Raw genomic sequence first — 42493 nt, 5'->3', positions numbered from 1 at the left:
CAATACCATCAACTTTTGGTCATTATGAAATAGCATTAACAATTAGGCAAAGCTATCAGTAAGACAGTATTTGATAAGTTGAGTGTTTCATCTAATTTTATAATGGCCAAATTCCCGATAACAGGTGCATTAGAGCTAATGAAACCTGTTTTCAAAAAGCCCCCGATTAAGATGCCTACGAGCCCTAGTATTCCAGTCACATTCATAGCAAGTTCGATGTTATTTTGCACAACAAAGAAACTTACTATAAAAATAAAAATTAATAATCCTAAAGATAACCTTTTCAAAATATTCTCCTCTTCATATAATTTGCCTGAAAAAATATACCGACCAACAGTTCTGATTTAGGATCTAGCTTATGAAATTTTCTAAAAGCAGAAATTTTTTTCAGAAGTCTCATTCCTAATGTACTAAATAAATACATTTAGTTCATCTTATTTTTTTAAGTATTCCGATATCTATTAAAAACCATTATTTTTATTGAATTAATCTTTCTCAAGTATTCGTAAACGATAAATCTGAATATAACTTAATTCATATTAAGTTATATTCAGATCTAGTAATTTTATTAGACTCCCACAGAAGCTATAATGGCGATACTCCATGTAATGAACACAAATGATGTTGTGAGCCAAATTGTATTAACTATTGTTTTCTCATCCCTTTTTACCTTTTTGATTATGGCCACAAGGTTAAGGCAAAAAATAATACTCAAAACTGGGATGAGGTATATACCAATGAATAGAAAAGCACTTTCCATATAATTCACCCCTCTATTTTTTCACTTACTGCACTTTTGTTACATTCAAATACTTAATATTCTTGATACATTACACTCTTCAAATGCTTTGAATTTTAAGTTGTGTAAAGGGAGTTTTTGATTTGTTTCATCTGAGTTTTTAAGGCTCACTTATTCCCATTGCAAATAAAAGTAGAAAGGCGAATATCAATGCAATAAAATTCACTCCACTACCTAAAACCATCTATAACAATTGTTTAGATAATGCTGCAAATAACAGACCAATAACCGAAAGAGTACTTAATACTATTATAGTTAAATAAATATCTCCATCTGGTCCTCTCATTGTAAAGAATGCAACGAGACTAACAACAAACATCAGTAGAGATAACAAACCAAATTTGTTCATTTTATTCCCCCTCCAATTTATTTTTATAAGTCTACTCTACATAAATCATTAATCCAGTTTCTAATATATCACACCAAAATACCCCAATATATTCTGCTTTTTTTATTCTGTATTAAAACCAAAACCGCTTGTAAACCTATCAAGTCATTTTACAAATGTTCGCGAATTTACATACATATTTACGAACAGCTTTCAGGTAAGTGAAGGAAAAAATAAAAAACTTTAGATCCTCTTCCCGCCTGCTGTCTCAGAAAAACAACCTCATTCAAAAAAACGAACGGAGAAAAGGAATTCTTTTTCTCCGTTCGTTTATATGCAGAACTTGTTGGAGCACCTATTTTTTAAAAATATGTCACTCAGCCAATCCCTCTTTATGCATGATTTTCTCAATTTCTTTGATGGCGTCTTCTTCATCGGATCCTTCAATGTTCACTTTAAACTCGGTGCCATAAGCAATGCCCAATGACATCACGCCTAAAATGGACTTTAGATTCACTTTTTTCTCCTGATGGACAATGTTCACTTCTGACTCGAATTTGTTTGCCAAGTTCACCAAAATCGCTGCCGGACGTGCATGAATCCCCGCTTCGTCTGTGATTGTAAATTGCTTTTCAACCATTATGATCCAACTCCTCTATCCCTTAGTTTATCTTTAACTGAATATGCCTTAAAAATAATTGTTCTATTTTGGGGACACATGCCTGCGCAGCTTCGTCATTCGTGAGTGACCAAAAGCTCCAGTTTTCCTGAGATTCCATATGTTTCAACCGTAGATGGCAAAATGAAATGACTGCCTTTTTCCAACAGAAAAGACTGCCCGTTAACAGAGATTTCTCCCGCGCCAGCAATGACGCTGATTAACAGATAATCCCTTTTCAAAGGGGTTTTCACTTCCCCATTAATTTCCCAATGGTAAACCGTAAAATAGGATTCTTTTATTAATTGCATACTCGCGAGATCGCCGTCATATACTGCGATCTTTGGAGGCAGGACGTTGTGATGAGGAAAGTTGATGACGTCAATCGCTGATTGGATATGGAGTTCGCGTGCCTTCCCTTCGGCCGTAACCCGATTGTAATCATATACGCGATAGGTGATGTCCGAGCTCTGCTGGATCTCCACTACCATGATTCCTTTTCCGATGGCATGAACCGTTCCGCTCGGAATATAGAAAAAGTCACCTTTTTTGACGGCCAACGGAAGCAACAGCTCGTCCCACTGTTCTGCGTCCACCCGTTCCTTGAAGTCTTCCCGGCTCTCTGCCCGGTGCCCCAGGATAATTCGGCTGTCCGGTTCACAATCCAACACATACCAGCATTCCGCTTTTCCATAAGGCATATCTTCCATTTCCCTCGCATAATCGGTGGATGGATGGACCTGGACAGACAGGCTTTCATTGGCATCCAGGATTTTCACCAGCAGCGGGAACTCTCCGCTGCCCTGTTCTTTTCCGAATAATAAAGGATTGTCATTCCAGGCTTCCAACAGATTCTTTCCCTTCAACAGCCCGTTGGCAATTGTGGATGGACCATTTTTATGAGCTGATATCACCCATGCTTCCCCTGTTTTATCTGATGGAATATCATAGCCGAAGAAAGTGCGGAGCTTCTGGCCACCCCAGATCCGATCCTGAAAGAATGGTTCCAAAAAAATAGGTTCCTCGTACATATGAAGTTCCTCCGATTCCTGGTTACTTAAAGCAAAGAGCTGCTGCACCAATCACTCCCGCTTGCTGGCCAAGCTTTGCCGATACGATTTCCGTTTTTCTGCCTGTCGGGTTCAAGGCATAGCGTTGGACATATTGACGAATCGAATCGAACATCGGCTCACCGAATTCAGAAACACCACCGCCGATAACGAGTTTTTCAGGATCAAAGGTATTGATCATATTGACAGCTGCCACACCAAGCACCTTAAAGACCTCTTGCATATATTCGATTATCCGGGGATTGCCTTCCTGATAAAGGTGAAAAACTTCTTTTGCCGTTAGCTTTTCACCCAGTATTTCTGAAGCTCTTTTCGCAATGGCAGTTCCAGAAGCAATGGATTCGAGACAGCCCGACTGTCCGCAGACACATTCTCCGTAAGAAGGATCGACGACCATATGGCCGATATCTCCAGCATTTCCCTTCAAACCTTTAAGCAGCTGCCCTTCAGCAATGATGCCAGCCCCTATCCCGGTACTGACTGTGATGTAGATGAAGTTTTCATTTTCTGTCGCGGCTCCGATCCATTTTTCGGCAAGCGCCGCTGCATTTGCATCATTTTCCAGAAGAATCGGGACAGGAAAGGACCGCCCGATCAATTCCCGGATCGGGATATCCACCCATGTCTGCAAATTGGGCGGGCAGGAGATGAGCCCGTTTCTACTGTCTAACGGACCGGGTGCCCCTATGCCGATTCCCGTCAGCTGATCCATCAAGATACCTGACTTTTCGATAATCCGGCTGATCTCCTGTTGAATTTCAGCAATCATGGCTTCAGGCGGGATTTGGAGGTTTGTTGGGATGACCGATTGGCAGATGATCGTTCCCTGTTCATCCACTGCCGCAACAGCTACCTTTGTTCCGCCGATATCCACACCAATGGCATAGTTCATCTTTTCACTCCCTTACCTGAAAGATCAGCAACTTGAAAAGATTCCAGTTACTTATATTGGGTAATCCTCCCTACAACGCAATCACTTTCATAAAATCCTCGTAGGTTTTGGCTTTAATCAACCGTTCAACAATTGCGCTGTCATGAATGATTCTGCCGAGCAGGTCATACATTACCTGCAGATCTTCCTGGCTTTCTTTCATGACATTCAGCAGACAAACAAACTGGACCGGCTTATCTTTCCAGATAATCGGCTTTTTCAGCGTGCATACTGTCAAAAAAGTCGTTTCGGAATGCGGCGTAATGGGATGAGGAATGGCAACAAAGTTCCCGAAAGAGGTCGGCGCCACTTTCTCCCTATCGAATACCGCCTGAAGACAGCCTTCATCCACCAGCCCTTGTTCCATCAATTTTTCATGCAGGAATTCCAGGGTTTGTTCTTTCGTGCCCAGCTCTTGCCCCAAAAACACCCGATCCCTTTTGAAATAAACAGAGATGTTTTTTTGTTCTTTAAGAATATACTTTTCGATTTTCCGTATATCCGACTCCCCCAAAATTGCATTCACCACAATTACTGGAACAGCCAGCTCTTCTTGAATCGGAATGGAACTGATGATAAAATCGATCCCCTCCAGTCCACATTGTCCCAGCTTGTAATATTCGGTTGTTCCCACAACTTCCAGGCTTTCGCCGAATTGAGACTTTAATTTGTAGTAGATCAATTGAGCTGTCCCCAATCCCGACGCGCAGACGATCAGGCATTTTTTCGGGACCACTTCAGATTTTCTCCGCTCAATCGCTGCAGCTAAATGAAGCGCCAGGTAACCGATTTCATTTTCATCAATGACTGCTCCAATCGCTTCATTGATGGTTATTCCAGCTATGATTCCGGCTTCAAACGCAACGGGATAGTTCACTTTGATATCCTGGAGCATCGGATTCCGGATATTCATGCCGTATCGATAACGATTTACGGCCGGCTTTAAATGCAAACTCAAAGCGATGATCAATTCCTGATCTTCCTGTATGCCTAAATTCAGCTTTGACTCGATTCTGCCCAATGCTTTCATGACCAAGTCAGTGATCTGTTTCTGGATCACCTGTTGGACCGCCTTTTCTCCAGCAGCTGGATGAGCAGCTATTTTGGTGCCCAACAAATGCATGGCAATGTAGGCCACCTCTTCCAAAGGAAAATGCACAGCAAACTTCTCCTGCACTTTCTTGACGATTTTCTGGGCCACTTTATACTCCTTTTGTTCCAGTATTTCATCAATATCCGCAGAGTGTAACGTAACGTTATAGCCTTCTTTTATTCTTTTATAGGCGATTGCCAGATGAATCACCAAGTTGTTGATGGCGATGTCTGATACAAGCACTCCATTCTCTTCAATCTGCTCCATGACAATCACCAGAATGGAGTCCAATTCCTCCTGTGACAAGGAAGAGAAATGAGGCTTGAACAATTCGTTTACCGGCTCTTCACGGATGAATATATATTCCGCCATACAAAAACGGCGCTTCAATTCATCGGCATTGACGCACAATCCATAGTTCGGACGCGATTCCAGACGGATGTCATAGACTGACAGCATTTTTTTCACATGGCCTAAATCATTCTGGAGGGTCGACTTGCTTATATATAGTTCATCAGCCAATTCCTCAAGCTTGATATACCCATCGCTTAATAGAAAACGTTTGACCAAATAAGCGATCCGCTCTTCGGGCATTTTGGGAATGATGGTTTCGAGTTCTGTATCTTCTATCGCCAGCATTTTTAAATAGTCCCGGAAAAGCTGCTCTTCCATAATTCCCAATTTATAGCCCTGCCCCATAATCGAATCGATATAGGCGCCATGTTCAATCAGCAGCGAATCCAGTACTTTGACGTCTTCACGGATTGTCCGCGAAGAAACCTGATTGAGCATCGCCAGGTATTTACCCGTAATCGGCGTTTCCGCCGCCATCAATTCACGAAAAATAGTTTTCATTCTTGAGGTCAACATATCGCCACTTCTCCTTACGCTGCTTTGTAGAGCATTATGACCTAGTTCTTTAAGTCTATTATAATTGAATTCGGAATATTTAATCTGTTTAAATTCAAATATGAGCTGTAGACCGCTTAAATACAGAATCCGCTTGAAATAGAGAAGCCCTCTAGATCAGCTGATATAGGATTTTTCGAATTGCGGCAGGTGTTCTTTATGGGCTTCCAGCATTTCGTCCAGAATTTTCTTCGCTAAGCTGTCGGATGGCACGAGAGGATTGATCGTCATCGCCAGCAACGCGGTAGGATAATCTCCGGTCACCGCCGCTTCTGCAGCCAGGCGTTCAAACGATTTGATCTGCTGCACCAGGCCGCTGACCGCTATAGGCATGTCGCCCCTATTGATCGGCTTCGGCCCTTCGTTCGTGATGATGCAGCTGATTTCAACAGCCGAGTCGGCGGGTATGCCTGAAATCGCACCGTTATTCCGCACATTCACCACCTGGATATCCTGTTTATCGTTATAGATGGAGTCGATGAGGTTGCAGGCCGCATCGCTGTAGAATGCCCCGCCGCGCTCTTCCAGCTGCTTGGGTTTGACCGCCAGATTCTCGTCGCTGTACAAAGCGAATAATTCTTTTTCCAGTTTCTGCACCACTTCAGCACGCGTCCCTTTTTCCTGCAGGTCCCGTTGTTCCTGGGCAAGCATTTTCTCCGTCTGGTAGTAATAACGGTGGTACGGACACGGCAGCAGGTTCAAAGCTTTGATGAAATCCTTTTCCCAACCAACATCGACAATATTTTTCATGGTCATCGACGGCCCGCTTGCCAGTTTATCCAGCACCTCGCCCATGACCGCTTTGCCGTCCAAATAGACTTCCAAGCCATACACCATGTGGTTCAAGCCAGCAAAGTCGATGTGGATACGGCTTTGTTCAACTTCCAGCATTTCCGCCACCGCCATATGCATCCCGATCGGCACATTGCACAGGCCGATGGTTTTCGTAATGCCGCTGTAGCGAAGGACGGCTTCTGTGACCATTCCGGCTGGATTCGAAAAATTGATGAACCAGGCGTCCGGACACAGTTCTTCGATATCCCGGCAAATCTCCAAAATGACCGGAATCGTACGCAGCCCCTTCAACAGGCCGCCCGGACCATTAGTTTCCTGTCCGATTACACCGTATTTCAATGGAATCCGCTCGTCTTTGGCACGCGCTTCCAAGTGGCCAACACGGATTTGCGTCGTGACGAAATCCGCTCCCGGCAGAGCCTCCCGGCGATCCAGCGTAGTGCGGATCTCAATCGGAACCCCTGCCTTCTCCACCATCCGCCTGGCAAGAGCCGACACGATTTCGAGCTTCTCCCGTCCTTCCGGAATATCGACAAGCCACAGTTCCCGGACCGGCAATTCGGGGTAGCGGTTAATAAACCCTTCAACCAATTCAGGCGTATAGCTCGAGCCACCGCCAATCGTCACTATTTTGATGCCCTCCATGTATTCACTCCTCCCAAACTAGTTAAAGCCGTTCTGTTCAGAAACCTTTTTGATCCAGTGGGCGCTTTTTTTCGGTGTCCTTTTCTTTGTTTCGGTATCGACGGAAAAGAAGCCGTAGCGATTTTTATAGGCGTTCATCCACGACCAATTGTCCATGAACGACCATAAATGATAGCCTTTGACATTGCAGCCTTCTTCAATGGCTTTATGCAGCCACTTTAAGTGTCCGCTGATAAATTCAATCCGGTAATCGTCCTGTATCTCCCCGTGTTCCATGAACCGGGATTCGTCCTGGACACCCATGCCATTTTCAGCGATATACGATTGGATGTTGCCGTAGTTGTCCCGTAGATTGACCATAATGTCATAGATCCCTTTTTCATAGATTTCCCAGCCGCGGTAAGGATTCATCTTTCTGCCCGGCATTTCATAGTTATCAAAATACCAGTCCGGCATGAACGGCCCATGTGGATTCGGCAGATGCTCTTTCGCCTTCACCCGCCTCGGCTGATAGTAATTGACGCCCAGAATATCGACGATTCCCGCTTCCAATAAAGCCTGATCGCCTTTTTCGGTATGCGGCAGCTGCCCATGCCCACTCAGCAGTTCCACCAATTCCTCTGGATACTTTCCTAACACCGCCGGATCCAGGAAGCTGCGGTTAAAAAACAGATCAGCGGCATTGGAAGCTTTCAAGTCGGCTGGATGCTGGCTTCTCGGATAGGAAGGCGTCAGGTTCAAAATAATGCCGATCTGCCCCTCTGTAATTCCAGCTGTCCGAAATGTCCTGACCGCTTTTGCATGGGCTATCATCGTATGATAAGCCACTTGCACAGCACGTCTCGCATCCACTACGTTCGGATAGTGGAAATCGTAAAGGTACCCACCTTCGACCGGCACAATCGGCTCATTGAACGTAAACCATTTTTTCACCCGGCCACCGAATAACCGGAAGCATTGTTCAGCAAACGCTGCATACGCCTCCACGACCGACCGGTTCTCCCAGCCGCCTTCCTGCTGCAGTTCAAGTGGCATGTCAAAATGGTAAAGCGTGATGAAAGGTTCGATGTCCTGCGCCCTCAATTCATCGATGACATTGTTGTAGAAAGTCACCGCTTCCGGATTGACTTGCCCGCGTCCTCCCGGAATCAGCCGGGACCAGGAAATGGACAGCCGGAACGTATTATGGCCAATCTCTTTCATCAACCCGATGTCTTCTTTATATAGATGATAAAAATCAGAGGTGGATTCGGGACCCACTTCTTCAAAAAAACGATTGGGCTCGTTTCGATGCCAGTGGTCCCAGATATTCGGGCCTTTTCCGCCTTCTTCTGATGCGCCTTCTATCTGCGTCGCAGATGTCGCGCTTCCCCACCAAAATCCTTCTGGAAACTTATACTGTACAGCCATTCAACAACCTCCATTTGGTTCTATTTATTGCGATAGATCTCAACGATTTCGACAGCCAAGTCTCTGACTGTCATTGAAGTCATCAAATGATCTTGTGAATGGATCAGCATTACCGTAATGGTATTTTCTTCTCCGCTGGCTTCTTTCTGCAATAATTGCGTCTGGTAAGCATGGGCTTTCCCCATTTCCTCCCCCGCCACGGTCAAAAGCCTATCCGCTTCCTCGAAATCATTGGCTTTTGCAGCTTGTATCGCTTCCATGGCACTGGATTTTCCATTGCCAGCATTCAGGATTATTTGAAAAGCAATTTCTGTGATTGTGTCCATCTGCATTTGCGGTCACCTCTACTAGTAGTTTTCAGGAAAATGATCAAGCTTCTTCCCGTTCAGTATCATAATAATTTTTGTCCAGAATCCGCAGGAACGGCCACCAGATCACCATGACGACCAGCATGTTAACTGCCTGAAGCACACCGCCCTGCCACGCATTTCCTGTTGCCAGGAAGCCATTGAGGATAGGAGGTGTCGTCCATGGCACGATAATTCCTGCCGGTCTTGGCACTAACCCTGCGGCCATCGAGTAATACGTGATGACTGTTACTGCAACCGGTGCCAGCATCCACGGGATGATGATCAACGGATTCATGATGATCGGCAAACCGAAGATGATCGGTTCGTTGACATTGAAAACGCCAGCCGGAGCCCCCAGCTTTCCTAATTCCTTGAGCTGTCTGCTTTTACCGATGGCAAAAATCAACACAATGACCGCAAGCGTCATTCCCGTCCCCCCCATTCCAACAAGGAATGAATCGATGAATTGCTTGGTCACAATGTTCGGAAGGGCTTCTCCAGCTTGGAAAGCCACCAGGTTCTGGTCATTAAGAGTAAACCAGATCGGATCGAATACTGAGTTGATGATGATTTGCCCATGCAAGCCGAAGAACCAGAAGACCTGCGTCAGCAGGACGATGATGATCGTTGCCGGCAAACCGCTTCCGAGAATCGTCAACGGCTGTTGGATAATCGTGAAAATGAAGTTTTGCATGGTTTCAAATGTCGTAAAGCTGAACAACACGCGGATGAGCAAAAAGACGGACAGTGTTAAAGTGATCGGGATCAACGCACTGAACGATTTCGATACGGCTGCCGGCACACCCGCCGGCATCTTGATGGTCCAGCCACGCTCGATGAAAAAGCGATTAAGTTCCGCAGAAAGAAATGCAGTGAAAATTCCAAGGAACATCCCTTGTGCCCCAAGAGCTGAAGTTGGAATCACGCCTGGTACATCTTCCAAAACCTGCGGCGTCAAAATCAGGAAAGCCGCCAAAGCGACAACTCCGCCATAAATGGCGTCCTGTCCATAATGGGCAGTCAGCTTATAGCCGATGCCGATGATGACAAACAGCCCCATGATACTGAGCGTCGCAGCCGACGCTGGCCCTAACGCGTTTTGATAAGCCGCAAAAGCTTCCGGACTGATGACCCGGTCAAGGAATGGGAAATTGGCGATGACCACGAAGATGGAACCGAAAATAATCAGTGGCAAGGCGACCATGAAGCCGTCCCGCAAGGCAGTCAAGTACCGATTGTTATTCAGTGCATCCGCAAGCGGCAGTAAAAAACTTTCCAAAAACGACATAAACTTATTGTTCTCCATTTTCTTTCCTCCGCTCCTGTTAATGGGTTTCGATCAATTCCATCGCTCTGTTCAATACCGCTTCGCCGTCGAGCCTGCCATAAGCCATCGAATCGATGACTTCCAGCGGAATGCCGACTTCTTCCGCCACTTTCGCGAATTTCTTCTTCATAAACCTCATTTGTGGACCAATCAGCAGGACATCCGCCTTTTCCATGTCTTTAGGTGCCTTGTCCTGTGAGACCGCCCAGATGGTTACATCAACCCCTCTGCTCTTCGCCGCTTCTTCCATTTTGGTGACCAATAGGCTGGTGGACATCCCCGCTGAACAGGCTAATAATATGTTCTTCATCTTTTTACCCCTCCCGATCTAGTTTTCTGAAATATTCGACTACACCCTCAGTTTAATTTGAAAACGCTTACAACTCTACCTATTAATTTTCCGCTTCATAGAGGAAAAGAGTAACCCCTCCTTTTTTGTAAATCTGCGTTAGAATAGAAGATAAGCACATCAGCTACACTAGGAGGAATCGCAATGAGATTTGGCATCATCGGAACAAATTGGATCACTGACCGGTTTATTAAAGCAGCAAAGCAACATCCTGAGTTCATCATCGGAGCCATCTATTCCCGTAAGATGGAAACCGGCCATGCATTTGCAGAAAAGCACGAAGCCGAAAATGTTTATACGGATATGAAAGCCATGTTCAGCAGCGGGGAAATCGATGCGGTATATATCGCATCCCCCAATGCCTTCCATGCCGAGCAAAGCATACTGGCTATGGAGCACGGCATCCACGTCCTCTGTGAAAAGCCCGCCGTGACATCCGTCGAGGAAATGGACAGCATCATCGCAGCTTCACATACGCACAGGACCACTTTTATGGAAGCGATGAAATCCACGGTGACACCTTCCTTCCTGAATTTGAAGGAGAATTTGGACAAGATCGGGCCGATCCGCCGTTTCGTCTTCCATTACAACCAATATTCTTCACGCTACGACAATTACAAGAGTGGCATCATCGAAAATGCATTTAAGCCGGAACTCGGCAATGGCGCCAAAATGGACCTGGGTGTATACGGCGTTGCACCCGTCATCCATTTGGCAGGTGCACCCAAGTCATCCCTTAAGAACGACTATCTGCTATCGACAGGCGCTGACGGACAAGGCAGCATGATCCTGATTTACGAAGGCATGGAAGCGGTCATCATGTATTCGAAGATTTCGGATTCCTTTATGCCGAGTGAAATTCAAGGCGAGAACGGCCTCATCGAAATCGACCGGATCAGCGATCCAAAACGCATCACCGTTAAATACAGAGATGGTGAAACTGAAGATCTATCTGTAGCGCATGAATTCGATACGATGTATTACGAGTTGGCGGAGTTCATCGAATGCGTGAAAAATGGACAGCTGGAATCAGCCATCAATACGCATTCAATTTCACGCGAAGTGACGAAACTGCTGGTGTGAAGCGATTGATTTAAGAAAATATATCCGAAACAGTGTGTAAGATTAAACTCTATAGTTCAACTTATCCAATTCATCAGCAAAGGAAGTGCCTTATGATCAAAGGAATCATATTCGATTTTGACGGCTTGATTTTTGATACGGAAACGCATCAGTATCGCATTCTTCAGGAAATGTTCAGCGAATACGGAAGTGAACTTCCGCTTGCGCTGTGGCAAAATGAAGTCGGCACAGACAGCGGCTTCTCGCCGTTCCATTACATGGAGCAGCAGATCGGCAAACAAGTGGAACATGCGCTCCTTGAGCGACAGTATGAAGAAAAGTTCCTCTCAACTCTGGCCCAGGAGAAAGCCCGGGACGGAGTAGAGGATTACCTCAAGATGGCGCAGGAGTTGGACCTGAAAATCGGTTTGGCATCCAGCTCCAGCTATCGTTGGGTCTCCGGCCATCTGAAGAATCTCGAGCTGTTCGATTATTTTCAGTGCATCCGCACTTCGGATCATGTGGAAAAAGTGAAACCAGATCCTGCTTTGTATATTCAGGCGGCCGAGTGCCTCGATCTGCATCCGGAAAACTGCCTGGTTTTTGAGGATTCCGCACATGGTGCAACCGCAGCGAAAAGCGCTGGCATGGGTTGTGTCATCGTACCGAACACAATCACCAGTACGATGGAGTTCTGCCAAGTCGAGCACCGGTTGGATTCGATGGCGGATATGCCTTTGACTGAGCTTATTGACTATGTAACTGCATTGAAAGTAGAGCGTTAAAACAAAAAAGATGGCTGCTGGTTGAATACCAGCAGCCATCTTTTTGCTTATAATCATCTCCTATGAATACTTTCTAAGTTTCCGTAGGATTTTTGTGCCGAACAAATTGATGTTACTGTTCAGCTCGGAAACCAGCCAATCGGCTCTACATTTAATCTGGTGTTGATTTGTTTGGTCTCTTGGAAATCTTCCATTCCGTATTTCCCTAAACTTCTTCCGATACCACTTTGTTTATATCCACCCCAAGGAGCTTCTACATAAGTTGGGTGGTAATCGTTGATCCAAGTGATGCCCGCTCGGATTTTCTTAATAACCCGTAGAGCTTTTGCTCCGTCATTGGAAAATACGCCACCTGCAAGACCATAATCCGTATCATTGGCCAATTGAATCGCTTCTTCTTCTGTCCGGAATTTCTGGATCGTGACCACAGGTCCAAAGATTTCTTCACGAACTATGCGCATGTCGTTTGTAACATCTGTAAATACCGTGGGTTTGATGAAAAACCCTTTATCCAAACCATTTTCGGTTAAACGATAGCCGCCAGCCGCCAATGTCGCGCCTTCCGCTTTCCCTATTTCGATGTAGTTTAAAATGCTGTTCATTTGCGCTTCACTTACAATCGCACCTACATCAATGCCCTCTTCCAATCCGGGACCGACTATGATTTTATTGGCCCGTTCCACATAGCGTTTAACGTACTCATCGTAAATGCTTTCTTCCACTAAAATCCGGCTGCCGGATGAACATACTTGTCCTGCCCCGAAGAAGATTCCAAAAAGCCCGTAATCCACAGCTGTTTCAAAGTCAGCATCTGCAAAGACGATGTTCGGAGATTTACCGCCCAATTCGAGCGAAATCTTCTTGAGGTTCCCTGCAGACGCACGCATAATTTCACGGCCAACTTCTGTACTTCCAGTGAATGAAACCACATCCACATCCATACTTTCTGCAATTGTCTGACCGATGATGGAACCGCGGCCCAAGACCATATTGGCAACCCCTTTAGGAACTCCGACTTCTTCCATAATTTCAAACAGCTTCATTGCTGTGACAGGCGTCACTTCTGCCGGTTTATAGACAATGGAGTTGCCGGCTGCCAGTGCAGGTGCAATTTTCCAAACACTCATTAAAAGAGGGAAGTTCCACGGAACGATCAAGCCTGCCACCCCTACTGGCTCTTTAACCACCATTGCCTGCACATTATCAGGCACTTGATAAGTTTCCCCTTCAGGATGCATAATCATACCCGCGTAATAACGGAAGCATGTCGCGGCATCAGCGATGTCAAACCCGGCTTCTTCTTTGCGTTTGCCGTTATCCATTGTTTCCAACACCGTTAACTCTTCTGCACGCTCATCGATCTTGTCAGCAATCGCGTTCAATATAGCCGCTCGCTCATGGGTTGTTTTGCCTGCCCAAATTCCACTTTCAAATGAGTCACGCGCAGCCTGAATCGCCTCTTCTGTTTCTTCCTTACTCGAGCGCGGCGCATGTGCAATCACTTCCTGATTTGCAGGATTGATAATCGCACAAGTTTCTCCAGATCCCGCTAATCGCCATTCACCATTAATATAGTTTTTCAGTTCCAATACGCTTGTCAATACTGTCATTTTGTTTTCCCCCTTATTTTCTTTACGATTAAATTTTGATAGCAATTCGTTCATTTTTGGCGCGTGAACAGCAGGCCAAAATAGAATTTCGGCTTTGGCGGTCGTCTTCCGTCAAAAAGATATCGCGGTGAAGAACTTCGCCTTCTGAGACTTCCAATTCACAGCTGCCGCAGCCACCTATCTTGCATGCATACGGCGCTTCAATTCCTGCCTTTAACAACGCATCCAATAATGTTTCATTCTCACCTACATGCAGCGTTATCTCACTATCGATCAGATCAACAATGAATGGATTTTGGGGTCCATTATCTTGGCCGCTTGAGAATAGCTCAAAATGAATGGCTTTTGCCGGATATCCGTAAGACGCAGCTGCATCCCGGTACTCTTTTACCATGCTTACCGGTCCGCAGAAATAGACATGGGTGCCGATGCGGTGATCCAGCATGGAAGCCGGTGACATCTTTTGCGGTTTATCGCTTCGGGAAAAGTGGAAATGGCAACGGTCCCCATATTCTTCTTTTAGTTGTTCATAGAATGCACATTGCTCCGCTGTACGGGCAGTATAATGAAGTTCGAAAGTCTGCCACTCCTCCAAGTCTTGCGCCATTGTCAAAAATGGGGTGATCCCTATGCCTGCCGCATAAAAAACGTGGTGCTTCGCTTGATAACTTAAAGCAAAATGATTTCTTGGAAAGCTGATTTCGAGCGCCGTACCGACTTCAACTTCTTCATGCCAAAAAAGAGAGCCACCGGTGGAATAATCATCTTTCCTGATTGCTATTTCATAAAAGTTCCGCTCCTGCGGTGGACTCACAAGAGAATAGGCCCGCTCTAAAACTCCTTCTTCTTTTTGTAAAAATGTTTTTATATGAGCTCCTCCCGCAAATGCCGGCAATAATAAATTATCAGTAGGAGCGAACCGGAATCGTTTCACGAACTCTGTTTCTTGTATGATTTGAACAACTTCCACTTGAATATTTCCTGCGACTCTCATCTTTCTCAACTCCCCACTGTTTGTCGTTGTTCGACAGGTATAAATGGATAGCCAATGTAGCCTTTTCTTACTTTCGAAAAGAATGGCCCTACTTCCAAGTGAGCACTGCACTGGCATTGCACCGCTGATGCATCGCCTGCAATTTCAGAAGTACTGAAGCATTTCATGCAATAAACAAACCGCTTTTTTGGGCCTATTATAAATGTTTGAATTTCCTCTTCTGATGCACCTTCTTCAACAGTAAGCGAAAATAGACGGTAAGCCGTATCCCATTGAGCGACGATACATAATTGAGTACCCATTTTTTGAGAAGCTATATATTCACTGACCTTCTGATCGGGAGTGTCCTCTGAAACCAGCAGCGACTCTGCCGGAATGGTATTCGCTGTCTCTAATATGCCTTCCGCCTGCTCTCTGCCAGTTTCGTCGAACAATACAGCAATCTTTGTTCGCCCTTGCAGAAGGGAAAAATTATCGGCTAATGTAGGGGATTGATCGAATAATACCGGACGGCTGTACATAGAATCCTCTCCTTTACGCTTCGCTTTCTTTACTTGCTTTTATTTTTTCATCTTCTCTTCGCAAATATTCAACTGTTTGCGGCAAATAAGGCGCAATCCCTTTGTACTCTGCCATCGGTTCCGGAATATCCTGCAAAACGCTGTATGTTAAATCAAACCATTCCTGGCGTAATTTCAAATCCTCCATCGGAAGGAATTGTGTATTCAAAACAAATAAAATGGCATTGCTTCTTGGCATACGGTAAAACTTCTGCTCTTCTACACGAAGGCGGACAAGTTCACCGGCATTTTCAGCGGTGATCAAACTTCTCTCCGGTTCCCAAACATCCATCGTTTCGTAGTTGACGTCCCAACGGTTCGCCATCAAATTCCAATTGATGCGTGTCCAAGGTTCTCCAGCTTCAATCGAGTGCAAAAATTGCCGAACCCGATCGGCCAACTGGTCTCCTTTTCGTGATACGAAAGGAACAGGGCCATGAATCTCATTGAAAGACATACCTTTATTCCAGTGAGCTGAAAACAAGGCTGCATAGGAAACCTGGCCAACTTCCAAATAATAATTGTCATCACGCTGTACCATCATGACAAAATCATTATGGAAATGGCGTCCGATATAATCCAGAGGTTCAAGTTCCAATGTACTGGAGTCACCGAATACGAACGACTCTTCTTCTGCTAAGATATTGTTTTTAAACGTCCAGTTTTGGCCATCTTTCTTCACTTCAAAATGCTCTGGATAACGGCTGACTGCCATATCCACCAACATTTCAAGCACTTCCCACTGCATTTCATGTGTGTGTGGAAATGATTGGAAACGGACATCGTGCTGTTCATCCAATAAACGTCTTTTGGCTCGAATCATCAACTCATACTCTGGCGTTATTTCCACGCAGTTTATATTTTGCAGTTTTTTCAAGTCATTGGAATAGCGGTAATTCCCTGAAGTAAAAGGAAACGGAAACGTCGTTAGATCGGTTGTTTTGAAATCCATGCTTTGTGTGAACATATTAAATTTCCCCTTTCGAGATTAAAGTAGTTGCTGTTTCTTGAGCGGGTGCATCAACCGTATTGCTGACTTGATCAACTTCATATTTGAAAATATATTTTGCGGATACGTAATATGAAATTAATGCTGCAAAGTAAGTCGGGATTCCCGCTGACATGTATAAAAACAAACTGCTCGAGTTAAAGGTAAGCGGATTATACAATCCCCAATAAACCAGGATACTGACTGCAATTGCGACAAGTGCAGATGGGTTTATCCCTTTCCAGTACGTATAATTCCCTTCAGTATCGTAGAGGTGCCTTAACGAAATCTTTTGCTTTTTAACGAAAAAGTAATCAGAAATGATAATTCCGCCAAGGCTTGCCATGATAAAAGAAATGACAGCTATAAATGAACCAAAGGCGTTATAGAAAGTAGCGCTCAATAACAGAAACACAGTTGGGATCGTTGTTCCCATCGAAAATAACCATGTTTTTTTCGGATATAAGGTTTTAAAGCTGACCGCCTGTGAATACATGAGAAAAATCGCTGCGCCTACATTAGCCACCGTAAGCAATAACAAACCGATCAATCCCGCGTATGGACCTGCAATTGGCATCATCCAGCTTGCTGGAGACAATGAACCGGCGATCAGCGTTGAAAGAGCAGCAACAATCGCAGCCAAGGAAACAATGACGCCATAGCTGTAAAAACCGGCCTTGAACGCATGCTTTTCATTTTTGGCAAGTCTGCTGTATTGACCTAAATAAGGAAGCCACGAAAATCCTAATCCAATATTGATTTCCAGGGCGATCGCAAGTGAACGTGAATTCGTCTCAAAAGGTTCGACAGGAAGCAAAGAGTTCAGAGCCGGAATATGCTGGCCAAATACTATGATTGCTATGAGCCCGACCAGGAAAAGAATGAAAGCCGGAACTGCAAAAAGATTAAACTTCCGGATGGCTGCAGGTCCGCGTACGGTAATCAAAAACGTAACAGCAAACAGGGAAATTGAAAAAAATGGAGTCCCCGTCCCTGGGCTGGCAAAGAAAGACGGCATATTCAGCCATACCGCAAGTTCGACCAAGGCTTCACCAGCCATGAACAAAGCAATCGCAATGTAACCCAGCGTTAAAATTAAAAAAACAAAGAAAAATACGTTTGCGCCTTTATAGCCAAGAGAACTTCGAAAACCAACAAATGTATCAATTCCATACCTGGCAAAGAAAAGAATGATCGGAGCTATTAAAAACATCGGAAAAGCATTTCCAAAGAGCGTTGCAGCAAAGGACTGTGATGATCCCAGCATACTTCCTGTATAGGCACCGGTCAGGAGCCCAAAAGCTGATAGCCCGACGACGACTTGAACGAGTATTAAATCCGTGAAACCAAAGATACGGCCTTTTTTGTCTGTGGGCAAAAACCCAAATGCAACATCATTCGTTACAGCAGATGATTGTTTTGGCATTAAAACTCCCCCTTTGCTGGCATTTTCTAGTATTGGTAAAACACTTTCTGCATGGTATTCTAGCGTTAGATGAGTGTGGCGGCTAAAAACAATGTAATCATGCTCATTACGATTATTACTCCCGCAGCATCTTTCCATTGAGCGTGTTCCGACTTATCGTTTCCATTATTTTCGTATACTTGAATGCGTTTTTCTAAATCCTCGTACATGTTTCGGATAAATGGGTCATCCGATTGAAGATTTTGTTCGTATTTGCTTCGGTTTTCCATACATGTCCCCCCATTATTTGAATTTTCAAATGTATATTAATTTATATAGCAATAAACGTGCCAACTATGAAAGCGCTTTAAATTCATGGCAATTACAAGCGATTTATCTGTTTTTATTCAAGTATGAAATTTATATTCAATTCTGAAATTTCGAACAGGAGAAATGCAAATGGAATGGAAATCTGTTTTACTTCAACTTTATGATTACTTGATTGTGACTGCTATTGATGGCAGAATCTGCTCTATAGATGGTAATGGTCCAGCTTTTACCGAGAATCTTTCTGCGCATAAAAAAATTGAAGAGTTGGAGATCAAGTTGTTTACGGAAGGTATTAGCTCACGAATAGAAGAAGATGGAAAAAAACAGGTTTTTAGGCAGACTACTTGGATGGGACTTGATGTCCTCACAACAGTCTTTAAAGAAAAGGATCATTTTTATTTTGCCTACACTCATTTGGCCCCTACCTATACCGGAGCAGAAAGTCACGAACCGATTGATTTTAAGTCCTCCTCTTTTATTGTAAACAGTCAAGCAATGGAAGAAGTTGCTTCTAAATTGCAAAAAGTGGCCGCAGTCGGCGTAACGGTTCTCTTGCTCGGGGAATCTGGTGTCGGAAAAGAAATGGCGGCAAAAACAATACACAAAATAGGCAGTCGTTCTGACAAACCTTTTGTTTCCATAAACTGTGGAGCTATCCCCGATAACTTATTGGAAAGTGAGTTATTCGGATTTGTAGACGGCGCTTTCACAGGAGCTAAAAAAGGTGGAGTCGAAGGGAAATTCCGCCAAGCACATACAGGCATTTTATTTTTGGATGAAATTGGTGAGTTGTCGCTGTCGCTGCAAGTGAAAATTTTAAGAGCACTTGAAGAACGGGTCATCACCCCTATCGGCAGCAGCAAATCTTATCCAGTAGATATCCAAGTCATTGCGGCCACGAACAGGCCTCTCGAAGAAGCGGTAGCAAAGGGTGAATTTCGGGAAGATTTATACTACAGATTAAATGTTGTGCCGATCATGATCCCTTCTTTGCGTGAAAGAGTCGAAGAAATTCCTTCTCTTGTGCAGCATTTTATCCAAAAGCTCAACACACGCTACCAAAAACAAATCAGTTTCTCTCCAGATGCAATAGATTATTTATGTCTGCAGCCTTGGCCAGGCAACATTCGGGAGTTGGAAAATACAGTTGACCGTCTAATTGTCCTATCCAATTCATCAATCATCACAAGCTCATTGATCGAGCAGATCATCCCTCCAACATTTCCGACTCGAGTTTCCAGTCCCATGATCACCCAATTGATGCCCCTCCAAGAAGCAGTGGAGATATTGGAGGAAGAGTTGATAACGATGGCGATGGAACAATATAAATCCGTTAAATTGGCTTCGAACATTCTGGGGATCAGCCAGCCCACGATGAGCAGGAAGTATAAGAAAATCAGGGAAATGCAGAAGAATGGCGGAGGCTTGCTCAGCAAGCGCAGAATTCTGGAAGAACAGCTGAATAAACATCTGCGTTCCATCACCATCGTCACAGCTGTCGCCATTTCTGCTGAAGAAGTTCGAAACGCGATGAAAGACACGAAAAGTGTAGCCCTTCGAGCTCCACTTTCTCAAAAGTTCACCACAATCCTTGAGCAGGAAGGTGGCATCAAATGGGTCTTCGTATTCCAGATGCAGGAAGATGGTAAAGTGATCCATGTTGCTGCATCTGACGGTTTTATCCTGGAGCCGGGCGAGGAATATATCGGCCCTCCAGAAGTGATGAAAGTCATTTACGAAGCCTTTAAAGGAAAGAGCGGCGTTACACCTCTGTATGAAGATGAATATGGCGTATGGAAAAGCAGTATTGCCCCGCTATACAATGAAGCTGGTAAGATCATGGCCATCATCGGATTCGATTACAGTGAAGAATATGTAAACAGTGAACTGCAGCGGCTCAGCAAGCAACTGAATATCACTTTATAAGCTCTTGCTGTAAATTCCGCAATAAAAAAGGCAACAGATTGAAGAATGGATATTCGTTCAATCTGTTGCCTTCTTTTTAAGTTGCATGCTCCTACATCTGTCGATCTTAACTGTAGCGGATCCTTTTCGTTGAATTGCTTATCAGCAATTCTTCTCTGTATTTCGCTACTGTTCTTCGGGATATTTGAATATTTTCCTTGTTCAATATAGCCACAAGGTTTTGATCGGAATATGGTTTTTTACTGTCTTCAGATTGAATGATTTCTTTGATTTTCGCTTTGATTTGGAATGTGGAATCTATTGTCCCTTCCGTGTTCACTAAACCTTTGATAAAGAGCGTTTGTATACCGAATATCCCACAAGGCGTTTGGATATATTTGCTTTTAATGGCTCGGCTTATTGTCGATTCGTGGACCTCCAATAGCTCTGCTGCGTCTTTTAACCGCATAGGCTTAAGAGCTGCGATCCCCTTTTCGAAAAATCCGGGTTGCATTTCCACAAGCAATCTCGCTAGCCGATAAAGCGTTTTATCCCGTTGCTCCAATCCTTGGATTAATATACTGGCGTCTTTTAGATTCGCTTTTAAATATTCTTTTGTTTTAGAATCGCATTCTTTTATCATCTGCGAGTAGTATTCATCGATCGATACGGTAGGAATATGGCGCCTGTTCACGCTCACTACCCACTCTTTTCCGACTTCATTTACAATGATATCCGGAATCACATATTCAATTGCCTCATGGATTATTTCCTGAAGCGGTTTCGGTTTGAGTGTCCTAATATAATCGACAGCATCCTGAATTTCCAGTTTGGACTTACCACATAAACCTGCTATTTTCTTCAAAGCACCTTCTGCTAGATCGTCTAAATGCTGTTCAACAATTTGATAAGGCAAACTGCATGCTGAATAGCTCTGTGCAATTTGAATCAGCAGACACTCCTTCAAATTTCTTGCTCCAATACCTACTGGCTCAAATGTTTGAAGCAGCTGAAGAACTTTTTCAGCCGACTCCACTGCCACATCGTATCTTTCAGCTACAGTTTCTAAAGGAATATCTATATACCCTGATTCATTCAAGTTATTGATGTAATAGAGAAGCATTTTATGTTCAGTTTCACTTAAATAATTACTGAATGGAATTTGTTCCATCAAATATTTTTCTATATCTATAATCCCTTGATTCGCAGGGCTCTGTGCATCTGTATAGTCTTCATTTTTAAGTTTAGTTGAATTGGTTGAAGTGGACTGATTCTTCAAAAGAACCAACTTCTCGATATTTTTAAATCCAATCTGGTGATCTTGGTACTCAATATTCAACAAGGGGTTTTCTGACACTTTCTCTGTTATACAAGCTTGCAGTTCCACTGCAGACATCTGTAAAACCTGCAGCGATTGTTGCATTTCTTGTGTCATTTTTAATGCTACATTTTGTTTGAGATTGACTTCCAGCTGCAATGTCATCGACTCCTTATAAAAATATTATTACTTTTATAATAGTATACATCGGCGACTTTTACTTAATTTTATTAATTATACGTTTTATTTATTCATGCGGGACATGCCAAAAAAACAGACAATCCACAAAGGAGTTGTCTGTTTTTATTCATTTCCGTATTCCAACACCGTTACAAAGCTCCGCTCAAATCAGTAATTTTGGTTAAAGACAACCAACTTAAGTTCTGTCATTTCCTCAATTGCATATTTAACGCCTTCACGTCCAACTCCGCTTTCTTTCACGCCGCCATATGGCATATGATCGACCCGGAAGGTTGGAATGTCATTTACCATAACGCCCCCAACATGCAGCTTTTTCGTCGCCATCAATGCTGTATGGATGTTTTCAGTGTAAATTCCCGCCTGCAAGCCGTAACGCGAATCATTTACTTGGCTGATGGCCTCTTCTACTGATTTCACTTTATTGATGACAATGATTGGTGCGAATACTTCCTGGCAGGAAACTTTCAACGCTGCGTCCACTCCAGTCAGTATAGTCGGATACAGAATATTCCCCTCTGCTTTTCCTCCCGCTGCAACCGTTGCGCCGCCTTGTTTCGCTTCTTCTATCCAGGCAAGCGCACGTTCAACATCTTTCGAGCTGATCAATGCAGAGACATCTGTTGATGGATCTTGTGGATCGCCGAGCTTTAGGCGGTTGGTAGCTTCGACCATTTTCTCCACGAACTCTTCATACAAGTCTTCGTGAACATAGGCACGCTGCAGTGAAATACAAACTTGACCTTGAAATGCAAAGGCTCCAGACACACAGCGGGCGATAATTTTGTCGAGATCGATTCCACTGTCGATGATGACAGCTGCATTTGAACCCAGTTCCAACGTTACCCGTTTTAAACCGGCTTTGTTGCGAATACCTATCCCGACAGCCGGGCTTCCGGTAAACGAAATTTTCTTCACTCGGTCATCCTTGACCAATGCTTCGCCGATCACGGCACCGCTCCCGGTCACTACATTTAATGCACCTGCCGGCAAACCGGCTTCTTTAAACACCTCTGCCAAGAATAGAGAAGACAGGGGTGTTTGTCCCGCTGGCTTTAATACAACTGTGTTTCCAGAAGCAATCGCTGGACCCACTTTATGGGCAACCAAGTTCATTGGAAAATTGAAAGGCGTAATTGCACCAATAACACCTAAAGGCTCACGTACCGTATAAGCAATCCGGTTCTCCCCACCCGGAGCAGCATCCATTGGAATCGTCTCCCCATGTATACGTTTTGCTTCTTCGGCCGCAAATTTGTATGTGGCAATTGTTCGGTCGACTTCTGCACGAGCTGTTTTTATCGGCTTGGCTGCTTCTTTTGCAACAATGCTCGCTGCTTCATCCGCACGTATCTCGAGAATCTTTGCTACGTTTTCTAATATTCCAGCACGTTCATGGGCAGGCAGCTCCGCCATCGTCTCTGCCGCCTTATATGCCGCATCCACCGCCCGATCCACATCTTCTGCGGTTGCAGAAGCGACTTGGGCAATTTCTTCATTACTGTAAGGAGAATAAAGAGGCGTATATTTGTCTGCCTCAACCCATTCTCCATTTATAAATAATTGTTTCTTGACTGTGGTTGCTTCAATCTGCGACATGCAACTTACCCCCTTATATTTTTACAAGATTATTTTCAACAGCAGTAAAAGTTTCATGGATAATATTAGTCATCGCAACCACTTCTTCTTGAGTAATGGTCAATGGCGGCGCGAATACGAGTGTATCCTGGCCATCAAATATGACCGAACGGAAAATCAGGCCTCTCTTGGCTGCTTCGGCTACAAGCTGGGGAACGATTGGCGATTCGAATCTCTCGTTTGTCTTTTTATCTTTAACCACTTCAATTGCCCCGATCAGACCGAGCGTCCGTACTTCTCCGATAATGTCATGCTGCTGTTGAAGCTTGACGAATTCTTCGAGCATCACTTTGCCCATTTCCTTGGAGTTGGCGACTAAATTTTCACGTTCAATAATTTCAATGTTCTTCAACGCAACTGCACAAGCCATTGCATGGCCGCTGTATGTGTAGCCGTGTAACAGCGTGCCTGTTGACAGTTCAGTAAATTCTTTATGGAGAGGCTCGGAAATCATGACGCCCCCTAATTGCGCGTAACCGCTTGTAACTCCTTTGGCAAAGCACATCATATCCGGAACGACATCATAATGTTCAATACCGAAGTAGGTTCCCGTACGTCCGAATCCGGTAATCACCTCATCGGTGATGAACAAAATTCCATGCTCGTCACAGATGCTGCGTACCTCTTTAAAATATCCTTCAGGAGCGATGTGGACACCGCCAGCCCCTTGGACAGGTTCTGCCACAAAAGCTGCGACCGTATCCGCACCTTCACGTTCAATCACTGCCCGCAAAGACTCCGTTGAAAAGTTTTCTGCGTAATGGAAGTCAGGTGCGATGGACGTTGTAAAATCCCGAAACGGTTTTAACCCGGTTGCACTCGTGGCTCCCATCGATACACCATGATAAGACTTGGTCCGTGAAATAATCTTTTGGCGATTCGGCTGGCCTTTCAAAACCCAGTAATGGCGTGCGAGCTTATAAGCCGTATCGTTCGCTTCAGAACCGCCTGAAGTGAAAAAGGTCGACGACAAGTTTCCTGGAGCAATTTCTGCAAGTTTTGCAGCTAAACGGATTGCCGGTTCATTGCTGAAAGTCGCAAAGCAAGAACTGAAAGCCAGTTTCTTCATTTGGGCAGCAGCTACTTCCCCGATTTCCTCGCGGCCATGTCCGATATTGACATTCCAAAGTGAGGACATGCCATCAATTAGCGTCCTGCCACTCATATCCGTTAAATAGATACCTTTTCCTTCAGTAAAAATAAACGAAGCCCCTTTTTCCTGTTGTTGGCCAATTGGCGAAGTGGGATGTAAAAAGTGTTTTTTATCTAATTCCATCAATTCTTGAATTTCTTTTTCTCTATTCATCAATAACAGCTCCCTTTGATATAAATAATTTTCGATTCATAACTTATATAGCAAGTTCCATGCCAACCTTTTTCTGAAGAATTAAAAGAAAACCCCCTGCTTTTTGATTCATATTCGAATTAAAATGATATATTTGATTCGGATACGAATCATTCAGGAGATTTGATTTATTTTTGAATCATTCTTAGAGGTTCAAATTAAGGAGGGATTGCATGGAGAACGAATTCTTGCAAATTGAGCTAAATAAAATTATCGAAACATCGAATAATAATATTACTGTGACGGACCAAGATGGCATCATTTTGCGTTCAAACCCCAACCACTGGTCCATCTACGGAATTGAACCCGACCAGTACATCGGAAAATCAGTTTATCAGCTCCAAAAAGAAGGAGTTCTATCGCCTTCAATCCATGCCATGGTTCTCGAAGACAAAAAACCAGTCCAAATCCTGCAGAAGACCAAAACAGGGCGGACTGTCATGGCGACTGGATTTCCAGTATTCGACCATAATGGTGAGATTATGAGGGCCATCAGCTATAGCCAAGATCAAACGGAAATCTTCAATCTCCAGGAACAATACAAAGGCCTGGAAAAGAAATTGGTCAGTTATCAAACCGAAGTAGAGGAATTGCGGGGAAAGGAAGCAGATTATCATGGCATCCTGTATCGAAGTTCTTCCATCGAGCAGATTGTAAAAACTATTTACAGCGTTTCTAAAACAGATGCCTCCGTCCTTTTGCTTGGACCTTCAGGTGTAGGGAAAAGCACGTTCGCCCGTATGCTCCATGCCCAAAGCAACCGAAAAAACGAACCGTTTATAGAAGTGAATTGCAGTACCATTCCAGAAACTTTATTCGAATCAGAAATGTTCGGTTATGAGTCCGGTTCATTTACCGGCGCAAGTAAACATGGTAAACAAGGGTTAATTGAAAGTGCGGAACAAGGAACTCTCTTCTTAGATGAAATTGGGGAATTGCCTTTAGCCGTCCAATCAAAACTTTTGCGGGTACTTCAAGAGAAGAAAGTAATGCGGATAGGCGGTAAGAAGGAAAGACAAGTGAATTTCCGGCTCATTACAGCGACTAATAAAAATATCGAAGAGATGGTTGAAAAAGGTGAATTCCGTTTGGATTTGTTTTATCGCATCAATATCATCCCACTTCAAATTCCACCTTTAAAAGATAGAAAAGAAGATCTACCTATTTTAATCAACCATTATGTTCAAAACATCAATGAAAAATACCAGTTGGCTAAAAAATTTCATACAAGTACCTATGATGTGCTCACCCAATATAATTGGCCTGGAAATGTGAGGGAATTGGAAAATATTTTAGAACGGGTTATATTAACCGTTGATGAAGAAACCATTCTTCCTGAACACCTTCCAGCCAATTTCAGAAGCTCTATTCCTCATATAGAAGACAGGGCTGCGTCAGAAATTAATCATGTTGAGACTGAGGAACATGATTGGAAGACCTCTATTGAGAAGATTGAAACCCAGTTGCTGAAAAAAGCTTCAAAACACTGTAAAACAACTTATGAAATGGCCGACTATCTTGGAATCAGCCAACCATCTGTTGTGCGTAAACTGAAACAATATGCTATAAGCAGAAAGTTATAAGTCAAAATCCCACGATAAAGAGCCGATTAAAGAGTATATCTTTAATCGGCTTTTGCTATCTCCATATGAAACACGATCATTCTTTCTTTGCCTACTGGAGCTGTTCGATGGTCTGTTTTGGACTAAATATCCACGCCACCGGTTACCATCGGCAATAAAACTGGAACCGATTTTCTCCTATTCAACTTACCTGCGTCGCGGCAATGCCGAAAAAGGATCCCGGATCGTCTGAAAACACCACCCGTTCGAAATGCGCCTGGAATCCCGCTTCCGCAAGCAGCTCTTCCCATTCGGGCATGGAAAACAAGCCGCCTTTCATGCTGTCGTGTTCATGGGTGACTTGCCCATCCCTGTCCCGCATAACATAGGCATACTCCGTTTCCAGCATCTGATCATCCGAGTCGCTGTCATAAGTCCACTCCAAATACCGCATGCCCCGCCCGTCCTTATCAATCCCGCCATGGTTCGTCCGCGGCTCGAATGTTTCCGAGTATTCATCCGGCATGATGAACAGCAGGCCGTTCGGTTTCAGATGCTTCTTGGCATTTTTCATGATCGCCAGCAAATCGGCTTTGTCTGTAAAGTAGGTAATCGCATCGTGGATGAAAACCAAATCAAACTGGCGGTCCACTGTCATCGTCCGCATATCTCCCTGCATATGCGGACAATCCGGATTCAGCTTGCGGCTGACTTCCAGCATGTCCGCTGACAGGTCCGTCAAGGTCATTGAAAAATGCTTTTTCAGGTAAAAAGCGTTGCTGCCTCCTCCCGAACCGAATTCCAGCGCCTCTTTGACTTGCGGATGATACTGTTGGATGATCTTCAGGAAAAGATGGGCTTCTTCCTCGTATTCCGTATGCGGGGACAATAACGGCCACCATTCCGCCAGTTCCTTGTACAGCTTCATGCGACTCACCCTTCCGATTTTTCTTTTATTATATAGCGGGTAAGCGGAAACTGCAGAAAAAAGCGATTCCAGAACTAAAATCTGGAATCGCTTTTCGTTAAACTTCTTTAACCACTGTATAAGAGTACAGATCGTGCGGGAATTTCTCGCCTTCGTAGGCGTCGTAATGGGCGCGGTCCTTCAAATAGACGAAAGGACCGACTGTGTCGCGATGCACGATGCGCTCAAGGATCTGTTCAGGCGTTGGTTCGCCGCCTGCTTCGTTTTGGACCTCGATGCCCATCATCTTATGGCCGACCGTCTGGCCTTTCAAACGCATCTGCGCGTATTCCAGTCCCCAGAAAATCACGGTCGGTGACACTACTGTGTAGATAAAGCTGTTCTTCGTTTTTCTTTTCAATAAAGGCTCAATCGCGAACGATACCGCAGTGGAAATCGCTGTATCGATCAATCCGGCTTTCAAGCGCTTTTTCGTTAGTTCATTCATTTAATTCATCCCTCCATCGCAAGTAGTAAAGTAAAGGCTAAGAAAATCGTTAATGACGCTGACCATTCATACCAATAACGTTCTTCTTCGCGGTACGAATGCCATTCTCCGATTCCCCGAAATTGGGTCTGGTGGGAAAACCTACAGAGTAGTCAACTTCTTTATTGTATCCCAAATCCCTTAATATCCCAAATAAGTTCACTGCAAGAAAAAAAGCATCCTCTTAAAGATGCTTTTTCATCGTGTTTCTACTATATTAAATCGTCATACTGCCGAAACCGCCATCGACCCGCAGCAAGGAACCTGTCACAAATCCGGAAGCCTTGTCAGAAGCCAAATATACGGCGGCTCCCTGTAATTCATCGGGGTCGCCGAACCGGTTCATCGGAGTATGTTCCATAATGGAAGCAATCCGGTCTTCACTTAAAATCTTCTTGTTTTGCTCAGCAGGAAAGAATCCAGGAATAATGGCGTTTACACGGATGCCATGAGGTGCGAATTCTCTTGCCAAAAACTGAGTGACGCTGTTGACGCCCGCTTTGGAGGCGGAATACGTAAAGACTTTTGATAACGGCGTAGTGGATGATACAGACGAGATATTGATGATGCTGCCTTTTCTTTTCTGCTCGATCATCCGTTTTGCAAACACTTGCGTCGTAAATACCAACCCTTTTAAGTTGACGTCCATAATGTCGTCCCACTCGTCCATCTCCAATTCAAGGAAAGGAGTCGAGCTGTTTTTGCCGGGCGCATTGAGGACGATATCCCAGCCGCCTGACCAGGCTTCAATTTCCTTTGCCAGGTTTTCAATCGATTCCTGTGAACTGACGTCTCCTTGAAAAGATTTGGCAGTCCCGCCATTTGCTTCGATTTCTTTTGTCATCTTCTCCGCTTTTTCCATGTTCCGGCCGACAATGGCCACTTTCGCTCCCTGATCAGCCAACCCCTTTGCAATTGCCCCACCGAGTGCACTGTTGCCTCCAAGCGCCACTGCCGTCTTTCCTGTCAAATCAAATAGATTACCCATTTTATATTCCTCCTGAATTTCAGTAATTTGCTGTTCTCTATTTGCCGCTTTGCTCCAAAAAAACTCCGTTCCCTGTCTGGAAGAGAACGGAGTTTTTTTACTTCGAACTCGGAATAGGATTCAGCGAATCGCCGCTTTTGTCCATCTGTTCGACTGGCTGTCTCGCCACCCGCAATCTTTCGTTTTCAGCTTTTTCTTTAACATCACCAATCGACTTCTGGATCCCTGCCATTTTTTCGCTGTCCAAATAATAGAACTTCATCGCAATCAAGGAAATGATCCAGCCAAGCACAGGAACTCCAAATGCAAGGAGGATGGTCATGCCATACATAGACGCTGTCAGCGCAGACCCGATTTCCGGGAATGTGTCCTTGTAGCCGATCAATGCCACTGCAAAACCGACAAGTGCAGGAGCAAGAGAAGAAATCATCTTATCGACAAAAGAGAAGAGTGTGCCGATCATCCCTGGAACATAACGGCCGGATTTATAGGTTTCATAATCAGAGACATCGGCGATCATCGGAATGACCAGTGCCGATGGCAGACTTCCGAAGCCCATTCCCAATGTGTAAAGCACGATAAATGCGATTGTCGCAAATCCGAGGTTATCTAGAGAAATGGTGGTCGGGTCTATTGCAAAGAGCAGTGCAATCAAAATTCCGAATGCGGCAAGTCCAATCCAGGTCGAAGCGATAAAGGATTTTTTCAAGTCCCTTTTTCTTGCGTATGCCACACCGGCAAATGTGATGACCAGTGTCGGAATGATGATGATCATTGAAATGGTGCCGCTTAGTTCGTAATCGCCAAGCAGGATACCGAATAACATGACCATTACGACGGCATGCCGGAGAACGCTTAAGGTCAATTTGTCGCTGGATGCCGCAATGATCAACATCTGCAGCGGACGGTTCCCTTTCAGGATCGGCCAATAATCACGGAAACCTGTTTTCACATTCAAATCCGCGAGGCCGAAGAATTCTTTGCGATCCTTCGCCCAGATTCCCGCTACCGCCATACCCGTGAATATCAGCCCAAGGACTATGACATAGGTATTCAGTTCTGTGAACATCCCCATTGTAAAACCGCCGTGTTTGGCGACCAGGTAGGAAGCGACGAAAACCTGTCCTCCGGCAAATAGTACAGTATTGAAGACTCCATCAAAGACCGCAAAAAGCGGACGCTGTTTTGGATCGTTCGTCAGTGCCGTCTGAGCTGCTTTCGTACAGGCTGTCTGAAAAGTGTAGCCGATGATATAAACTGCATAGATGGCAATGAAAAACAGCATTTGAGACGCCTCGGGCAAAAGATGCGTAACGTTGTACATGATCAGCAGCGAACTTGCCAGAATTATATTTCCGATAATCATCAACGGACGGAATTTGCCGAATTTCGATTCGGTCTTGTCAATGATGAAACCGATGACCGGATCTGTGATTCCATCGAATACACGCATAAAAGTCAAAATTGTGCTGATTGCAACTACAGTTAATCCCGCGATTCCAGTAGCGTAATAGCTGACGAACGCCAAAGCGAACAGGTACATATTCGTCGTGGTATTGTTTAATGCAAAGAATCCAATCTGCCAGATTTTCGCTTTATGGTATCCGTAGTTATCGCTCGCTGCTGCACTTGTCATATGCAATCTCCTCTTTTCTATAATGTGATTATTCCTGTTGCATCTTTCCAACCTACGCCTTTAGTTGAATGCGCTTTCAAAACCTTTTTTAAAGAAATTCCACTTTATCAAACTCACTTACTTAAAAGTCTTTAATTATTTGTTTGGCCAACAAACTATATACTTAATAATATATATGAAAGCGCTTCAGCAAGCAACCCTTTTTATTATAATTTTCCGAAAATAGTCGAAATAAAAAACTGATTTGCTCCCGGGTCCACAATTCGGGTAACAAATCAGTCTCTGTTTTCTTTACTCTGTCACGTTTATCGCCTGTTGTTGTGCTTGCAGGCAGAGTTCTGCAGCCTTGAAGGCATGAGCCTGCGTCATCGCATGCTCTGTACGGTTCAAGCAGTCTTTGATGAGTTCCCCGAAGAACGGAAAGCCGACTTGTTCAGACAGGCTGTAATGCTTTTCTCCGTCTTTATTGACCAAGTACAGCTGATCACCGGTTTCATCACGCGCAACATCCACGTATTTCCGGATTTCAATGGTGCCTTCTGTCCCTGTGATGAAGGTGCGGCCATCTCCCCAGGTGCTTAAGCCATCCGGAGTGAACCAATCGACCTTGAAGATCTGGGTGGCGCCATTATCGCCGCGCAGCGTAGCATCTCCGTAATCTTCCAGTTCTGGATGATCAGGATTATTGTAATTTCCGACCTTGCTGTGGAGAATCTCTGCATCTTTACAATCGGCATAGTATAAAAATTGCTCAATCTGATGGCTGCCGATATCGCAGAGGATTCCCCCATACTGTTCTTTGTTGAAAAACCAGTCCGGACGGCTGGAGGCATTCAGCCGATGCGGCCCGAATCCTGTCACTTGAATGACGCGGCCGATTGCCCCATCTTTAATCAGCTCCCCGGCGAAAACCGCTCCTTCTACATGAAGACGCTCACTGAAGTAAACCATGTATTTCTGGCCGGTCCGTTTTACGACTTCTTTGGTTTCTTCCAATTGAGCCATCGTCGTGAAAGGGGTCTTATCCGTAAAATAATCTTTTCCGGACTCCATGACCCGATTTCCAAGCGCGCTCCGTTCAGAAGGAATGGCAGCTGCGGCCACCAGTTTAACCGTGTCGTCCTGCAAAATATGTTCCAGGGATGGTGCAGCTTCAGCCTGTGGATATTTCCCGATAAACTCCTGCACTTTCTCGGGATCCGGATCATATACCCATTTCAACGTCGCTCCTGCTTCCAGCAGTCCGTTGACCATACCGTTGATGTGGCCATGGTCCAGAGCTGTTGCTGCTATCGGGAACTCCCCTTCTGCAACAACCGGGTTCGGCTTTCCTTTCGGTGCATAAGTCATTCCATCTTTACTCATGTGAATGCGGCCTCCTGTTGGTTATATTTTTTCCGTTGCATGAAACCAGTCAGCATACCCAAGCTTCCGCAAATTTTCTGCCGATGTCTCCAGGCAATCGAAAGGGTCGCGTCCATAAGTATCATCCTGTTCAACGAGGAAATACTTGGCGCCGCTGGCAAGTCCCGCATCGATGACCGCAGGCATATCCATATTGCCTTCGCCCACTTCCGCAAATTCGATAAGGTTGGTGAATTTCCCGAAAAATGCGGCCATATCCTTCAAATCATCTTCATTGATATCCAGTTTGCCGATCCGGTAATCCTTCAGATGCAATAACGAAATCCGCCCTGCATATTGCTTGATGATTTCGACCGGATTTTCACCAGCGCGCTGAATCCAATGAACATCCAATTCAAAGCCCAGCTTTTCCGTATTGTTCTTGATCAAATCAAGCAGGTATTCACCGTTGTATTTCTGGAATTCGATGTGGTGGGTATGGTAATACAGCTCGATGCCATGTTCTGACAAGCGCTCTGCCATCCCTTCCGCTTTGGCGATGAATTCCATGATTTTGTCTTTATCGCCCATCACCGTCAACGGCAGCATGCCGATGCGCAGGAACGTGCAATCCAGCGTTTTACAGTCCTGGACGATTTTATCGAAATCGCTTGTCAACGTCTCTCCGGGCATGCCGGGCATCATCGGTTCTACTGGAGCTGACAGCGCAGCAATTTCAATATCAAAATCCCGGCTCGCTCTTTTCAGCTCCGCCACGTTTTCTGTTGTCATCGGAATCTGCGAGACTTCCACTGCGCGATAGCCCAGGTCATGGATTTTCTTCATCGTTTCGTAGACACCGATCTCTTCCACTTTGTCCTTCAACATCATCATCTGTACGCCGATTTTCCCTTTTTTCATTGGTAGACCTCCATTGCTATTTCTTTTCTGTCTTCGCTTGAATCACGGATCGCCTGGATCATTTCCATTGAGGTTTGTGCATCTTTTGCATGGATATACTGATCTGTGTCGTTTTTGATGCAGTCATAGAACAGATTAATCAGTTTTGCATGGCTAGCGCCGTAATAAAACTTGGTTCCGGGCAGCTTTTCATCTTCAATGATTATCTCTTTCCGCCCATCGTCATCCGACTGTGTCAGAATACTGTCTTTAATGGTGAACTTGCCTTTTTCCAAAATCACCTGGAGTTCCACAGATGAGTTGACGCTATTGGCATTGGTGGCAAAAAGAAGGCCGGTTGCGCCGTTCGTAAATTGCATATTGGCAGTAGCCGTATCCTCCACTTCAATGCCGTAATCCAGCAATTGGTCGATCGACCCTTTGATTTTCACAAGCTCCCCGCCAAACAGCTGCATCAGGTCCATCGTGTGCAGGGCCTGGTTGATCATCACGCCGCCCCCCGCCAAGTCCATCCGGCCGCGCCAGGGTTTGATGTCGTAATAGGCTTTCGGACGGAACCAGGCTACCAGGCCTTTAATGCCGAGCACCCGTCCGTATTCGCCGCTCTCCACGATTTCCTGCAGCTTCTCCACTGTTTCGTTCAAGCGGTTCTGCAGGCAGATGCAGATCTTCACGTCTTTATAGCGTTTTTCCAGCTCCACTAAAGAACCGCCTTCTTTGGCATTAAGCGCCAAGGGCTTTTCCTGAAAAACATGGACGCCTTTTTCGACGCAGGCTTTTGTGGCCTCGTAATGAAGATGATGCGGCAGGCAGATATGGACGCAGTCAAGCGTTTCTGTGGCAAGCATCTCACGGTAATCGGTATAGAAGGCGGCTCCGGCCACCGCCAGGCTTTCATCCAAGTCACAGACAGCTGTCAGGACAGCATCGGGATTGCTTTGAATGACCGGGATATGAATTTTGGAAATATCCCCAAGGCCAATTACTCCTATTTTCAACATATGGCTTCTCCTCTGTGAAAAACAACTCAAAGCCAAATCGGCGATGAGTTTGTTTTCCGTTCTTATTTTTGGACCAGCGCAGTTTTTTCTTCTTCAATCTTTTTGTTCAGTTCAGCAAAATACAAGTCTTCATCCACCGGCAATTCCACTTCTTTATCTAGCCAGCTTGAAAGATGAATCGCATTCGCAAGTGCCACACCTTGGATTCCATCGCTGCCCGGAGCGAGCAGCGGTGTACCGTCCAGTACGTTGGCAGCAAAGTTCTTCAATACGTCTGTATGCTGAGCACCCCAGACATTTTCAAACTCCAATACTTCCTCGTCGTAGATATCTGCTGCACCCGTGCCCATGAAGATTTTCATGACGTCCTGCATGTCCATCTTCGCGCTCATTTCAGCTTCCGGTACTTTCAGGCGCTTGATGGTGACTTTCTTGCTGTCATCAACTACGATTTTCCCTTTATCGCCGAGAATTTCAAAACGGTCAGTTCCCATGATGTCATGAGTGGCTGTGACGAATACGCCAGTTGCCCCATTGCCGTAATCCAGCAATGCCGTCACTTCATCTTCCACCGCGATGTCCCGCTGGTAGCCGTATTTCACATTGGAATAAACTTTTTTCGGCATACCCGCAATCCATTGCAGCAGGTCCAGCTGATGTGGTGCCTGGTTAACCAGCACACCGCCGCCTTCGCCTTCCCAAGTCGCTCTCCATGCACTTTGATCGTAATAGCCCTGAGGTCTCCACCAAGTCGTGATGATCCAGTTGGTGCGGCGGATGCCGCCGATTTCACCGTTGTCGATAACCGACTTGACCTTCTGATACAATTCGTTAGCTCTTTGGTTGAACATGATGCCGAATGTCAATTCAGGCTTGGTCGCAGCAAAATCGTTCAATTCCTTGACTTGCTTTGTATAGACACCCGCCGGTTTTTCCAATAATGCATGAACGTCTCTCTTCAGTGCATTGATGCCCATTTCCGGGTGCAGGTAATGCGGCACACAGGTTACGATAGCATCCACGTCGCCACTTTCGATCAATGCAATATAATCATCATAAAAAGGGATGTCCGGATATTTTTCAGCTGCCAGCTTCTTTTTTTCAGGATCGATATCGCAGATTGCCCCGATTTCCATGTTCGGCACTTTGCCTTCGGTGATAAATCCTGCATATGCGCCTCCTTGTGCTCCCAATCCGATAATTCCTAATCTCAATTTTTTCATCATACATTCTCCTCACTGTATTTTTTTAGGCGTAAATTCCGATAGACTTTTGCGGTCATCCCCACTTTTTCTTTGAAATAACGACTGAAATGGGAAACGCTTTCAAAACCGCTGTCATGAGCGATTTCTTTCAGCGCCTTTTTCGGTTCTGCCTCAAGCAGGTATTTCACCCGGTTCAACCGGCAGCCCATGACGTATTCCATAATGGTGAAGCCCGTCATCTCTTTAAAAACATGAGATGTATAGGATTTACTTAAATTTAATGCTTCTCCAATGGAAGCCACCGTTATTTTTTGGTGATAATGCTCTTGGATATAGGCGGCGATGTTTTCTGCATGCTCTTCCTTTTCGGCTTTCTTTCCAGGTAATTTCAACGAATCGATTTGTCCCAGACGGTTGACCTGCACGAGAATCTGCAGCAACAGAATCTTCATTTCTGTTTCTTTCAGTACTCCGGTAAAGTCCTTACTCCGATACACTTCCTCCAAACGGGAGATCAATTTCTCCAATTGCCTGGATTCTTCATTTTCATTTGTGCGAATCAGACAATAATGCAGCTTTTGGAAGACATCCAACAAATTCAGGCCACTCACTTCTTTTAAAGCGCCTTCGATCCACTGAGGCGAAAAATGGATCATGCTCCGGACATATTCACTGTTTGGGGAAGTATTCGGCTTGTGAAGAGCCATTCCGTCCATCAGAAGAATGTCACCCGGCTCCAAATCGTAAATCTGGTCATGGATCAAATAGCGGCACGAACCCGCATGAAAAAAATAAATCTCATATTCCTGATGGGAGTGATAATCAATATGTTCCCAATGCCTGTCCATCCGGTAATTCACCATAATCGGCTTTTCGATATAAATCCTGCCTTTCAAATGAATCTACCCCCATTCTATATTAATTTCAGATAACTTCATTATCTGTAAATGCCTATTTTATAGATAAAATTATCCGAGAATGCTTTATGCAGAATTGCTTCGGATAATTTACAAACTATTTCGTTCATTAGTGTAAAGGTACGCGACAAATCTTTTGGATGCAATGAGGATTTTTCGGACTGCCGCTGTGCCGATGGCTTGTTATTCGGCAGAAACCATTTTCTTTATGGTATGCTTTTAACATAGAAGGACACCGGTGAAAGCATTCGGATGCTCCAAATAAGAACGCCTGCATTCATTTATGCCTGCGAAAACTATTAATACGGAGGAAAGATAAAATGGTTACTGGCGATGGATCCTATATCAAAAAGATAAACAGAAGCTTGATTCTCCAAAAAATCATCGAATACGGCATGATTTCACGTGCGGACCTTGCGAAAACAGTCGGCTTGAACAAAGCGACCATTTCTGTTCAGGTAGCGGATCTGCTCGATGAAGAATTGATCTACGAAACCCAGCAGGAACATACGGCACTTGGCAGAAGACCCATCATGCTGTCACTCAACCGGAAAGCCGGATTTGCGCTTGGCATCGACCTTGACGCCAAGCACATCACCTACACGCTGTCCGATCTTTTGGGCTATCCGGTCCTTTCAAAGGATGTTCCACTGGAAACGTCCGATTATGAGACCATTCTTCAATTGGTCCTCGCCGAAATAAAAGAATTCCAGCTCCAATGCGCGGACAGCCGATACGGCATGGTCGGTGCAGTTATCGGAATCCATGGTACGGTCGGCAAAGACGAGAAAGTGTTTTTCGTCCCACAGCACCAATGGCGGGAAAAAGACTTGAAAGCCGACATTGAAAAAGAAATCGACGTGGACATCTACATCGAAAACAACGCGAACCTGTCTGCTTTCGCTGAAAAGGTATTCAATCACCATGACAGTGAAAACCTGTTGAGCATCGCGATGTATTCGGGCATGGGGCTTGGCATTATCCTGGACGGGGAACTGTTGAAGGGCTACAACGGGTATGCCGGCGAAATGGGCCATATGATCATTTTCCCCGGCGGCAAACAATGTACCTGCGGCAACCGCGGCTGTTGGGAGCTCTATGCTTCCGAATCTCGCATGCTGCAGGAAATAGCGGTGTTGAAAAACAAACCCGACGCCAGCTATGCCGAGCTGCGCAACTGGATAACAGAAAAAGATCCAGAGGTATGCCAATATATCGAGCAATTTTTCGAGTATTTGTCGATTGGCCTGAACAATGTCATCAATCTCTACAACCCTGAGACACTGGTGCTCAACAGCGAAATACTGAAGATGTTGCCGGACGCACTCGACAGGATCAAAAGCCACCTGCATTCCACTTTCAATCAATACCGCGAACTGAAATTGTCTGAACTCGGCAAGGATGCCTGCGTCATGGGTGCTTGCGCTTTGGCAGTCAATCGATTTTTGGAAGTTCCCGAGCTTCGGCTTTCGCTGTCTGCGGAACATCTTCCAGCCAACTTACCGGTTTCATAAACCAATGCAGCAAAATCAAATATCCCCTTCTGCCTGTTTGGCAGAAGGGGATATTTTCATTTAGGAGACCGCAACCTGCTCTTTGACATTGAAGAAATTACTGGCATTGTCGTAACAGATGTTCTTCACGTATTTCTCAAGCAGCTCCATGTCTTTCGGGACTTTTCCTTCTTCTGCCCATGAACCCAGCAGATTGCAGAGGATTCTTCTGAAATACTCATGTCTGGAGAAGGACAGGAAGCTTCTGGAATCTGTCAGCATCCCGATGAAATTGCTGATCAAGCCGATATTCGCCAACGTTTTCATATGGTCTTCCATGCCATCGATATGGTCATTGAACCACCAGGCTGTTCCTGCCTGCACTTTCCCCGGAATTCCGGCACTTTGGAAATTCCCTGCCATAGCAGCCAGGATATTGTTATCCCGTGAGTTCAAGCTGTACAGAACCGTTTTCGGCAATTGATCCTTGACGTCCATTGCATCCAGTAAGCCGGACAATTTGTCTGCCAGCAAAAGATCGCCGATTGAATCGAAGCCGCTGTCCGGTCCGATTGCATTGAACATTTTCGTATTGTTATTGCGCAGAGGGCTCAAGTGCAATTGCATAACCCATCCTTTTTCCGCATACAAACGCCCGAGCTCAAGCAGTGTATAGGTTTTGAACTGGTCGATTTCTTTGGCGGTCAGTTCGTGCCCGTCCCGGCGTTTGCTGAAAGCAGCTGCCGCTTCTTCCTTCGTTGTTTTTTCAAAGAACAGGACACTGATGCCGTGATCGGAGCTTCGGCAGCCATGCTCATCAAAATAATCGACACGCTTCGCCAACCCTTCCAAGAACGCATCATAACTGCGCATCGGCAAGCCGGAAGCCGTCTCCAGCTTGTCGACCCAAGAAGAAAATTCAGCTTTTTCGATAGCTAAGCCTTTGTCTGGACGGAAGGATGGTGAAACTTGGATGGCGAATCCCTCTTCCGCCAATTTCTTGTGGGTCGCCAGGTCATCCGTGGGATCATCCGTCGTGCCGACAAATTCCACTTTTTCTTTTTTCAGGATAGATCGCACCGACAGTTCAGGAGTTGCGAGTTGACGGTTCGCTTCTTCCCAAATAGCCGGGGCGGACGCTTCATTCAGAATTTCATCGATTCCGAAATAATGGAGCAGTTCTAGATGCGTCCAGTGGTACAAGGGATTGCCGAATAAGTTCGGAACGGTCTTTGCCCAGGCCAAAAACTTTTCATAATCACTTTTGTCTCCAGTAATATACGGTTCACTGATGCCGTTCGCCCGCATGGCACGCCATTTGTAATGATCGCCTGCCAGCCAGATTTCAGTGAGGTTTGCATAGTTTTTATCTTCGAAAATTTCATCCTGGCTTAAATGGTTGTGGTAGTCGATGATCGGTAGATGCTTGGCCGTCTGGTGGTAAAGCTCTTTTGCCGTGTCATTGTACAGCAAGAAATCTTCTGTGATGAAAGTTTTCATATTCATACCCCTTTTCGATTGTAAGCGCTTTAAATTGAATAGTAACTTTACATTAAATAATTTGTTTGACCGACAAACTAATTGAATATCTTCATCATAGTACGGCGGACCTAAAACTTCAAGTAAATATTCTCTTTTTTCTGAATAAAAATAGGCAGCTAGTTTAAATGTTTTTTTTGAATAGCAAAAGCTTCTCCCCCACTTCAAGTGGCTTTACGATTTTCTTAAACGTCAACTAGCGGTTTGCCGATGGATTCTTCAGGGAACTCATGGGTTAATAGAGTAGGATGAAAAAGGAGTGATGACCGTGATTTTTTTACTTGTTTGGCTGCTGCTGGTCGGCTATGCTGTTTTTCTTGCACCCGGCGGCGAGACCGATCCCGTTCTGTCGAATATCTTCAGCGGTCAGCTGGGGGAAATCGACCCGCTGGTACTGGCCGTCTTCAACTCGCTCGGGTTGTTTCCGATAGTTTTTTTGACCTTGCTGCTGCTGAATGACCGGCAAAAATGGCCGGCCTGGCCGTTCGCGCTTTTGTCTTTCGGCGTCGGCGCATTTTCACTCCTATTGTATTTCGCTTTCGGCGATCGGCAAGCTGAAAGAGGGTTGCGTACACCGAAATGGCTCGTTCGCTTTCTCGGTTCCCGCTTCTGGCTCATTCTCCTGATGCTGTCCTGGGCCGTCAACGGACTGACGCTGCTGCAGGGTTTTTCACTGGCCGCCTACCGCGAAGCCTTTTTCACGTCAGGTCTGGTATCTGTCATGACCGTTGATTGGTTTGTGCTGTGGGGCTTATCCGTCTACACTGTCCACCGCTTCTATCCGGAGGCGAAACGCAAAGCGCTCGCCTGGATCCCGATCATCGGCCCCGTGCTTGTATTGTTCCTCAATAAAAAACACCAGAAACTTTAAAAATACGGCCATTACGCTGAAATCCGCGTAATGGCCGTATTTATTTCTGCTTATTGAGCTGTCATGCCGCCGTCCACCACAAACTCCGAACCTGTGGAATAGCTTGCTTCGTCCGAAGCAAGAAACATCACCATATTGGATACTTCCTCTGATTGTGCGACGCGCTTCAACGGGATATGCTTTGAAAATTCCTCGACTGCCGCTTTGGTGTCTTCCTGAACAACCATCGGGGTCGCAATAACGCCGGGGTGCACGGAATTCACACGGATGCCGTAGTTGGCGCATTCCATCGCTGCCGCTTTGGTCATACCCCGAACTGCGAATTTCGTATCGGTATAGCCGATGGCACCAGCCACCAAACCATTCATGGATGAAATGTTGACGATCGACCCGCCGCCGGCTTTTTGCATGGACGGGATGACGGTTTTCATACCAAGGAACACAGATACCTGGTTAATGTCCACAATGCGGCGGTATTCTTCTTCTGTCGTCTGAAGAATCGATTTCGCCATCGTGATGCCGGCATTATTGACCAGCACGTTCACCGGACCGAATGCTTTTTCGGCTTGTGCCACAACTGCTTCCCAATCTTCCGCGCTCGTCACGTTCTGCTTAACGAACAATGCATCTTCTCCAAGTTCAGCTGCCAAAGCCTGGCCTTTTTCTTCGTTCAAATCCGTCAGCACGACCTTCGCACCCTCTTCGATGAATTTTTTCGCATGTGATGCACCCATGCCTTGGGCCGCACCTGTAATAATCGCTACTTTACCTTCTAAACGTGCCATTTTCTGTTCCTCCTAAAATTCTGCTGAAATTCATTTTCAAAATAAACTACATATGTAAGTTAACAGACAATCATTGAGTTTGTCCATTATTCAAGATTCATGTCATACTTAATTTACAAACCTGTCCATTTTTCGGACACAACAGGAGGAGCTCAAGATGAAGGGCACAGAAGACCGCCGTATTCTGCGGACCAAAAAAAAGCTGAAAACAGCGCTGCTTCAGCTGATGGAAGAAAAAGAGCTCCAGCAGCTAACCATCACCGAAGTCACAAAGCAAGCTGACTGCAACCGTGTCACCTTCTATTCCCATTACACGGATCTGAACGAGCTGCTAGCGGCCGTCGTCGAAGACCATCTGGACGGCCTCGTCGGCTATTTCCGGAAAAGTTTCCAGGAGTTGGAACGCTTTTCCTCGACAGATGTGCAGCGTCATCTGCCAATTTTCGAATACATGTATGAACATCAGTTTATCTTTCGGCTGATCATCCAAGGAGAAGTACTCCCCGGCTCGCAGAACCAGTTTTGTGAAAGCCTGGTCCAAGTGGCTGCCACCGAGCTGCGCCTGGAGGAAGAAAGTGAGCTCGATATAGCTGCGCTCAATTACTTTGTCACCTACGGCAGCCTGGGATTCTTTCTGTATTGGATTAAACAGGATTTTAACGATTCTCCTGAAATCATGGCCGGAAAGCTGGCTGATCTCCACGGCAAAATGTATAAAGGCGCGGTGGTAGTGGAAGATGAAAGACGATGAAAAAGGCATTCCTTTGGCGGAATGCCTTTTTCATCGTGGTCTATAGCGTCAGTTGACCTGACACAGAGCAACGAGCAGGTAAAGCTTATTCTTTTCTTCTATAAATCCACAGCTGTCCATTCCGCTAAGCCCATCAGACCCAGTATGGACAGGATGAACACAATCGTCAGCAGTAAGCTGACAAGAGAGCGTCGTGAATTCCCGACGTATTTCCATTCGATCAAAGTTTGAAGTACAGCTAATCCTCCAAAGCACAACAGGACAATCATGTAGTTGATCGCTACCCCAGCTGTCGCCAGGCCAATAAGTCCGATTAAACTGATCCCGCTGATCCAACCTGCCGAGCGTTCGATTTTCTTCAATGGCTCTCCAGCTTCTGCCCGGTCTACCCCATACTTTTTTTCTAGCTTTTTCAGCATCAGGACGACTAGTGCCATGCTGATGAAGAACCCGATCAAAATCAACGCATCCACTTCACTCACTCCCCAATCATTACTTCGCATCTATCGAACTGAACTTTTGATGCTACCCTATTTGCCATCCGACATAGCTGATGAACAACACGACAGCCAGCACTGTAATCGCAAAATAGATAAGCGATACTTGATATTTTCGGGATTCTTGCAAGTATTTCCATTCCAGAAAAACTTGTACCCCGTTTACGATGAGGAAAACGATCATCAGCCAAGAGAAAAACACTTCCAGCGAATCCGGGAGAAGCATAAACAACACAATAATCGCTCCCAGCATCACCCAGCCGTTCCAGCGTTCGAACCGCCTTACCTGGATACCCGCCCGCTCTTCCTCATCAATGCCGAACCGCTTTCTCAAAAATATCCTTAAAAATCCGAAGCCGAAAATAATGGCCAGCCAAATAAGTAAAACTTCCATATGCCGCACCTCCTGAGCTCTTGTCTATTCTACGGGTCAATTGGATGGAAGTTCCGAAAGATTTCCCGGGAAATGAAAATCTACTCAATCGCTTCGATGGATTCAACAGGTTATCCCCAATCCTCAAGAAAAAAACGGCAATAAATGAAAAACCCGTCGAGTTATCCGACGGAATCTTGGATATGTGGATGATTTCAGCTTGAAACGGGGATAACTTTGCCGTTTCGTCATTCTTTACCGCTTATCCACATGTGGATAAACTATTACGGAAAGTTGTCGTTCGCTATCCACAGAGAAGTTGAAGAAATCGTATCGGTGATGACAAAATAAAAA

Annotated in this window: 40 protein-coding genes; 7 read left to right on the top strand and 33 right to left on the bottom strand. The window is 45.1% G+C overall.

The window, feature by feature from the left end:
• Positions 1 to 35 precede the first annotated feature (35 nt).
• The 11 genes from K8U60_RS07960 to K8U60_RS07910 all read right to left on the bottom strand — a co-directional run bounded on the left by K8U60_RS07960 (position 36) and on the right by K8U60_RS07910 (position 10625).
• Positions 36 to 287, bottom strand: a complete 252-nt coding sequence (locus K8U60_RS07960) for a hypothetical protein (RefSeq protein WP_223636789.1) — start codon at positions 285 to 287, stop codon at positions 36 to 38.
• A 696-nt stretch (positions 288 to 983) separates the two neighbouring features.
• Positions 984 to 1148 (bottom strand): hypothetical protein, encoded by a 165-nt coding sequence (locus tag K8U60_RS07955; RefSeq protein WP_223636785.1) that lies wholly within the window; start codon positions 1146 to 1148, stop codon positions 984 to 986.
• A 352-nt stretch (positions 1149 to 1500) separates the two neighbouring features.
• Entirely contained in the window at positions 1501 to 1767 is a 267-nt protein-coding gene (locus tag K8U60_RS07950) for a phosphocarrier protein HPr (RefSeq protein WP_223636783.1), read from the bottom strand.
• A gap of 95 nt (positions 1768 to 1862) precedes the next feature.
• Positions 1863 to 2816, bottom strand: coding sequence for a mannose-6-phosphate isomerase, class I (gene manA / locus K8U60_RS07945; RefSeq protein WP_223636781.1), 954 nt, complete (start codon positions 2814 to 2816; stop codon positions 1863 to 1865).
• Positions 2817 to 2838: 22 nt separating this feature from the next.
• Positions 2839 to 3747, bottom strand: a complete 909-nt coding sequence (locus K8U60_RS07940; protein WP_223636779.1) for an ROK family protein — start codon at positions 3745 to 3747, stop codon at positions 2839 to 2841.
• 70 nt (positions 3748 to 3817) lie between these two features.
• Entirely contained in the window at positions 3818 to 5749 is a 1932-nt protein-coding gene (locus tag K8U60_RS07935; protein ID WP_223636777.1) for a BglG family transcription antiterminator, read from the bottom strand.
• Positions 5750 to 5905: 156 nt separating this feature from the next.
• Positions 5906 to 7228, bottom strand: coding sequence for a 6-phospho-beta-glucosidase (locus tag K8U60_RS07930; protein ID WP_223636775.1), 1323 nt, complete (start codon positions 7226 to 7228; stop codon positions 5906 to 5908).
• Between the two features lie 18 nt (positions 7229 to 7246).
• Complete coding sequence (locus K8U60_RS07925; RefSeq protein WP_223636773.1) at positions 7247 to 8638, bottom strand: glycoside hydrolase family 1 protein; 1392 nt, start codon at positions 8636 to 8638, stop codon at positions 7247 to 7249.
• Positions 8639 to 8658: 20 nt separating this feature from the next.
• A complete protein-coding gene (locus tag K8U60_RS07920) occupies positions 8659 to 8964 on the bottom strand; it encodes a PTS lactose/cellobiose transporter subunit IIA (RefSeq protein WP_223636835.1) in 306 nt (101 codons plus the stop codon).
• 43 nt (positions 8965 to 9007) lie between these two features.
• Positions 9008 to 10294: a PTS cellobiose transporter subunit IIC gene (celB, locus tag K8U60_RS07915; protein ID WP_223636771.1), complete on the bottom strand. Its 1287-nt coding sequence runs from the start codon at positions 10292 to 10294 to the stop codon at positions 9008 to 9010.
• A gap of 19 nt (positions 10295 to 10313) precedes the next feature.
• On the bottom strand, positions 10314 to 10625 hold the full coding sequence (locus K8U60_RS07910; RefSeq protein WP_223636769.1) for a PTS sugar transporter subunit IIB: 312 nt from the start codon (positions 10623 to 10625) through the stop codon (positions 10314 to 10316).
• A 183-nt stretch (positions 10626 to 10808) separates the two neighbouring features.
• On the opposite strand from K8U60_RS07910, the gene K8U60_RS07905 reads away from it, so the two are divergent.
• Together K8U60_RS07905 and K8U60_RS07900 are read left to right on the top strand one after the other, a co-directional pair.
• Positions 10809 to 11747, top strand: coding sequence for a Gfo/Idh/MocA family protein (locus K8U60_RS07905; protein WP_223636767.1), 939 nt, complete (start codon positions 10809 to 10811; stop codon positions 11745 to 11747).
• Between the two features lie 92 nt (positions 11748 to 11839).
• Positions 11840 to 12511: an HAD family hydrolase gene (locus tag K8U60_RS07900; protein WP_223636765.1), complete on the top strand. Its 672-nt coding sequence runs from the start codon at positions 11840 to 11842 to the stop codon at positions 12509 to 12511.
• 119 nt (positions 12512 to 12630) lie between these two features.
• On the opposite strand, the gene K8U60_RS07895 is transcribed toward K8U60_RS07900, so the two are convergent.
• The 6 genes from K8U60_RS07895 to K8U60_RS07870 all read right to left on the bottom strand — a co-directional run bounded on the left by K8U60_RS07895 (position 12631) and on the right by K8U60_RS07870 (position 18358).
• Entirely contained in the window at positions 12631 to 14121 is a 1491-nt protein-coding gene (locus tag K8U60_RS07895; RefSeq protein WP_223636763.1) for an aldehyde dehydrogenase family protein, read from the bottom strand.
• A 28-nt stretch (positions 14122 to 14149) separates the two neighbouring features.
• The gene (locus K8U60_RS07890) at positions 14150 to 15115 is read right to left on the bottom strand and encodes a PDR/VanB family oxidoreductase (protein WP_223636760.1); all 966 of its coding nucleotides are present in this window, start codon (positions 15113 to 15115) and stop codon (positions 14150 to 14152) included.
• A gap of 5 nt (positions 15116 to 15120) precedes the next feature.
• Positions 15121 to 15636 carry a hypothetical protein gene (locus K8U60_RS07885; protein WP_223636758.1) on the bottom strand — a complete coding sequence of 172 codons (516 nt, stop codon included), beginning with the start codon at positions 15634 to 15636 and terminating at the stop codon, positions 15121 to 15123.
• 13 nt (positions 15637 to 15649) lie between these two features.
• On the bottom strand, positions 15650 to 16642 hold the full coding sequence (locus tag K8U60_RS07880) for a heme-dependent oxidative N-demethylase family protein (RefSeq protein WP_223636756.1): 993 nt from the start codon (positions 16640 to 16642) through the stop codon (positions 15650 to 15652).
• Position 16643: 1 nt separating this feature from the next.
• Entirely contained in the window at positions 16644 to 18089 is a 1446-nt protein-coding gene (locus K8U60_RS07875; protein ID WP_223636753.1) for a purine-cytosine permease family protein, read from the bottom strand.
• 65 nt (positions 18090 to 18154) lie between these two features.
• Complete coding sequence (locus K8U60_RS07870) at positions 18155 to 18358, bottom strand: hypothetical protein (protein WP_223636750.1); 204 nt, start codon at positions 18356 to 18358, stop codon at positions 18155 to 18157.
• A gap of 169 nt (positions 18359 to 18527) precedes the next feature.
• On the opposite strand from K8U60_RS07870, the gene K8U60_RS07865 reads away from it, so the two are divergent.
• Positions 18528 to 20324 carry a sigma 54-interacting transcriptional regulator gene (locus K8U60_RS07865; RefSeq protein WP_223636747.1) on the top strand — a complete coding sequence of 599 codons (1797 nt, stop codon included), beginning with the start codon at positions 18528 to 18530 and terminating at the stop codon, positions 20322 to 20324.
• Between the two features lie 106 nt (positions 20325 to 20430).
• Here K8U60_RS07865 and rpoN read toward each other — a convergent pair whose 3' ends face one another.
• The 3 genes from rpoN to K8U60_RS07850 form a co-directional block, all read right to left on the bottom strand.
• On the bottom strand, positions 20431 to 21780 hold the full coding sequence (gene rpoN / locus K8U60_RS07860) for an RNA polymerase factor sigma-54 (RefSeq protein WP_223636744.1): 1350 nt from the start codon (positions 21778 to 21780) through the stop codon (positions 20431 to 20433).
• Positions 21781 to 21969: 189 nt separating this feature from the next.
• Positions 21970 to 23418, bottom strand: a complete 1449-nt coding sequence (locus K8U60_RS07855; protein ID WP_223636741.1) for an aldehyde dehydrogenase family protein — start codon at positions 23416 to 23418, stop codon at positions 21970 to 21972.
• Positions 23419 to 23431: 13 nt separating this feature from the next.
• Positions 23432 to 24763 (bottom strand): aminotransferase family protein, encoded by a 1332-nt coding sequence (locus K8U60_RS07850; protein ID WP_223636738.1) that lies wholly within the window; start codon positions 24761 to 24763, stop codon positions 23432 to 23434.
• Between the two features lie 212 nt (positions 24764 to 24975).
• On the opposite strand from K8U60_RS07850, the gene K8U60_RS07845 reads away from it, so the two are divergent.
• Positions 24976 to 26385 (top strand): sigma-54 interaction domain-containing protein, encoded by a 1410-nt coding sequence (locus K8U60_RS07845; RefSeq protein ID WP_223636736.1) that lies wholly within the window; start codon positions 24976 to 24978, stop codon positions 26383 to 26385.
• Positions 26386 to 26566: 181 nt separating this feature from the next.
• Here the strand turns inward: K8U60_RS07845 and K8U60_RS07840 are convergent, their stop codons facing one another.
• The 9 genes from K8U60_RS07840 to K8U60_RS07800 form a co-directional block, all read right to left on the bottom strand.
• On the bottom strand, positions 26567 to 27292 hold the full coding sequence (locus tag K8U60_RS07840; protein WP_223636734.1) for a class I SAM-dependent methyltransferase: 726 nt from the start codon (positions 27290 to 27292) through the stop codon (positions 26567 to 26569).
• A gap of 97 nt (positions 27293 to 27389) precedes the next feature.
• The gene (locus K8U60_RS07835) at positions 27390 to 27779 is read right to left on the bottom strand and encodes an RDD family protein (RefSeq protein ID WP_223636732.1); all 390 of its coding nucleotides are present in this window, start codon (positions 27777 to 27779) and stop codon (positions 27390 to 27392) included.
• A 256-nt stretch (positions 27780 to 28035) separates the two neighbouring features.
• Positions 28036 to 28806 carry an SDR family oxidoreductase gene (locus tag K8U60_RS07830; protein ID WP_223636729.1) on the bottom strand — a complete coding sequence of 257 codons (771 nt, stop codon included), beginning with the start codon at positions 28804 to 28806 and terminating at the stop codon, positions 28036 to 28038.
• A 97-nt stretch (positions 28807 to 28903) separates the two neighbouring features.
• Positions 28904 to 30442 carry an MFS transporter gene (locus tag K8U60_RS07825; RefSeq protein WP_223636727.1) on the bottom strand — a complete coding sequence of 513 codons (1539 nt, stop codon included), beginning with the start codon at positions 30440 to 30442 and terminating at the stop codon, positions 28904 to 28906.
• A gap of 291 nt (positions 30443 to 30733) precedes the next feature.
• Positions 30734 to 31807 carry a Gfo/Idh/MocA family protein gene (locus K8U60_RS07820; protein WP_223636725.1) on the bottom strand — a complete coding sequence of 358 codons (1074 nt, stop codon included), beginning with the start codon at positions 31805 to 31807 and terminating at the stop codon, positions 30734 to 30736.
• A gap of 21 nt (positions 31808 to 31828) precedes the next feature.
• The gene (locus K8U60_RS07815) at positions 31829 to 32707 is read right to left on the bottom strand and encodes a sugar phosphate isomerase/epimerase family protein (RefSeq protein WP_223636723.1); all 879 of its coding nucleotides are present in this window, start codon (positions 32705 to 32707) and stop codon (positions 31829 to 31831) included.
• A complete protein-coding gene (locus K8U60_RS07810) occupies positions 32704 to 33708 on the bottom strand; it encodes a Gfo/Idh/MocA family protein (protein WP_223636720.1) in 1005 nt (334 codons plus the stop codon). Before K8U60_RS07810 ends, K8U60_RS07815 begins: the two co-directional genes overlap by 4 nt.
• A gap of 62 nt (positions 33709 to 33770) precedes the next feature.
• Positions 33771 to 34931: a Gfo/Idh/MocA family protein gene (locus K8U60_RS07805; RefSeq protein ID WP_223636719.1), complete on the bottom strand. Its 1161-nt coding sequence runs from the start codon at positions 34929 to 34931 to the stop codon at positions 33771 to 33773.
• The gene (locus K8U60_RS07800; protein WP_223636717.1) at positions 34931 to 35809 is read right to left on the bottom strand and encodes a helix-turn-helix transcriptional regulator; all 879 of its coding nucleotides are present in this window, start codon (positions 35807 to 35809) and stop codon (positions 34931 to 34933) included. Before K8U60_RS07800 ends, K8U60_RS07805 begins: the two co-directional genes overlap by 1 nt.
• Positions 35810 to 36150: 341 nt before the next feature.
• Between K8U60_RS07800 and K8U60_RS07795 the strand changes: the two genes are divergently transcribed.
• Positions 36151 to 37344, top strand: a complete 1194-nt coding sequence (locus K8U60_RS07795) for an ROK family transcriptional regulator (RefSeq protein WP_223636715.1) — start codon at positions 36151 to 36153, stop codon at positions 37342 to 37344.
• A gap of 60 nt (positions 37345 to 37404) precedes the next feature.
• On the opposite strand, the gene uxaC is transcribed toward K8U60_RS07795, so the two are convergent.
• Entirely contained in the window at positions 37405 to 38823 is a 1419-nt protein-coding gene (gene uxaC / locus K8U60_RS07790; RefSeq protein WP_223636713.1) for a glucuronate isomerase, read from the bottom strand.
• A 301-nt stretch (positions 38824 to 39124) separates the two neighbouring features.
• On the opposite strand from uxaC, the gene K8U60_RS07785 reads away from it, so the two are divergent.
• On the top strand, positions 39125 to 39733 hold the full coding sequence (locus tag K8U60_RS07785) for a hypothetical protein (RefSeq protein ID WP_223636832.1): 609 nt from the start codon (positions 39125 to 39127) through the stop codon (positions 39731 to 39733).
• Positions 39734 to 39783: 50 nt separating this feature from the next.
• On the opposite strand, the gene K8U60_RS07780 is transcribed toward K8U60_RS07785, so the two are convergent.
• Positions 39784 to 40518, bottom strand: a complete 735-nt coding sequence (locus tag K8U60_RS07780) for a glucose 1-dehydrogenase (RefSeq protein WP_223636711.1) — start codon at positions 40516 to 40518, stop codon at positions 39784 to 39786.
• 157 nt (positions 40519 to 40675) lie between these two features.
• Between K8U60_RS07780 and K8U60_RS07775 the strand changes: the two genes are divergently transcribed.
• A complete protein-coding gene (locus tag K8U60_RS07775; RefSeq protein WP_223636708.1) occupies positions 40676 to 41269 on the top strand; it encodes a TetR/AcrR family transcriptional regulator in 594 nt (197 codons plus the stop codon).
• 98 nt (positions 41270 to 41367) lie between these two features.
• On the opposite strand, the gene K8U60_RS07770 is transcribed toward K8U60_RS07775, so the two are convergent.
• Both K8U60_RS07770 and K8U60_RS07765 read right to left on the bottom strand, forming a co-directional pair.
• Complete coding sequence (locus K8U60_RS07770; RefSeq protein ID WP_223636705.1) at positions 41368 to 41742, bottom strand: hypothetical protein; 375 nt, start codon at positions 41740 to 41742, stop codon at positions 41368 to 41370.
• 52 nt (positions 41743 to 41794) lie between these two features.
• Positions 41795 to 42160 (bottom strand): DUF4181 domain-containing protein, encoded by a 366-nt coding sequence (locus K8U60_RS07765; protein WP_223636702.1) that lies wholly within the window; start codon positions 42158 to 42160, stop codon positions 41795 to 41797.
• Positions 42161 to 42493: the final 333 nt, after the last annotated feature.

Origin of the sequence: Planococcus circulans, assembly GCF_020023385.1 — a bacterium.
Lineage (GTDB): Bacteria > Bacillota > Bacilli > Bacillales_A > Planococcaceae > Planococcus.
This window is presented reverse-complemented; position numbering and strand designations above follow the sequence as displayed.

Bases quoted from the DNA above. Each gene is read 5' to 3' on its own strand.
- K8U60_RS07955 (WP_223636785.1), bottom strand. From the start codon at position 1,148: ATGAACAAATTTGGTTTGTTATCTCTACTGATGTTTGTTGTTAGTCTC.
- K8U60_RS07950 (WP_223636783.1), bottom strand. From the start codon at position 1,767: ATGGTTGAAAAGCAATTTACAATCACAGACGAAGCGGGGATTCATGCA.
- manA (WP_223636781.1), bottom strand. From the start codon at position 2,816: ATGTACGAGGAACCTATTTTTTTGGAACCATTCTTTCAGGATCGGATC.
- K8U60_RS07940 (WP_223636779.1), bottom strand. From the start codon at position 3,747: ATGAACTATGCCATTGGTGTGGATATCGGCGGAACAAAGGTAGCTGTT.
- K8U60_RS07935 (WP_223636777.1), bottom strand. From the start codon at position 5,749: ATGTTGACCTCAAGAATGAAAACTATTTTTCGTGAATTGATGGCGGCG.
- K8U60_RS07930 (WP_223636775.1), bottom strand. From the start codon at position 7,228: ATGGAGGGCATCAAAATAGTGACGATTGGCGGTGGCTCGAGCTATACG.
- K8U60_RS07925 (WP_223636773.1), bottom strand. From the start codon at position 8,638: ATGGCTGTACAGTATAAGTTTCCAGAAGGATTTTGGTGGGGAAGCGCG.
- K8U60_RS07920 (WP_223636835.1), bottom strand. From the start codon at position 8,964: ATGGACACAATCACAGAAATTGCTTTTCAAATAATCCTGAATGCTGGC.
- celB (WP_223636771.1), bottom strand. From the start codon at position 10,294: ATGGAGAACAATAAGTTTATGTCGTTTTTGGAAAGTTTTTTACTGCCG.
- K8U60_RS07910 (WP_223636769.1), bottom strand. From the start codon at position 10,625: ATGAAGAACATATTATTAGCCTGTTCAGCGGGGATGTCCACCAGCCTA.
- K8U60_RS07905 (WP_223636767.1), top strand. From the start codon at position 10,809: ATGAGATTTGGCATCATCGGAACAAATTGGATCACTGACCGGTTTATT.
- K8U60_RS07900 (WP_223636765.1), top strand. From the start codon at position 11,840: ATGATCAAAGGAATCATATTCGATTTTGACGGCTTGATTTTTGATACG.
- K8U60_RS07895 (WP_223636763.1), bottom strand. From the start codon at position 14,121: ATGACAGTATTGACAAGCGTATTGGAACTGAAAAACTATATTAATGGT.
- K8U60_RS07890 (WP_223636760.1), bottom strand. From the start codon at position 15,115: ATGAGAGTCGCAGGAAATATTCAAGTGGAAGTTGTTCAAATCATACAA.
- K8U60_RS07885 (WP_223636758.1), bottom strand. From the start codon at position 15,636: ATGTACAGCCGTCCGGTATTATTCGATCAATCCCCTACATTAGCCGAT.
- K8U60_RS07880 (WP_223636756.1), bottom strand. From the start codon at position 16,642: ATGTTCACACAAAGCATGGATTTCAAAACAACCGATCTAACGACGTTT.
- K8U60_RS07875 (WP_223636753.1), bottom strand. From the start codon at position 18,089: ATGCCAAAACAATCATCTGCTGTAACGAATGATGTTGCATTTGGGTTT.
- K8U60_RS07870 (WP_223636750.1), bottom strand. From the start codon at position 18,358: ATGGAAAACCGAAGCAAATACGAACAAAATCTTCAATCGGATGACCCA.
- K8U60_RS07865 (WP_223636747.1), top strand. From the start codon at position 18,528: ATGGAATGGAAATCTGTTTTACTTCAACTTTATGATTACTTGATTGTG.
- K8U60_RS07855 (WP_223636741.1), bottom strand. From the start codon at position 23,418: ATGTCGCAGATTGAAGCAACCACAGTCAAGAAACAATTATTTATAAAT.
- K8U60_RS07850 (WP_223636738.1), bottom strand. From the start codon at position 24,763: ATGAATAGAGAAAAAGAAATTCAAGAATTGATGGAATTAGATAAAAAA.
- K8U60_RS07845 (WP_223636736.1), top strand. From the start codon at position 24,976: ATGGAGAACGAATTCTTGCAAATTGAGCTAAATAAAATTATCGAAACA.
- K8U60_RS07840 (WP_223636734.1), bottom strand. From the start codon at position 27,292: ATGAAGCTGTACAAGGAACTGGCGGAATGGTGGCCGTTATTGTCCCCG.
- K8U60_RS07835 (WP_223636732.1), bottom strand. From the start codon at position 27,779: ATGAATGAACTAACGAAAAAGCGCTTGAAAGCCGGATTGATCGATACA.
- K8U60_RS07830 (WP_223636729.1), bottom strand. From the start codon at position 28,806: ATGGGTAATCTATTTGATTTGACAGGAAAGACGGCAGTGGCGCTTGGA.
- K8U60_RS07825 (WP_223636727.1), bottom strand. From the start codon at position 30,442: ATGACAAGTGCAGCAGCGAGCGATAACTACGGATACCATAAAGCGAAA.
- K8U60_RS07820 (WP_223636725.1), bottom strand. From the start codon at position 31,807: ATGAGTAAAGATGGAATGACTTATGCACCGAAAGGAAAGCCGAACCCG.
- K8U60_RS07815 (WP_223636723.1), bottom strand. From the start codon at position 32,707: ATGAAAAAAGGGAAAATCGGCGTACAGATGATGATGTTGAAGGACAAA.
- K8U60_RS07810 (WP_223636720.1), bottom strand. From the start codon at position 33,708: ATGTTGAAAATAGGAGTAATTGGCCTTGGGGATATTTCCAAAATTCAT.
- K8U60_RS07805 (WP_223636719.1), bottom strand. From the start codon at position 34,931: ATGAAAAAATTGAGATTAGGAATTATCGGATTGGGAGCACAAGGAGGC.
- K8U60_RS07795 (WP_223636715.1), top strand. From the start codon at position 36,151: ATGGTTACTGGCGATGGATCCTATATCAAAAAGATAAACAGAAGCTTG.
- uxaC (WP_223636713.1), bottom strand. From the start codon at position 38,823: ATGAAAACTTTCATCACAGAAGATTTCTTGCTGTACAATGACACGGCA.
- K8U60_RS07785 (WP_223636832.1), top strand. From the start codon at position 39,125: ATGACCGTGATTTTTTTACTTGTTTGGCTGCTGCTGGTCGGCTATGCT.
- K8U60_RS07780 (WP_223636711.1), bottom strand. From the start codon at position 40,518: ATGGCACGTTTAGAAGGTAAAGTAGCGATTATTACAGGTGCGGCCCAA.
- K8U60_RS07775 (WP_223636708.1), top strand. From the start codon at position 40,676: ATGAAGGGCACAGAAGACCGCCGTATTCTGCGGACCAAAAAAAAGCTG.
- K8U60_RS07765 (WP_223636702.1), bottom strand. From the start codon at position 42,160: ATGGAAGTTTTACTTATTTGGCTGGCCATTATTTTCGGCTTCGGATTT.